General features: G+C 61.0%; 52 protein-coding genes and 2 tRNA genes (2 of these 54 running past the window's edge). 24 read left to right on the forward strand and 30 right to left on the reverse strand.

Annotated elements, in window-relative coordinates:
- Window positions 1-3 carry the final stretch of a DNA-binding transcriptional regulator gene (locus LOY31_RS01570; RefSeq protein WP_007952602.1) on the forward strand. 282 nt of this gene lie to the left of the window's left edge, so the window shows 3 of its 285 coding nt (coding positions 283-285); its start codon lies off the left edge, out of view; the stop codon is at window positions 1-3.
- Between the two features lie 120 nt (window positions 4-123).
- Here LOY31_RS01570 and LOY31_RS01575 read toward each other — a convergent pair.
- From LOY31_RS01575 to LOY31_RS01605, 7 genes are all read right to left on the reverse strand, one after another.
- Window positions 124-199: transfer RNA gene (locus tag LOY31_RS01575), tRNA-Thr, on the reverse strand.
- Between the two features lie 76 nt (window positions 200-275).
- The gene (locus LOY31_RS01580) at window positions 276-1,091 is read right to left on the reverse strand and encodes an FkbM family methyltransferase (RefSeq protein WP_085608641.1); all 816 of its coding nucleotides are present in this window, start codon (window positions 1,089-1,091) and stop codon (window positions 276-278) included.
- Between the two features lie 344 nt (window positions 1,092-1,435).
- Window positions 1,436-2,671, reverse strand: coding sequence for an SAM-dependent methyltransferase (locus tag LOY31_RS01585; RefSeq protein WP_258712750.1), 1,236 nt, complete (start codon window positions 2,669-2,671; stop codon window positions 1,436-1,438).
- A complete protein-coding gene (locus LOY31_RS01590) occupies window positions 2,652-3,341 on the reverse strand; it encodes an ABC transporter permease (RefSeq protein ID WP_007952568.1) in 690 nt (229 codons plus the stop codon). Before LOY31_RS01590 ends, LOY31_RS01585 begins: the two co-directional genes overlap by 20 nt.
- Window positions 3,338-4,033 (reverse strand): ABC transporter permease, encoded by a 696-nt coding sequence (locus LOY31_RS01595; RefSeq protein WP_007952567.1) that lies wholly within the window; start codon window positions 4,031-4,033, stop codon window positions 3,338-3,340. The genes LOY31_RS01590 and LOY31_RS01595 overlap by 4 nt, the downstream gene beginning before the upstream one ends.
- A 78-nt stretch (window positions 4,034-4,111) precedes the next feature.
- A complete protein-coding gene (locus tag LOY31_RS01600) occupies window positions 4,112-4,861 on the reverse strand; it encodes an ABC transporter substrate-binding protein (RefSeq protein ID WP_039764659.1) in 750 nt (249 codons plus the stop codon).
- 13 nt (window positions 4,862-4,874) lie between these two features.
- On the reverse strand, window positions 4,875-5,648 hold the full coding sequence (locus tag LOY31_RS01605; protein ID WP_007897462.1) for an ABC transporter ATP-binding protein: 774 nt from the start codon (window positions 5,646-5,648) through the stop codon (window positions 4,875-4,877).
- 552 nt (window positions 5,649-6,200) lie between these two features.
- Here LOY31_RS01605 and gabP point away from each other — a divergent pair.
- The gene (gabP, locus tag LOY31_RS01610) at window positions 6,201-7,592 is read left to right on the forward strand and encodes a GABA permease (protein ID WP_007952562.1); all 1,392 of its coding nucleotides are present in this window, start codon (window positions 6,201-6,203) and stop codon (window positions 7,590-7,592) included.
- Between the two features lie 70 nt (window positions 7,593-7,662).
- Here the strand turns inward: gabP and LOY31_RS01615 are convergent, their stop codons facing one another.
- The 4 genes from LOY31_RS01615 to LOY31_RS01630 all read right to left on the reverse strand — a co-directional run bounded on the left by LOY31_RS01615 (window position 7,663) and on the right by LOY31_RS01630 (window position 10,655).
- Complete coding sequence (locus LOY31_RS01615; protein ID WP_258712751.1) at window positions 7,663-8,115, reverse strand: hypothetical protein; 453 nt, start codon at window positions 8,113-8,115, stop codon at window positions 7,663-7,665.
- A gap of 6 nt (window positions 8,116-8,121) precedes the next feature.
- Window positions 8,122-8,535 carry a hypothetical protein gene (locus tag LOY31_RS01620; protein ID WP_007952560.1) on the reverse strand — a complete coding sequence of 138 codons (414 nt, stop codon included), beginning with the start codon at window positions 8,533-8,535 and terminating at the stop codon, window positions 8,122-8,124.
- A gap of 20 nt (window positions 8,536-8,555) precedes the next feature.
- Window positions 8,556-9,527, reverse strand: coding sequence for an alpha/beta fold hydrolase (locus LOY31_RS01625; protein ID WP_258712752.1), 972 nt, complete (start codon window positions 9,525-9,527; stop codon window positions 8,556-8,558).
- A gap of 69 nt (window positions 9,528-9,596) precedes the next feature.
- Window positions 9,597-10,655 carry a YhcG family protein gene (locus LOY31_RS01630; RefSeq protein ID WP_221533623.1) on the reverse strand — a complete coding sequence of 353 codons (1,059 nt, stop codon included), beginning with the start codon at window positions 10,653-10,655 and terminating at the stop codon, window positions 9,597-9,599.
- A gap of 260 nt (window positions 10,656-10,915) precedes the next feature.
- Here LOY31_RS01630 and LOY31_RS01635 point away from each other — a divergent pair, with 260 nt between their 5' ends.
- Window positions 10,916-11,365, forward strand: coding sequence for a carboxypeptidase regulatory-like domain-containing protein (locus tag LOY31_RS01635; RefSeq protein WP_221533624.1), 450 nt, complete (start codon window positions 10,916-10,918; stop codon window positions 11,363-11,365).
- Between the two features lie 5 nt (window positions 11,366-11,370).
- On the opposite strand, the gene LOY31_RS01640 is transcribed toward LOY31_RS01635, so the two are convergent.
- The 5 genes from LOY31_RS01640 to LOY31_RS01660 all read right to left on the reverse strand — a co-directional run bounded on the left by LOY31_RS01640 (window position 11,371) and on the right by LOY31_RS01660 (window position 15,575).
- Window positions 11,371-11,700 (reverse strand): hypothetical protein, encoded by a 330-nt coding sequence (locus LOY31_RS01640; RefSeq protein WP_221533625.1) that lies wholly within the window; start codon window positions 11,698-11,700, stop codon window positions 11,371-11,373.
- Window positions 11,701-11,836: 136 nt separating this feature from the next.
- Window positions 11,837-11,912: transfer RNA gene (locus LOY31_RS01645), tRNA-Phe, on the reverse strand.
- A gap of 104 nt (window positions 11,913-12,016) precedes the next feature.
- Window positions 12,017-12,289 (reverse strand): oxidative damage protection protein, encoded by a 273-nt coding sequence (locus LOY31_RS01650; protein WP_007952551.1) that lies wholly within the window; start codon window positions 12,287-12,289, stop codon window positions 12,017-12,019.
- Window positions 12,286-13,353 carry an A/G-specific adenine glycosylase gene (mutY, locus tag LOY31_RS01655; RefSeq protein ID WP_085746373.1) on the reverse strand — a complete coding sequence of 356 codons (1,068 nt, stop codon included), beginning with the start codon at window positions 13,351-13,353 and terminating at the stop codon, window positions 12,286-12,288. The genes LOY31_RS01650 and mutY overlap by 4 nt, the downstream gene beginning before the upstream one ends.
- Window positions 13,350-15,575 carry an AsmA family protein gene (locus tag LOY31_RS01660; RefSeq protein ID WP_221533626.1) on the reverse strand — a complete coding sequence of 742 codons (2,226 nt, stop codon included), beginning with the start codon at window positions 15,573-15,575 and terminating at the stop codon, window positions 13,350-13,352. The genes mutY and LOY31_RS01660 overlap by 4 nt, the downstream gene beginning before the upstream one ends.
- Window positions 15,576-15,930: 355 nt before the next feature.
- On the opposite strand from LOY31_RS01660, the gene LOY31_RS01665 reads away from it, so the two are divergent.
- From LOY31_RS01665 to LOY31_RS01695, 7 genes are all read left to right on the forward strand, one after another.
- A complete protein-coding gene (locus LOY31_RS01665) occupies window positions 15,931-17,595 on the forward strand; it encodes an OFA family MFS transporter (protein WP_007952548.1) in 1,665 nt (554 codons plus the stop codon).
- Between the two features lie 270 nt (window positions 17,596-17,865).
- Window positions 17,866-18,459 carry an imidazoleglycerol-phosphate dehydratase HisB gene (gene hisB, locus LOY31_RS01670; protein WP_221533627.1) on the forward strand — a complete coding sequence of 198 codons (594 nt, stop codon included), beginning with the start codon at window positions 17,866-17,868 and terminating at the stop codon, window positions 18,457-18,459.
- Window positions 18,459-19,097, forward strand: a complete 639-nt coding sequence (gene hisH, locus LOY31_RS01675; RefSeq protein WP_007952546.1) for an imidazole glycerol phosphate synthase subunit HisH — start codon at window positions 18,459-18,461, stop codon at window positions 19,095-19,097. Before hisB ends, hisH begins: the two co-directional genes overlap by 1 nt.
- Window positions 19,098-19,358, forward strand: a complete 261-nt coding sequence (locus LOY31_RS01680) for a DUF2164 domain-containing protein (protein WP_011332018.1) — start codon at window positions 19,098-19,100, stop codon at window positions 19,356-19,358.
- A 42-nt stretch (window positions 19,359-19,400) separates the two neighbouring features.
- A complete protein-coding gene (gene hisA / locus LOY31_RS01685) occupies window positions 19,401-20,138 on the forward strand; it encodes a 1-(5-phosphoribosyl)-5-[(5-phosphoribosylamino)methylideneamino]imidazole-4-carboxamide isomerase (RefSeq protein WP_003220753.1) in 738 nt (245 codons plus the stop codon).
- 9 nt (window positions 20,139-20,147) lie between these two features.
- Entirely contained in the window at window positions 20,148-20,918 is a 771-nt protein-coding gene (gene hisF, locus LOY31_RS01690; protein ID WP_007909211.1) for an imidazole glycerol phosphate synthase subunit HisF, read from the forward strand.
- 76 nt (window positions 20,919-20,994) lie between these two features.
- Window positions 20,995-21,750 carry an ABC transporter substrate-binding protein gene (locus LOY31_RS01695; RefSeq protein WP_007952542.1) on the forward strand — a complete coding sequence of 252 codons (756 nt, stop codon included), beginning with the start codon at window positions 20,995-20,997 and terminating at the stop codon, window positions 21,748-21,750.
- Here LOY31_RS01695 and LOY31_RS01700 read toward each other — a convergent pair.
- From LOY31_RS01700 to gpmI, 5 genes are all read right to left on the reverse strand, one after another.
- Entirely contained in the window at window positions 21,731-23,131 is a 1,401-nt protein-coding gene (locus LOY31_RS01700) for a Vps62-related protein (protein WP_221533628.1), read from the reverse strand. The two genes, LOY31_RS01695 and LOY31_RS01700, sit on opposite strands and share 20 nt — an antisense overlap.
- A 106-nt stretch (window positions 23,132-23,237) precedes the next feature.
- A complete protein-coding gene (locus tag LOY31_RS01705) occupies window positions 23,238-24,014 on the reverse strand; it encodes a divergent polysaccharide deacetylase family protein (RefSeq protein WP_045121689.1) in 777 nt (258 codons plus the stop codon).
- Between the two features lie 2 nt (window positions 24,015-24,016).
- On the reverse strand, window positions 24,017-25,336 hold the full coding sequence (locus LOY31_RS01710; RefSeq protein ID WP_007952532.1) for a S41 family peptidase: 1,320 nt from the start codon (window positions 25,334-25,336) through the stop codon (window positions 24,017-24,019).
- Between the two features lie 33 nt (window positions 25,337-25,369).
- Window positions 25,370-26,656, reverse strand: coding sequence for a murein hydrolase activator EnvC (locus tag LOY31_RS01715; protein WP_085608654.1), 1,287 nt, complete (start codon window positions 26,654-26,656; stop codon window positions 25,370-25,372).
- Between the two features lie 137 nt (window positions 26,657-26,793).
- On the reverse strand, window positions 26,794-28,320 hold the full coding sequence (gene gpmI, locus LOY31_RS01720) for a 2,3-bisphosphoglycerate-independent phosphoglycerate mutase (protein ID WP_221533629.1): 1,527 nt from the start codon (window positions 28,318-28,320) through the stop codon (window positions 26,794-26,796).
- A gap of 152 nt (window positions 28,321-28,472) precedes the next feature.
- Here gpmI and LOY31_RS01725 point away from each other — a divergent pair, with 152 nt between their 5' ends.
- Genes LOY31_RS01725 through secB form a run of 3 tightly spaced genes read left to right on the forward strand, consistent with a single transcriptional unit; the run spans window position 28,473 to window position 29,685 of the window.
- Window positions 28,473-28,886, forward strand: a complete 414-nt coding sequence (locus LOY31_RS01725) for a rhodanese-like domain-containing protein (protein ID WP_007952524.1) — start codon at window positions 28,473-28,475, stop codon at window positions 28,884-28,886.
- Window position 28,887: 1 nt separating this feature from the next.
- Window positions 28,888-29,142 carry a glutaredoxin 3 gene (gene grxC, locus LOY31_RS01730; RefSeq protein ID WP_102687867.1) on the forward strand — a complete coding sequence of 85 codons (255 nt, stop codon included), beginning with the start codon at window positions 28,888-28,890 and terminating at the stop codon, window positions 29,140-29,142.
- A 57-nt stretch (window positions 29,143-29,199) separates the two neighbouring features.
- Complete coding sequence (secB, locus tag LOY31_RS01735; protein ID WP_007909233.1) at window positions 29,200-29,685, forward strand: protein-export chaperone SecB; 486 nt, start codon at window positions 29,200-29,202, stop codon at window positions 29,683-29,685.
- A gap of 64 nt (window positions 29,686-29,749) precedes the next feature.
- Here secB and LOY31_RS01740 read toward each other — a convergent pair whose 3' ends face one another.
- Window positions 29,750-30,205: a tRNA (cytidine(34)-2'-O)-methyltransferase gene (locus LOY31_RS01740; protein WP_007952520.1), complete on the reverse strand. Its 456-nt coding sequence runs from the start codon at window positions 30,203-30,205 to the stop codon at window positions 29,750-29,752.
- Between LOY31_RS01740 and LOY31_RS01745 the strand changes: the two genes are divergently transcribed.
- On the forward strand, window positions 30,204-30,644 hold the full coding sequence (locus LOY31_RS01745) for a hypothetical protein (protein WP_085608656.1): 441 nt from the start codon (window positions 30,204-30,206) through the stop codon (window positions 30,642-30,644). The two genes, LOY31_RS01740 and LOY31_RS01745, sit on opposite strands and share 2 nt — an antisense overlap.
- Before the next feature lie 409 nt (window positions 30,645-31,053).
- Here the strand turns inward: LOY31_RS01745 and ntrC are convergent, their stop codons facing one another.
- The 5 genes from ntrC to glnA form a co-directional block, all read right to left on the reverse strand.
- Window positions 31,054-32,490 carry a nitrogen regulation protein NR(I) gene (gene ntrC / locus LOY31_RS01750; RefSeq protein WP_007952518.1) on the reverse strand — a complete coding sequence of 479 codons (1,437 nt, stop codon included), beginning with the start codon at window positions 32,488-32,490 and terminating at the stop codon, window positions 31,054-31,056.
- The gene (glnL, locus tag LOY31_RS01755; protein WP_085608657.1) at window positions 32,487-33,572 is read right to left on the reverse strand and encodes a nitrogen regulation protein NR(II); all 1,086 of its coding nucleotides are present in this window, start codon (window positions 33,570-33,572) and stop codon (window positions 32,487-32,489) included. Before glnL ends, ntrC begins: the two co-directional genes overlap by 4 nt.
- A gap of 230 nt (window positions 33,573-33,802) precedes the next feature.
- Window positions 33,803-34,426 carry a DUF4124 domain-containing protein gene (locus tag LOY31_RS01760; protein ID WP_221533630.1) on the reverse strand — a complete coding sequence of 208 codons (624 nt, stop codon included), beginning with the start codon at window positions 34,424-34,426 and terminating at the stop codon, window positions 33,803-33,805.
- Window positions 34,423-34,932: a DUF4124 domain-containing protein gene (locus LOY31_RS01765; RefSeq protein ID WP_085608659.1), complete on the reverse strand. Its 510-nt coding sequence runs from the start codon at window positions 34,930-34,932 to the stop codon at window positions 34,423-34,425. The genes LOY31_RS01760 and LOY31_RS01765 overlap by 4 nt, the downstream gene beginning before the upstream one ends.
- Before the next feature lie 285 nt (window positions 34,933-35,217).
- Complete coding sequence (gene glnA / locus LOY31_RS01770) at window positions 35,218-36,624, reverse strand: glutamate--ammonia ligase (RefSeq protein WP_011332032.1); 1,407 nt, start codon at window positions 36,622-36,624, stop codon at window positions 35,218-35,220.
- A gap of 327 nt (window positions 36,625-36,951) precedes the next feature.
- Here glnA and thiI point away from each other — a divergent pair, with 327 nt between their 5' ends.
- Window positions 36,952-38,406, forward strand: coding sequence for a tRNA uracil 4-sulfurtransferase ThiI (gene thiI, locus LOY31_RS01775; protein ID WP_258712753.1), 1,455 nt, complete (start codon window positions 36,952-36,954; stop codon window positions 38,404-38,406).
- A 139-nt stretch (window positions 38,407-38,545) separates the two neighbouring features.
- Entirely contained in the window at window positions 38,546-40,366 is a 1,821-nt protein-coding gene (typA, locus tag LOY31_RS01780; protein ID WP_007952502.1) for a translational GTPase TypA, read from the forward strand.
- 148 nt (window positions 40,367-40,514) lie between these two features.
- Here the strand turns inward: typA and LOY31_RS01785 are convergent, their stop codons facing one another.
- Window positions 40,515-40,952: a YkgJ family cysteine cluster protein gene (locus LOY31_RS01785; protein WP_007952500.1), complete on the reverse strand. Its 438-nt coding sequence runs from the start codon at window positions 40,950-40,952 to the stop codon at window positions 40,515-40,517.
- 258 nt (window positions 40,953-41,210) lie between these two features.
- Between LOY31_RS01785 and LOY31_RS01790 the strand changes: the two genes are divergently transcribed.
- The 5 genes from LOY31_RS01790 (at window position 41,211) to LOY31_RS01810 (ending at window position 50,533) form a co-directional block, all read left to right on the forward strand.
- Window positions 41,211-43,661, forward strand: a complete 2,451-nt coding sequence (locus LOY31_RS01790; protein WP_007952498.1) for a glycogen/starch/alpha-glucan phosphorylase — start codon at window positions 41,211-41,213, stop codon at window positions 43,659-43,661.
- A gap of 102 nt (window positions 43,662-43,763) precedes the next feature.
- Window positions 43,764-47,360 carry a DUF2339 domain-containing protein gene (locus LOY31_RS01795; protein WP_258712754.1) on the forward strand — a complete coding sequence of 1,199 codons (3,597 nt, stop codon included), beginning with the start codon at window positions 43,764-43,766 and terminating at the stop codon, window positions 47,358-47,360.
- Window positions 47,357-48,721 (forward strand): DUF3999 domain-containing protein, encoded by a 1,365-nt coding sequence (locus LOY31_RS01800; RefSeq protein WP_221533633.1) that lies wholly within the window; start codon window positions 47,357-47,359, stop codon window positions 48,719-48,721. Before LOY31_RS01795 ends, LOY31_RS01800 begins: the two co-directional genes overlap by 4 nt.
- 195 nt (window positions 48,722-48,916) lie before the next feature.
- Entirely contained in the window at window positions 48,917-49,927 is a 1,011-nt protein-coding gene (locus tag LOY31_RS01805; RefSeq protein WP_007952492.1) for a class 1 fructose-bisphosphatase, read from the forward strand.
- Window positions 49,928-49,930: 3 nt separating this feature from the next.
- Window positions 49,931-50,533 (forward strand): DUF924 family protein, encoded by a 603-nt coding sequence (locus tag LOY31_RS01810; RefSeq protein ID WP_221533634.1) that lies wholly within the window; start codon window positions 49,931-49,933, stop codon window positions 50,531-50,533.
- A gap of 62 nt (window positions 50,534-50,595) precedes the next feature.
- On the opposite strand, the gene LOY31_RS01815 is transcribed toward LOY31_RS01810, so the two are convergent.
- A complete protein-coding gene (locus tag LOY31_RS01815; RefSeq protein WP_218887838.1) occupies window positions 50,596-52,488 on the reverse strand; it encodes a methyl-accepting chemotaxis protein in 1,893 nt (630 codons plus the stop codon).
- A gap of 282 nt (window positions 52,489-52,770) precedes the next feature.
- Here LOY31_RS01815 and LOY31_RS01820 point away from each other — a divergent pair, with 282 nt between their 5' ends.
- Both LOY31_RS01820 and LOY31_RS01825 read left to right on the forward strand, forming a co-directional pair.
- Window positions 52,771-53,025, forward strand: a complete 255-nt coding sequence (locus LOY31_RS01820; RefSeq protein ID WP_007952486.1) for a hypothetical protein — start codon at window positions 52,771-52,773, stop codon at window positions 53,023-53,025.
- 31 nt (window positions 53,026-53,056) lie between these two features.
- Window positions 53,057-53,626 carry a lipocalin family protein gene (locus LOY31_RS01825; RefSeq protein ID WP_007952485.1) on the forward strand — a complete coding sequence of 190 codons (570 nt, stop codon included), beginning with the start codon at window positions 53,057-53,059 and terminating at the stop codon, window positions 53,624-53,626.
- 137 nt (window positions 53,627-53,763) lie between these two features.
- Here the strand turns inward: LOY31_RS01825 and LOY31_RS01830 are convergent, their stop codons facing one another.
- Window positions 53,764-55,128: a formimidoylglutamate deiminase gene (locus LOY31_RS01830; RefSeq protein WP_221533635.1), complete on the reverse strand. Its 1,365-nt coding sequence runs from the start codon at window positions 55,126-55,128 to the stop codon at window positions 53,764-53,766.
- A 146-nt stretch (window positions 55,129-55,274) separates the two neighbouring features.
- Between LOY31_RS01830 and hutC the strand changes: the two genes are divergently transcribed.
- Window positions 55,275-55,876: the 5' portion of a histidine utilization repressor gene (gene hutC / locus LOY31_RS01835; RefSeq protein WP_170844914.1), read on the forward strand. 109 nt of this gene lie beyond the right edge of the window; only the first 602 of its 711 coding nucleotides appear in the window; it begins with the start codon at window positions 55,275-55,277; the stop codon falls past the right edge of the window.

A 55,876-nucleotide genomic window follows, 5' to 3' on the forward strand; every position in this document is an offset into this window, starting at 1 on the left:
TGAGGTGAAATCGTCTACGGATTGTTGCGACTAGAAACTGGCAACACGGTTGCCGATGATCGGAAATGTGGACACTCCAGAAACAACAAAGCCCCTGCATTTCTGCAGGGGCTTTGTTTTGTATGGTGCCGGCACCAGGAATCGAACCCGGGACCTACTGATTACAAGTCAGTTGCTCTACCATCTGAGCTATACCGGCGTGTGGGCGACGATTATAGCGACTCGGGTGCTTCTGTAAACCCCTGAATTCAGACTATTTTTGCGCCCTCTGCGATTCACGCCCGGCGCAGGACGTTGCGCAGTTTTTGTACAGTGCGCCAGGCGCGGCTGTTTTGCATGGCGCGCAGTTCGGCTTCGGCTTGTTCGGCGCGTTGCAGGGCGGTTTCCAGTGCCGGGTTTACCGGGTGGGCGAGGTTGTGGCCTTTGCACAGCTGGAAGTTGTCGAGGTTGCACGGTGGCAGGTCGAACGCGGGTTTGAGGTTGATGTGTTCGTTGGCGAGGAAGAAGCTGTTGAGGCCGTCGAACAAGACGTTGGTGTAGCCGGCGTCGGTCACCAGGTGTTCCCAGGTGTGGTCGCGTTCCCATGGGGTTTCGATGAGGATGATCCAGGGGCGGAAGCGGCTGAAGTCCATGCCGCGCAGGACGGTTTCTTCGTGGCCTTCGACGTCGATTTTCAGGAAGTGGATCGGCCGCTCGGCGGCGTGTTCTTCGCAGATCGAGGTCAGTGTGCGTGCGTTGACGGTGAGGCTTTGCACGTCCATGCCGAGGTTTTTGCGTTCTTGCGCAACGACCGGGTCAGCGGTGGACAGCCCGGTGTCGGGAATGCCGTAGAAAGTCAGTTCGCCCGGCTGGTCGCTGGCCACGCATTGCAGCGTGGTGTCGCGGGGGCGATGCTGGCGGAGTGCGTCGTAGTAGTTCTGCATCGGTTCGACGTTAATACCTTGCCAGCCGCGATCATAAAAGGCTTTGGTGACCGAATCGTGGATCGGGTCATTGGCGCCGACATCGATATAAAAGCCGTTTTCAAAATACTGCAGGGCGCGCCAAAGGCGAACGTCCTCGAAATTCTGTGCGTAAGAAATGAACGTCACGGTCGCTTCCTGTCGGTCAGATTTTTCTTGTTCGGGCGCGCGCTACCTGCACGGCGTAGGTCTGTATAGCAAGGGCGGATGGCAGGCGCAATTGCCCGTTGCCGGCGTCCGCGATTCGGCGGTTATGTCCTTTTGGTCGAGGGCTTATGCACAACAGGCTCTGAAGAGGGCGGGCTTAGGCAGGTTTTTGTGGACGGGTTCTCATTTGAGTCGCAAATCCCTGTTTTGCCGGTTTTTTATTTATGTGAACAAAAAATGACCAGCGCTGTTAATGGCCTGAAACAGCCGTGGATATTGGATCCACGAGAAAACCATCAACAGAGTTATCCACAGGCTGTGAAAGATTAAACGCGTTCGGCCAGCAACAGGAAATTGCGCGGTGTGAGCGGCGCCTCGCAGAAGGTGCCGAGGCGTACGGCGTATCCCTGTTCGGAGAGGAAAAGTGCCCGATCCAGATTCAGCCAAAGCTCCAGCGGCCGTCGGAAAAGTCCGCGTAGCAGTTCCAGGTTGCGAACTTCGGCCAATCGCTGCCAACCGGCGACTTCCAGTGCTAGCCAATCTGGCGAGCCGATTGTGGATAACTCTTTGAGTGCCGCCAGGTCGCGGCAATAATCAGCAAACGGTTTCTCCAGCCAGGCGCTGGGCAGAGAAGGCGTGGGCAGGTATTCGTCGACGCCGCGCACTTGCCGTTGCAACAGATCAAAGGCCAGTCGCCTGGCCATGGAGGTGTCACGCTGACGTCGGACGCGGGCACCGGCGGTGACGGTTTCGCTCATTGGCAGTGAAAGATCTTCCAGCGAGAGCTGTAAGTCTGATCGCGAACCTGCGGAGGACAACGCCTGATATTCAGTGCGACTGATCCGGTTATAGCAGCACGGTGAAACAGCCAATTGTCGGCAACCGGCGGCACTAGCCAGATACATCAGCCGCACATGCAGATCACCGCAAGCGTGCAGGGCAACAGGCGTGTGTTCGGCGTTCAGCAATAAAGCGGTGTTTGCAGCGAGCACATCCTGCTCGACATGCAGCGCATTCAATCGATGACGCTGACTCAATGCCTGACCACTGGCAACCAGCGCCGGGTCATATTCCAGGCAGGTGAGTTGCTGATCAGCACCGAGCAGACGCCGCCCCAAATGACCTTTGCCCGAACACCAATCCAGCCAGTGTCTCGGTTGCGCGGCAAACGACAAGCGGCTGGCGAAGGCTTCGATCTGCTGCCATTTGCGCCCCGGCACATCGACATTAAGACGATGCCCGGCGGCTTCCAGCGAATGTGTAGGCAGTTCACCCACCGCACTCAACTCAAGCGACAACGCCGCCAATGAAGCAAACGGCTCCGGGGCATTCAAGAGTTCGGCAGGTTGGTTGTGGGCGTTTTCTGCATCTTCCAGCGACCGCCCGCGTAGCCACGAGGCCAGTTCCGGGTAAGACGCTTCCCAGGGCAGGTGCAGATGAGTGAACGGGCGGGGCTTCCACAACGCCTGATGGGCTGTGAGAAATGAATCCAGTGCCGTGAAACGGGCGAGCAGGGCCTCGCCCGTCAGCACGCCGGAAGAATCAGCGCCCCTGGCACGCATCGACGCGCAGCCAGCGTTCCAGCAGCTTGAAGCCGCGAACCAGAACGTAGGCCATCACCAGATAGAACACGCCGGCAGCGAAGAAGATTTCCACCGGCAGGTAAGTGCGGGCAATGATCGTGCGCGCCATGCCCGTCAGTTCCAGCAAGGTCACGGTGCTGGCCAGGGCACTGGCCTTGAGCATCAGGATCACTTCGTTGCTGTAGGCCGGCAGGCCGATGCGCGCGGCACGCGGCAGGATGATGTAGAACAACGCTTTCGGTCGGGACATGCCCAGCGCCCGGGCCGCTTCGATTTCACCCGGCGGAATCGCCTGAATCGCGCCGCGCAGGATCTCGGCGATGTACGCCGCCGTATGCAGAGTCATGGTCGCGGTGGCGCACCAGAACGGATCGCGCAGGTACGGCCACATCGAGCTGTTACGCACCGCATCGAATTGCGCCAGGCCGTAGTAGACCAGGAACAGCTGAACCAGCAACGGCGTGCCACGGAAAAAGAAGATGTAGGCGTAGGGCAAAGCGCGCACGTACCACAGCTTCGAAGAGCGGGCGATGCCCAGCGGAATCGCCAGCAGCAAACCGGCGATCACGGCGATGGCCACCAGTTCCAGGGTCAGCGTCGCGCCTTGGGCCAGTTTCGGCAGCCACTTGATGATGACTTCCCAATTCATTGAGCGCTCCTCGCGAAGCCGCGTGCGGCGCGCTTTTCCAGCAGGTGCATGCCGATCATCGCCAGCACGGTCAGGCACAGGTACATGAGCGCCGCCACCATATAGAAGGTGAATGGCTGCTTGGACACGGTCACGCCGATCTGCGCGTGGCGCATGATTTCTTCCAGGCCGATGACCGACACCAGCGCGGTGTCTTTCATCAGGATCATGAACAGGTTGCCCAGGCCGGGCAGGGCGATGCGCCACATCTGCGGCATGATCAGCCGGGTGAAGATCCGCCATTTCGACAGGCCCAGGGCCACGCCGGCCTCACGGTGGCCTTTGGGAATGGCGAGGATCGCGCCACGAAACACTTCCGTGGCGTAGGCGCCGAAGCACAGGCCCAGCGCAATGACGCCGGCGGCGAAGGCGCTGAGCTCCAGTTCGGGATTGCCGAGGAACTCACCGAGCGCGCGCATCGCGTTGACCGTACCGAAGTAGATCAACAGCACCCAGAGCAATTCCGGGACGCCGCGCACCAGGGTCGAATAGGTTCCGCCAAGCCATTGCAACGGCTTGTACGGGGAAGTCTTGGCCAAGGCGCCGAGCAGACCGAGCACCAGCCCCAGGCACAGGGCCGAGAGTGCCAGTTTGACGGTCATCAGCGCGCCGGCGAAGAGCGCCGGGCCGAATCCGTAGAGGTCGATAATCATGGATTTCTTTTCAAATCGCGGCAGGCAAGGCCGGGGATCGGCGCCGTCATGTAACGGCGCCGATCCGGCAGGTCAGGATCAGTAGATGCTGAACGGGAAGTACTTGTCGTTGATCTTCTTGTAGGTGCCGTCGGCAACGATTTCCTTCAGCGCGGCGTTCAGCTTCTCGCGGATCGGGTCGCCTTTACGTACAGCGATACCGATCTTGTCGCTTTCTTCCACCGGGTCGCCCTTGAATTCGTAGGCTTTGCCGGCGTCGCTTTTCAGCCACTCGTAGTTGACGTATTTGTCGGCGAGGATGCCGTCCAGGCGACCGGAGGTCAGGTCGAGGTAAGCGTTTTCCTGGGTGTCATACAGCTTGACGGTGATGTCGTCACCGAAGTTGTCTTCCAGGAAGGTGCCGGCCAGGGTCGCACGCTGGGCGCCGATCACTTTGCCTTTCAGCGCAGCCTTGTCGGTTTTGAAGTCGACGTTTTTCGGCGCGATGAATTGCAGCTTGTTGGAGTAGTACGGGTCGGTGAAGTCCACCGCTTGCTTGCGCTCGTCGGTGATCGACATCGAGGAGATCAGGAAGTCGAACTTCTTGGCGTTCAGGGCCGGGATGATGCCGTCCCAGTCCGAGGTAACCACGGAGCATTCAACTTTCATCTTGGCGCACAGGGCGTCGCCGATGTCTTTGTCGAAGCCGACGACGTTGCCGCTGGCGTCTTTATTGTTGAACGGCGGGTAAGCCGCTTCGATGCCCATCTTCAGGGTCTCGGCCATGGCACCGGCGCTGAATGCGAGGGTGACGGCGGCGGCCAGGAAGACCTTTTTGTAGTTCTGCATGCGGGTAGCTCCGTTAGCGGTTGCTGGACATGAATTGTTTGCAGCGCGCCGAAAGCGGGTTTTCGAACACCTGCTGTGGCGATCCTTGCTCTTCTACCAGGCCCTGGTGGAGGAACACCACTTCGCTGGAGACCTGACGGGCGAAGCCCATTTCATGGGTCACGAGCAGCATGGTGCGGCCTTCTTCGGCCAATGCGCGGATGACATTAAGTACTTCCTGGACCATTTCCGGGTCAAGGGCGGAGGTGGGCTCGTCGAACAGGATCACCTTGGGCTGCATCGCCAGTGTGCGGGCAATCGCCGCGCGCTGTTGCTGGCCGCCGGACAGTTGCGCCGGGTAGGCGTGGCGCTTGTCGGCGATGCCGACCTTGGCCAGCAGCGCTTCGGCGACTTCAATGGCTTCGGCCTTGCTCTGGCCGAGCACGCGGCGCGGGGCTTCGATGATGTTGTCGAGCACGCTCATGTGCGGCCACAGATTAAAGTTTTGAAACACAAAACCAATCTCGGAGCGCAGGCGATTGATCTGCTTGCCGTCGGCGGCAACCAGTTCGCCATTCTTGGCGGCCTTGAGCTTGAGTTCTTCCCCGGCCACCAGGATCTGGCCCTGATGCGGGTTTTCCAACAGGTTGATGCAACGCAGGAACGTGGACTTGCCGGAACCGGAGGAACCCAGGATCGAGATCACATCGCCGTCGCGGGCGGTCAGCGAGATGCCTTTGAGCACCTCAAGCTGTCCGTAGCGTTTGTGCAAGTTGCGGATTTCAAGCGCGGGCGTGGCCTCAGCCATGTGCGTTCCTCATATATGTTGCGCTCCTGCTGTTGGTTGGCCTTCCTGGCGAGGCGGCCAAGCTAGCATAGCGTTTCAATGGCAGCCAACAGCGCTACGAGCGGTAAACGGATGGCGTGTGGCAGGTTGTCGCATCGGCGCAGCAGACTGTCGCCCCATCAACAACCGAACGGGTGTTTGAACGTGGATTCCCGTGGGTGTCGCGTAAAAAAAGGCGCGATGTTGCCACCTTTGGCGGGGTGTTGGAAGCGCTAACCGGCCGAACGTTCCTCATTCGCCCTTTTATTGTGCATCCCGTACTTTTTCAGTGTGTTTCTGGTGCGCTGATTCGTCTAGAAAGTGGGTCGCAGGGTAACGCTTTGGCGAAAGGCCAGTATTCTCAAGGACTTGCGATGACTGTCCGGTCGCGCTGAAAACCGCAGGCCAGAAGAGTTTGAAACATTTTGGCGCAATTATTGCGTGCAGAATCTGGAACGCCCCGTTGGTTTCTTTTTACGAGAAGGAAAACCAGACGGGCCGGACTGAATCGCTTTCCTCGCAAAGGTAGTTTCAATGAGCAGTACCCAAAGCTCCAATGGCCTCGAACAGGGGCTCAAACCGCGTCATGTGACCATGCTGTCGATCGCCGGGGTGATCGGTGCAGGTCTGTTCGTAGGCTCCGGCCACGCCATCGCCGCCGCAGGTCCCGCTGTTCTGCTGGCTTACGCCGCTGCTGGCGCGCTGGTTGTGCTGGTGATGCGCATGCTCGGCGAAATGGCTGTTGCCTCGCCTGACACTGGCTCGTTCTCGACTTACGCCGACCGCGCTATCGGTCACTGGGCCGGTTTCACCATCGGCTGGCTGTACTGGTGGTTCTGGGTCTTGGTGATTCCGCTGGAAGCCAACGCCGCCGCAACCATCCTGCACGCGTGGTTCCCGGGTGTGGATATCTGGGCCTTCGCGCTGATCATCACCATGCTGCTGACGGTGACTAACCTGTTCAGCGTGAAAAACTACGGTGAGTTCGAATTCTGGTTCGCCCTGCTCAAAGTCGTGGCGATCATCGGTTTCATCATCCTCGGCGTCGCAGCCATTTTCGGCTTCCTGCCGAACAGCCAGGTCAGCGGCGTTTCGCACATCTTCGACACCCAGGGCTTCCTGCCAAACGGCATGGGCGCAGTATTGGGCGCGATCCTGACCACCATGTTCTCCTTCATGGGTACCGAGATCGTGACCATCGCGGCCGCGGAATCGAAGAACCCGGGCAAGCAGATTTCCAAGGCCACCAACTCGGTGATCTGGCGGATCGGTTTGTTCTACCTCGTATCGATCTTCATCGTTGTGGCCCTGGTGCCATGGAACGACCCGGTTCTGGCCAGCGTCGGTTCCTACCAGACCGTACTTGAGCGCATGGGCATCCCGAACGCCAAGATGATCGTCGACATCGTGGTTCTGGTTGCTGTGACCAGCTGCCTGAACTCGGCGCTGTACACTTCTTCGCGCATGCTGTTCTCCCTCGGCAAGCGTGGCGATGCACCGGCCATGGCGACCCGCACCAACAAGAGCGGCACCCCTTACTGGGCGGTGATGCTGTCCACCGGTGCGGCGTTCCTGTGCACCTTCGCCAACTACGTGGCCCCGGCTGCAGTGTTCGAATTCCTGCTGGCCAGCTCCGGCGCCATCGCGCTGCTGGTGTACCTGGTGATCGCGATTTCGCAACTGCGCATGCGTAAACAACGCATGGCTCGCGGCGAAAAAATCGTCTTCAGCATGTGGCTGTTCCCGGGCCTGACCTACGCGGTGATCGTATTCATCGTCGCGGCCCTGACCATCATGCTGTTCCAGGACGCCCACCGCGTGGAAATCCTCGCGACCGGCCTGCTCAGCCTGCTGGTGGTCGCTGCCGGCCTGCTGGTGGCTCGCCGCCGCAATCTGGAAAAACGTGGCGCCGCGGTTCTGAACTGATCCGCAACGCGTAACGCAAAACGGCCGCTGTCAGTGATGACAAGCGGCCGTTTTTGTTACTGCGAGCGGTTTATTCGCTCTTCTCTTCCTGCGTTTCCACCGACTGACCGTAGGTGTCCAGCGCAATCCCGAAATCGCTGATGAACTCCGGTTCGCTCAGCCAGGCCTGGGCGGTCTCGCGATCCATGCCGTCGGCCCACATGCGGTAGTCGATCAGCATGTCGGCGGCCAGGTGAGTGGCGGCCATGCCTTCGTTCTCGGCGTTTTCCATGTCCAGCAGTTCAGGGTGATCGACGATGATGAACGCCAGCTCGCGGAGCAGCGTCAGCAGCATTTCGTTGCGGCTGACGGCTTCGGCGTCGCGCATCTTGCTGAACATCGCCAGGGTGTATTCCGGGATCGGCTCGGCGAGGTGGCCGAGGTCATCGTCCTGCGCCAGAGGTTTGCGACCGACCATGCGGATCTGCTTGGCTTTGGCCTTGGCGCGTTTGGCGCGTTTCTGTTGCTTGTTCAGGGATGCCATGGGAACTCAGTTTTTCTGTTGGGTTTGTGCGGCGATTGCGTCGGACGCGGCCACATAGTCTTTCTGGAAATCCGGCGATTCGATCCACGCCAGAGCGCCAGCCTCGTCGGTCTCGGTGGACCATTGGCGGTACTCGATCAGCGCGGCGAGGATGAAATCCATCGCGCCTTCTTCGCCTTCCTGCTCGTACACCAGCTCCAGCAGTGGGTCTTCGAGGAACGCGGTGCACAGGGCCTGCTGGCTGATCTTCTCGGCGTCGATCATTTTCTTGAACAGTTCGGTCAGGTCCACCGACTCGAAGTCGATGCGGTCGTCGTTCGGGTCCAGCTCGACTGGCGCTTCCGCACGTTTGGTGCGGTTCTGCTTGGCCTTGGTCTTGGCCCGGGCGGCGCGTTTTTGCTGCTTGTTGGCGGAAGCCATGGTGTGTGTTCCGTGGTGCGTTAAAGGGCTTGGCTGCGTGGGATTTTGCGCCCCGGTGTGTCGGAGGCCAGTTCGCCGGTCTGCAGCCAGGTCAGAGCGATGGGCCATAGTGTGGCTTGGTATGCGCTGCGAAAAAAGGCGAAATGTCCGACTTGCTGCTCACCGATGTCCTGCGGCTCGATTCGCAGGTGGGTCTTTTGCGCGTTGTGGAAGTAAGCGAGCAGGCGTTCGATGGCGGGAATCGTGCCGTAGGGATCGTCGCTGATGCTGATTGCCAGGGCTTTGGCCCGGACGTTGGCGAAGGGCAAGTCCGCCATCGCTCTGCCGCTCGGGCGCCGCTCATAACGCGCGGCAGGCGTGCTCCAGTCGCGCACCACGCCGGCGGGCGTGTCTTCCAGCCAGCCAAGTCGCTTGCCCGGAAAGTAGCCACAGAGCAGCGTGACCAACGGCATCAGCAGATGCCATTTGCCGAACATTCGCCAGCGGTGCTCGGGCGCGTAATCGCGCCAGTAAGCGAACTGCGCGCCGACCGTCACCAGTCGTCGGATTATCTTTCCAGAGGCCCCCAGGCCTGCTGCGCAGCCGCCGAAGCTGTGCCCGACCACATCGATCGGCTGCCCGGGAAATTCCCGCTGCGCGCACTTGAGCATCGCCTCGAAATCCAGCGCGCCCCAATCCGTCCACGAAGCCTGCAAACGCTTCATCGACTTTGGTCGCGACTCGCCAATGCCCCGGTAGTCGTAAATGATCACGTCAAAGCCGTTGGCGAACAGGTACGCCGCGAAGCGTGAGTAGTGGCGGCAACGCACGGATGTGGCGGCGTTGATGATCACCACTGGGCGTTGTGGGTCGGGCGAAGCGTGGCGCCAGGTGAAGCCGCCGAGCAGATAGCCATCGGCGGCGGGTTCCTGAAAGGGTGCGTCCTGAACATCGCTTTCGAGCGTGGTTTCGCTCCGGGCATCTTCCAGTGCGTGCGTCTCTTGAAAACCCATGGCTCTCGACCTTCGCGGAGTAGCTGCCAACGATAGTCCCAGCCAGCTCGGTGAACAATCCGTCGACGGTCAATCAGCCGTCTGATCGCTCAAGCGTTCTTCCAGTCGAGTGTGTTCACGGTTCAACTCCGCTCGTAACTCCTCTTCACTCGGCAGCACCAGTTTGTAGCTGCTGGCGAACAGTTGTTCATTGCCCTTGAGGATCGTGTAGCGCGCAACCGATTCATTTTGCTGTGCGCAGAGAATGATCCCCACCGTTGGCCCGTCGCCCTCGCTGCGTTTCAGGTCGTCGTACATGCGGATGTACATGTCCATCTGGCCCACGTCGCGGGCGCTGAGTTTGCCGCGCTTCAGATCGAGGATGACGAAGCATTTGAGCAGGTAGTTGTAGAACACCAGGTCAATGTAAAAATCATCGTCGCCAGCGCTGATGCGTTGCTGGCGACCGACAAAAGCGAAGCCTTTGCCCAGCTCAAGGAGAAATCCCTGGAGCTGATCCATCAGGGCCTGTTCCAGTTCGGACTCCTGAAGCTTGCCCGGTGATGGCAGGCCGAGAAATTCCAGCAGGACGGGGTCGCGGATGAATTCCCGGGGATTGCTTTTCATCGCGGCAATGTTGGTCGCGGCCTCTGCATAGACGTCGGTTTTGTCTCGGCTCAGCAACAGGCGTTCGTAGTAGAGCGTGTTGATCTGGCGATCAAGGGCGCGGCTTGACCAGTTTTGTGCAGCGGCTTCGTTCATGTACCACTGCCGGGCGGGTTCGCTTTCGACCTGCAATATCCTGCGGTAATGGGTCCAGCTCAATTCGAGACGCAGTGCGTCTCGAATTGGAAAGAGCTGATAAAACTGCCGCATTTTTCGAAGATTAGTAACGTCGAAGCCTTTCCCAAAGTCCGCAGTCAGTTCCTTTGCCAACGTAGCCAGGAGCTGTTTTCCATACCCCGCGCGCCGGGCACCCTGTTGCTCGAACTCGACAATGTGTCGCCCGATCTGCCAGCAGGTCTGGACCTGAATCGTGTCGACCGTTCGCAGCGCTTTCTGCCGCGCCTCGCGTATCAGTTCGCCCAGGTCGCCCAGTAGCGAATCAATTTTTGGATCTTGCGTGTCAGCAGGTTTTAGTTGGCTCATCAGGTCTTCCGGCTCAGGGGGAACAGAAGCAAGAGCATGCCAATTGCCTTGGTCTGGGGATGCCGGCCGCCTCTGATGCCACTGAAGGAAGAGTGGGCGGGTTTTGCGAGATCAGGCTGACGAAGTCCGCGAACGAGGAGTACGGCGTGTAGTCCTTTTCGTATCAACCGCAACTCCCAATCGTTCTAAAACCCACCCCGCAAGACAAAATCTAAACAGAGGTAACGATTGGGTTCCGCGAGAGCCCGGGAGTCGTCCTCATGAAACGCGTTCTTTCCTTCGTGCTGTCCGTTGCCGCTGCGGCGGTGCTGCTGTTTCCGATCATGGCGCAGGCTGCGAGTCTGGAGCCGGTCGACAGTTCTGCTGTGCAGGTTCAGCAGCAAGAGCAAAACGGTGTTCGCTATCTGGCCGGCGGGATTGGTGAAGATGAGTCGAAAGCCATTCAGCAATCCGCGGGCTACAACCTGCACATGACGTTCGCCGTCGGCATGCAAAACCAGTACACCGCCGATGTCGACGTGATGATTCAGAAAGCTCCGGGCCAGACCGTGCTGACGCTGAATCAGACCGGTCCATTGGTCTACGTACAGTTACCGCCCGGCAAATACACGGTCGTCGCGACCCGCAATGGTGAAACGCGCCGGGATGCGGCGGAAATTGGCGGCGGTGCTGCGCGCAATCTGGTGTTTCACTGGAATGACAACAGCTAGTGGCGTTACCGGTCGCGCCGGGAAGGCGCGACCGTTGCCGTGCGGCCCAGCCAGATCAATAACCACGCGGCGCCCGACAGGAAGAGGGCGAGGAGGCAATGCGTGGCGACGGCAAACCAGAAGCTGGCGGGTTGTGTGGTCAGCGAATACACGGCGAAGCGTTTGCCGCGTGCCATGTTGCTGATGCGCCCCTGAATCAGACCGTCCACGGTTTCGTAGGCAATCAGGCCGATACACAGGATCAGCACCAGGCCGAGCGCGATCATCAGCCAGTCGGTGCGTTTTACGGGTTGCGCGGGATGGGGCAGGGGGACGCGGGTTCTTCTCTGGTTCATCGCGGGGATGACCCTCTTCCGTAAGGGTTGGGCAACGTATCGCGAATTCCGGCCTGCAAGAAGGGCGGGATCGGGCCGTCATCAAATCGCAGGCATAAAAAAACCCTGAATCTTGCGATTCAGGGTTTTCGGTATTTGGTGCCCAGAGACGGAATCGAACCGCCGACACGGGGATTTTCAATCCCCTGCTCTACCGACTGAGCTATCTGGGCAACGGGGCGCATTAAAAGGGTTTTTCGGATTTACGTCAACGACTTTTTTAAAATTTCTTAAATTAATTCCGTCGCTTACGATCCGACCCCCGATTTTGCGGGGTTTACTCTGCAGGCGGAACGTAGCCTTCCGCTTGAGCGTATTCCTCGCCGGAGAAGTACTTGTCCATTTCGCCCTGAAGAAATTTGCGGTCTTCGGCGTTCATCATGTTCAGGCGTTTTTCGTTGATCAGCAGGGTCTGGTGTTTCTGCCAGTCGGCCCAGGCCTTGGCAGAGACGTGTTCGAAGATGTCCTGGCCCTTGGCGCCCGGGTACGGTGGGCGCTCCAGGCCTTCGAGTTGTTCTTTGTACTTGCGGCACATTACGGTGCGGGTCATGTCGACTCTCCTGCATTCAAGACGGCGGCCGCGCGTTCGAGCAAGGTCTTGACCGGGGCGGCGAGGCCCAGGCGCGGCGGGGTGGCGAGGTTATACCAGAGCCAGTCGGCCTCGGCCACGTGACCGCCGGCTTCCTGTACCTGAACCAGCCAGGGTTCGATGGACAGCTGGAAGTGGCTGAAGGTGTGGACAAGGCTCGGCAGCGCCTGCTGCTCGCCCAGTTCCAGCGAGTGCTGCGCAGCGAGGTGTTGCAGGTCGTCGAGGCCATCGAGTTCCGGCAGGCTCCACAAACCGCCCCACAATCCGCTGGACGGGCGGCGATAGAGCAAAATCGCGCCGTCCTCGTTGGCCAGCAGTGGCATCAATGTGCGTTTCTGCGGGATGGCTTTACGCGGCTTGGGGATCGGGTAACGCGTCTCCAGGCCGAGCATGTGCGCTTCGCAGCCCTTTTCCAGCGGACACAGCAGGCAGCTCGGCTTGCTGCGGGTGCAGAGTGTGGCGCCTAGATCCATCATCGCCTGGGTGTAGGCGTTGACCCGATCCTGCGGCGTAAAGCGCTCGGCGTTGGCCCACAGCTGTTTGGCGACCTTCGGTTCGCCGGGGTAGCCCTCCTGCGCGGTAAAGCGCGCCAGCACCCGTTTGACGTTGCCGTCGAGAATCGGCGCGCGCAGGCCCATGCTGATGCTGGCGATCGCGCCCGCAGTCGACAGGCCGATGCCCGGCAAATCCGTGAGCTTCTCGACATCCCGGGGAAACTCGCCGCCGTACTGGCTGACGACAATCTTCGCGGTCTTCTGCAGATTGCGCGCACGGGTGTAGTAACCCAACCCCGTCCACAGGTGCAGCACTTCGTCCTCCGGCGCTTCGGCCAGGGCTTCGACCGTCGGCAGCGCCGCCATGAAGCGGTCGAAGTAATTGAGCACGGTGCTGACCTGAGTCTGCTGCAACATGATCTCGGACACCCACACCCGATACGGGTTGATGTTCTGTTGCCAGGGCAAATCATGGCGTCCGTGGCGGTCGAACCATTCCAGCACCGCCGTGGAAAACTGCTCCGCTCTCATCGCTTGAACAGCCCCTTCAATGCGTTTTTCAGTTCCGGGCTGACTTTGTCACCCAGTTTCTCGTCGATTTTTTCGCTGATCTTGTCGCCGGCCAGTTTGGTCGCGACCTGGCCCATGCGTTCGTTGTCCACGCGGCAGGCCTTGGCGCCCAGTTCCAACGGGCCACGGCAGCGCAGCGGCCATTCGATGCCGACGAATTTGTCACCTACCTGGCAGGCCGGGTCCGGCATGGCGCTGGTGTCGCCTTCGACGATGATGCCGACGCGATAGTCCATGCCCAGCACCTTGAGGTCGATATCGCCGTCACCGTTGACGCTCATGCCGGGGATGCGCACTTTCAGGTCCGGGTTGCTGGCCACGCCGTTGCGGAAGGTCAGGTTGCCCTTGAGTTCCTGGAACGGCGTGTCCTTGCCGCGCGGCTCGCCGCTCAGGGATTTGCGGTTGAGTGTGGCGATGCCCTTGCACAGTTGCTGCTCAAGGTTGGCGTTGAGCAGCACGCCGTTGTTGATCACGAAACTGGCGTTGCCATTGAGGGTTTCGATCAGCGCCTGCTGGCTGTTGCCGCTGCCGGTGACGGTGCTGGTGAGATTGACCAGACCCTTGACCGGCGGATTCTTGCCCTGGCTTTCGAGGATTTTCTCCACCGGCACCCGGTTGATCCGGGTCTGCAGGTTCAGTATCGGCGCGGTCTGGCGCACGTCCAGCGTGCCCTTGGCTTCGAAGTCGCCGTTGTACAGCTCGCCGCGCAGGTTCTCCAGGGTCAGCAGGCCGCCCTGGCCGGTGGCTTTCAGTGCGGCGTTCTGAATTGGCAGCTTGTCGAGGGTCAACTGGCCGAAGGTCAGGTCGGCGTTTACGTCGAGTTTGCTCAGGCGCTCAACAGGGAACAGGCGCTCGGTGCTCCAGGCGCTTTTGCTCGGTTTTTCCGGCAGCGGTGTGCTGCCGGCACCGGCCATTGCATCGGCCTCGGTGCTGGCGACTTCGGCCTGACGGACCTGAGTGGCGTTGTTGGCTTTTTCCGATTTCGGCGGCAGATAACGGTCAACGTTGAAGGTGTCGGCCTTGAGGACCGCCCGCAGCGATTGCTTGGCGAAATCTTCGACGGCGATGCGGCCGCTGAAGCTGCTGTCGTCGAGTTTCAGGTTGATGTTGTCCAGCGCCACGCTGGTCGGCGTCGCGGCGACACGGCTGACCAGTTCAACCTTGCTCAGGCTGCCTTCGGCCATGGTCGGCAGGGTCTGGCCAATGCTGTCGACGAATTTCGCCAGGTCGAACTGGGCGATGGAAATCCCGCCGGTGATCTGTGGCGTCTTGTCCAGGTCGTTGGCCTTCAACTCGCCCAAGGCGCGCAACTGATTGACCGAAAGCTTGATGCCGGTCCATTCGGCGACGTTGGCGGCCTTGTCCAGCAACAGTTGGCCTTGGGCGGCGAAGGTCACGGTCTTGCCCTGTAGCGGATCACCGGCGACTTCGCCGGAAAGCTTCAGGTCTTCGAACTTGTAGCGTTGCAGGGCGCGTTCGAAGCGCAGCTCGCCGTTGAGCTCGGTGCGCACCCGCAGCACTGGCTGGTTGGTGCCGAGGAACGCGGTGGCCTTGACCGGGATGTTGGTCGAATCGTGAACCGCGCCGGTGCTCAACTGGATGCTTTCGGCGCTGAATTGCTTGCCGGTCAACTCGTCGTTGTATTCCACGCGGGCGTTGTTGACGGTCAGGCTGTCGATGTCGAGGCGAATCGGCTGGGCCGGTTTTTCCGGTTGCGGGGTGGCCTCGGGGGCGGTTTCGGCCGTGGTGGTTGGCGCCGGGGCGCTGCCGGCCTTGGGTGGTACCTTGCCGATATCTTCCCAGTTGCCGTGACCATTCTTGTCACGGTTCAGGCGCAGGTTCAGGCCTTCGACGCGCACGTCGCTCATCTGCACTTCACGGCGCAGCAGCGGCAGCACGCGCACGGACAGGCCGAGCATCTGCAGGTCGGCGAACGGTTCGGCAGGTTTGGCCAGGGTCGCGACGCTGGCCTCGTGCAGTTCCAGGCCGAGCCACGGGAACAGGCTCCAGCCGATGTCGCCATTGAGCGTCAGCTCGATGTGGGCCTTGTCGCGGGCTATCTGGCGGATCTCGTCTTTGTAGTCGTTGGGATCAAACAGGTGGGTCAGGGCGAAGCCCGCCGCCACAATGATCAGCAACAGCCCGAGAAGTACCAGACCCAGGATTTTGCCGAACGCTTTCATGGGCGAGTCCTTGTAAGTAGTCGAATTCGTAATTTAGCCGGGGAGTATAGCGCTGCATCAACCCGCGCTGTTGCGGTGTCCCGTGCAGCCTGCTGAACCGTGATGTACAGCGCTTCGACAACGATCGGCATCGGGGTTCCCCGGCATCAGGAGATCAGATGACTCAAAAAAGGTGATATCAGTTTGGTTTTTCTGTCACGTGCAAATGGTAACCTTCGCCCGTTCGTCCGCCCATCTGCGACTTAACGTCGCGCTTTCAAGGAGCTTCACCCGCAAAAAACGGTCATGCCTGCGTGCATAAAGGCCGGGGGTGAGCAGTGGCTGGCGAACCATACTAATAATTGGGGGATACACAATGAGCACGACCATTACGGCGGACGGCCTCAAAGCCGATCAGCCCGGATTCCTGTCCAAGGAACGCATCATCGCCAAGCCCGGTTTCAACCGTTGGCTGGTCCCGCCGGCCGCTCTGGCCATTCACCTGTGCATCGGCATGGCCTACGGCTTCTCGGTGTTCTGGTTGCCGCTGTCCAAGGCGCTGGGCGTGACCGCTCCGGTGGCTTGCGCACCGGACATGAGCTTCATCGCACAAGTCTTCTCGTCGCAATGCGACTGGCCGATCTCCATGCTCGGCTGGATCTACACCCTGTTCTTCATCTTCCTCGGCTGCTCGGCAGCGATCTGGGGTGGCTGGCTCGAACACGCAGGCCCGCGCAAGGCCGGCGTTGTATCGGCACTGTGCTGGTGCGGCGGTCTGCTGATTTCCGCACTGGGTATCTATACCCACCAGATCTGGCTGATGTGGATCGGCTCCGGCGTGATCGGCGGTATCGGTCTGGGCCTGGGCTACATTTCGCCGGTGTCGACCCTGATCAAGTGGTTCCCGGACAAGCGCGGCATGGCGACCGGCATGGCGATCATGGGTTTCGGCGGTGGCGCGATGGTTGGCGCTCCGCTGGCAACCGCTCTGATGAGCCATTTCGCTTCGCCGGCTGGCGTTGGCGTGTGGCAGAGCTTCGTGGCCATGGCCGCGATCTACTTCGTGTTCATGATCGGTGGCGCCTTGGCCTACCGCGTACCGCCAACCGGCTGGAAGCCTGAAGGCTGGACCGCACCGGCGAAGAAAGCGTCGAACGCGATGATCACCCACCGTCACGTGCACGTGAATGTGGCGTGGAAAACCCCGCAATTCCGTCTGGTGTGGCTGGTGCTGTGCCTGAACGTGTCCGCCGGTATCGGCATCCTCGGCATGGCTTCGCCACTGTTGCAGGAAGTGTTCGGCGGCAAGCTGCTGGGCAATGATCTGCCGTTCGGTCAGCTGGACGCCGGTCAACTGGCTTCCATCGCTGCCATTGCAGCCGGTTTCACCGGTCTGCTGAGCCTGTTCAACATCGGCGGTCGTTTCTTCTGGGCGTCGTTCTCGGACTACCTGGGCCGCAAGAACACTTACTTCGTGTTCTTCGCACTGGGTTTTGCGCTGTACGCACTGATCCCGAACCTCGGTCACCTGGGCAACGTTGCGCTGTTCGTGGCGGCGTTCTGCATCATCCTGTCGATGTACGGCGGTGGTTTTGCGACCGTTCCGGCCTATCTGGCCGACCTGTTTGGTACACAGATGGTTGGCGCGATCCACGGTCGTCTGCTGACGGCCTGGGCCGCCGCTGGCGTGCTGGGTCCGGTGCTGGTGAACTACCTGCGTGAGTATCAGCTGAGCATCGGTGTTGAACGCGCTGCCGCTTACGACATCACCCTGTACATCCTCGCTGGCCTGCTGGTGCTGGGCTTCCTGTGCAACCTGCTGGTGCGCCCGGTGGCCGACAAGTACTTCATGACCGACGCCGAACTGGCCGCCGAACAGGCGCTGGGCCACGACAAGGGTGCTGACGCCAGCACCGTGCTGGAGTGGAAAGCCGCGCCAGGCAGCAAGCCATTGGCGATCGCTGCGTGGCTGGTGGTGGGGATTCCGTTGGCGTGGGGTGTGTGGGTGACCCTGCAGAAGACGGCGGTTCTGTTCCACTAAGTAACCGTTAAAACGCAGAACCCCTGTGGGAGCGGGCTTGCCCGCGAAGGCGTCCGGTCAGTCGACATCACTGTTGATTGACCCACTGCTTTCGCGAGCAAGCCCGCTCCCACATTTGTTTCCGGGTGCCTGTAATGGCTTGTATGGACATGTCTACCCGCGACAGTCGGGGCTTCTATCCGTCTGCCATATCACCTCTCGTGTTTCTGTTTCGGCCCCGCGCCCCTATAATGGCTGCCTTTTTCGCCCAATGATTTTGCGGAGCTGGTGATGGCCGAACGTAAGGCGTCTGTCGAGCGCGACACTCTGGAAACCCAGATCAAAGCCTCGATCAACCTTGATGGCACCGGAAAGGCCCGATTCAATGTCGGTGTTCCTTTTCTTGAGCACATGCTGGATCAGATCGCCCGTCACGGGTTGATCGACCTGGATATCGAATGCAAGGGCGATCTGCATATCGACGACCACCATACGGTGGAAGACGTCGGTATCACCCTCGGCCAGGCCTTCGCGCAAGCCATTGGCGACAAGAAAGGCATCCGTCGCTATGGCCACGCCTACGTGCCGCTCGATGAAGCGCTGTCGCGCGTGGTGATCGACTTCTCCGGCCGCCCAGGCCTGCAGATGCACGTGCCGTACACCCGCGCCACCGTTGGCGGCTTCGACGTCGACCTGTTCCAGGAATTCTTCCAGGGCTTCGTCAACCACGCGCTGGTCAGCCTGCACATCGACAACCTGCGCGGCACCAACACCCACCACCAGATCGAAACCGTGTTCAAGGCATTCGGCCGCGCGCTGCGCATGGCCGTCGAGCTGGATGACCGCATGGCCGGCCAGATGCCTTCGACCAAGGGCGTCCTGTAATGCAGACGGTTGCAGTTATCGATTACGGCATGGGCAACCTGCACTCGGTGGCCAAGGCCCTTGAGCACGTCGGTGCCGGCAAGGTGCTGATCACCAGCGATGCGGCAGTGATCCGCGAAGCCGACCGTGTGGTTTTCCCAGGCGTCGGCGCGATTCGCGATTGCATGGCGGAGATCCGTCGCCTCGGTTTCGATTCGCTGGTGCGTGAAGTCAGCCAGGATCGTCCGTTCCTCGGCATCTGCGTCGGCATGCAAGCCTTGCTCGACAGCAGCGAAGAGAACGACGGCGTTGACTGCATCGGCCTGTTCCCGGGCGCGGTGAAGTTCTTCGGCAAAGACCTGCATGAAGACGGCGAACACCTGAAAGTCCCGCACATGGGCTGGAACGAAGTGAAGCAGGCGGTGGATCACCCGCTGTGGCACAACATTCCGGACCTGGCGCGTTTCTACTTCGTGCACAGCTACTACATCGCCGCCGGCAACCCGCGGCAGGTGGTTGGCAGCGGTCATTACGGCGTCGATTTCGCCGCGGCGCTGGCCGAAGGTTCGCGTTTCGCCGTGCAGTTTCACCCGGAGAAGAGCCATACCCATGGCCTGCAATTGCTGCAGAACTTCGCTGCGTGGGACGGTCGCTGGTAAATGGCCGTCAAGAAATCCAAGCCGCCGATCCTGACCCTCACTCCCGAGCAGGAGAGCGAGGCCAACCGCAAGATTCAGCGGTTCATGGAGGATCGTTTCGAACTGGACCTGGGTTCGTTCGAGGCGGCGGAAATTCTTGAGCTGTTTACCCGCGAAATTGCTCCGCACTATTACAACAGGGCGATTTTCGATGTGCAGACCCACCTCAAGGAGCGGTTTGAAAGCATCGAAAGCGACCTGTGGGCGCTCGAGAAAAACTGATTTCCGAGCCAAGCTGAACATTCAAATTTGAAGGTTTGCCAGATGCTGATTATTCCCGCTATCGATCTTAAAGACGGTGCCTGCGTACGTCTGCGCCAGGGCCGCATGGAAGATTCCACAGTGTTCTCCGATGACCCGGTGAGCATGGCTGCCAAGTGGGTGGAGGGCGGTTGCCGCCGTCTGCATCTGGTCGACCTGAACGGCGCTTTCGAAGGCCAGCCGGTCAACGGCGAAGTGGTGACCGCGATCGCCAAGCGCTACCCGACCCTGCCGATCCAGATCGGCGGCGGCATCCGTTCGCTGGAAACCATCGAGCACTACGTCAAGGCGGGCGTCAGCTACGTGATCATCGGCACCAAAGCGGTGAAGGATCCGGCGTTCGTCGCTGAAGCCTGCCGCGCGTTCCCGGGCAAGATCATCGTCGGTCTGGATGCCAAAGACGGTTTCGTCGCCACCGATGGCTGGGCTGAAATCAGCACCGTGCAGGTCATCGACCTGGCCAAGCAATTTGAAGCCGACGGCGTGTCCTCGATCGTTTATACCGACATCGCCAAAGACGGCATGATGCAGGGCTGCAACGTTCCGTTCACCGCTGCGCTGGCTGCTGCCACCAAGATCCCGGTGATCGCTTCCGGCGGCATTCACAACCTGGGTGACATCAAGTCGCTGCTCGACGCCAAGGCGCCGGGCATCATCGGCGCCATCACCGGCCGGGCGATCTACGAAGGCACTCTCGACGTCGCCGAAGCGCAAGCTTTCTGCGACTCGTACCAAGGCTGAGGACTGACCATGGCGCTGGCCAAACGCATCATCCCTTGCCTGGACGTGGACAACGGCCGGGTCGTCAAAGGTGTGAAGTTCGAGAACATCCGTGACGCCGGTGACCCGGTGGAAATCGCCCGTCGCTACGACGAACAGGGTGCCGACGAGATTACCTTTCTCGACATCACCGCCAGCGTCGATGGCCGTGACACCACGCTGCACACCGTCGAGCGCATGGCCAGCCAGGTGTTCATCCCGCTGACCGTCGGCGGTGGCGTGCGTACCGTGCAGGACATCCGCAACCTGCTCAATGCCGGTGCGGACAAGGTGTCGATCAACACCGCTGCCGTGTTCAACCCGGAATTCGTCGGCGAAGCGGCGCAGCATTTCGGCTCGCAATGCATCGTCGTCGCCATCGACGCGAAGAAGGTCTCCGGCCCGGGCGAAACCCCGCGCTGGGAAATCTTCACCCACGGCGGTCGCAAGCCGACCGGCCTCGACGCGGTCGAGTGGGCGAAGAAAATGGAAGGCCTGGGTGCCGGTGAAATCCTCCTGACCAGCATGGATCAGGACGGCATGAAAAACGGTTTCGACCTCGGCGTGACCCGCGCCATCAGCGATGCGCTGGGCATTCCGGTGATCGCCTCCGGCGGCGTCGGCAACCTGCAGCATCTGGCTGACGGCATCCTTGAAGGTCACGCCAGCGCGGTGCTGGCGGCGAGTATTTTCCACTTCGGCGAATACACCGTTCAGGAAGCCAAGGCCTACATGGCCAAACGCGGCATCGTAATGCGTTAAACATCCATACAGGCCAGTGGACAGCATGGCGTACCCAAGGCACTCTTGGGCACGCCATGGATTTCGGTAGCCCGACATGATCAAACGCCTGCTTCTCGCCCTCGCCAGTGCCTCCGTGTTGTTGATCAACACCGGCCACGCCGAAGAAAGTCCCGACACCGATCTGGTGCTCCTCACCGAAAACTTCCCGCCGTACAACATGGCGAAGAACGGCAAGAATTTCGCCCAGGATGAAAACATCAACGGCATCGCCACGGACATCGTGCGCGAGATGTTCAAGCGTGCCGGCATCACTTACAGCCTGACCCTGCGTTTCCCATGGGAGCGGGTCTACAAGCTGGCGCTGGAGAATCCCGGTTACGGTGCGTTCGTCATGGCACGCCTGCCGGATCGCGAAAAGCTCTTCAAGTGGGTCGGCCCGATCGGCCCGGACGACTGGGTCATGCTGGCCAAGGCCGACAGCAAGATCACTCTCGAAACCCTCAATGACGCGCGCAAGTACAAGATCGGCGCCTACAAGGGCGATGCGATTGCCGAGACGTTGACCAAGCAGGGTCTGAAGCCGGTGGTGGTGCTGCGCGATCAGGACAACGCTAAAAAACTCGTCAGCGGCCAGATCGATCTGTGGGCCACCGGCGATCCTGCCGGCCGTTATCTGGCGCGGCAGGATGGCGTGACCGGGTTGAAAACCGTCCTGCGCTTCAACAGCGCCGAACTGTATCTGGCACTGAACAAAGACGTGCCGGACGAAGCCGTTGCCAAGCTTCAGGCGGCGCTCGATCAGATGCGCAAGGACGGTGTGGTGGACGAGATCATGGGGCGGTATCTGTAACTATCGCTGATCCTGTCGTTGGTTGCGGATCCGCCTTGGGCTCCGCAGCCGGCAGCTTTTCAGGTTCCTGTTCGGGCGCAACGGCTGTCTGTTTCTCGAGTTCCTTCTTCGTGTCCTTTGCCGGCTCCAGCTCGGCGGGGTAATCCGCCAGATGCAGGCTATCCATATCGGTAAAGCTGAGGCGGCCCTCCACTTGTGAGCCATCTTCGCGAAGTAATCGGTAGTCGCTTTGCATCAGATACACCGCGGCGAACCGGTTTTTTCCAACCAGCGCAATAACTTCTGCCTCCGAGGAATTCACCCATTCATAGGGTGCCGATCCGGTGTTGCAGAAGCTGTCGCCCAGCCTGGCTGAGCAGGTGATGGCCGACTGAAGCGCAGACATTGCCGAAGACCATTGGTTGCCGATGTCGAGACCTGTATTGCGGGTGAACGTGCGCACCATCTCGAATGACTGGGCTCGGCTGGCTCTCCACCTGAAAGGGCGATGCATGTCAGAGCTGTTCCGGCCTTCGCCGACGAGCAAGTAGTGATCAGTTCTTTCCAGGCGGTAAAACGGTGAAGTCTTCAGCTGTACGAGGCTTGGCATCAGCGGGTCGCTGACGGCGAACCACGGCAATCTGACAACCTGTGTGATCCTGGATGGCGTCAGGGCGGCGGAGGCATCGTGCCCGGTCAGTACGGGAGCCGCCGGTGGAGTCTGGACCTGAAGCGGAATCGGCATCCGCAAGGCGTATGCGGTGATGGGCGCTGCAGGTTTGCTGTAGCCGTTAGCGCCGATAAAGGTGCCGGGGGCAAAGTAGATCTCCCCGGCGGGGGCGCTCGGGGGGGAGACGGTCCAGGTGCTGAAGTCGCGGTCGGCTCCGCTGCCCTTGTCGCTCCAGATCAGGGTGCTGGCACTTGAGGCTACCACCAGGTCGGCGCGTACACAGCGAACGGCGTTGAAGGACGGTTTGCTGCTGTCGTTGGAACATACCAGCCCGAGTGCCACATGACCTTCGGGTGGGATCGGCCGCCAGATAGAACAGTCACCGTTGGCCCGCGAGCCGGTATCGCTCCAGACCCATTGATAGTCATTGGGCCTGCTCAGTGCCGGGCCTTTGCCGGCCTCGGCATTTTGCAAGTCTCCTTCACGGACAACGGCCATTACCCGTTTTTCGTTGATGTTGTCCCGTCCGGAGATAACGAGGTCGCCCAAGGGGAAATAGCCGGGCAGCAGGTCGGGAGCCGGAGTGGGGCGCCAAAAGCTGCCGGGTTTTGACTTTGAGCCTGTGTTGTCCCAGATCCTGTGAAATTCGGTGGTGAAATTGATCAGCAGGTTTTCAACCGCTATGGGCTCCATTTGCCGAGTCGGTGATATGAGATGGGTTTGGGTGTCCATGATTGATCCTGAATAGAGAAAACGGCACGGTGGCCGCGACGGGTCTCAATATCCGGGTCTGGAGGTGGCGTCCTGCGGTATCTATTTATTGCTTGGTGACAACTTGTTACCGGTAAACGCCGTCTTTGCCATGAGCGGCTGTCGCACGATTACTGCGTACGCTGATCATTTGCTTGATGTCGATCCACTCGATGCCCTGAGCCTTCAACTTCGGCAACTCACGCTCCAGCACAGCCAGAGTCTGTGGATACGGATGGCCGATCATCACGGCCGAACCCTGTTTGTGCGCCAGGCTGATCGCCGTCTGCAACTGCGTCAGGATCGCCGCTTCGGTGCGTTCGTCATCGAGAAACACATCCCGCGAAACGCTCGCCAGATCGATTTTCTGCGCCTGTTGCGCAGCGACGGTCTGGGCGCTGGTGCGGCTGTCGACGAAGAACTTGTGGCGGCGCTGCAACTCGCCCATCAACCACGCCATCGCCACTGGTTGTGCAGTCATGCGACTGCCCATGTGGTTGTTGATGCCGGCGGTGTAGGGGACCATTTTGAACGCAGCGTTCAGGCGTTTTTCGAGTTCTTCGATGGGCAGTTCGGGATGCCAGGCGAACGGGCCGGTGGCCGGGTCCATCGGCATGTGCAGGATCACGACCTTGCCGGCGCGATGGGCTTCGCGGGCGAATTCGGTGGCGTGCGGGGTGTCGGGCATGATCGCTGTGGTCACCGGCCCGGGGAGGGCCAGCACGCGGCGATCCCGGGGCAGGTTTTGCCCCAGGTCGTCGATGATCAGCGTCAGGTAGGCTTTTTGAGGTGTTGGTCTGGCTGGTTCCGCGTGAGCAGCACCCGCCAGACAGCACAGCAGGACAAAGACGAAACGCAAAGACATCCTCAGCGGCCGGACGTGATGCTCAGGCCTTTGAGCAGGCTCAGGGCCTGGGCCAGCTGGTAATCGTCATCCTGCGGCATCGCCTTGGCCTTGCCGCCGGAACCGGTCGGTTTGTCCGCGCCGCCGTTGCCGTTGCCCAGGTGGCCTTGCAGATCGGCTTCCTTGAAGTAGTCGTTGTCCGCCTCGTTGGTGATCTTGGCACGGCGTACTTCGATGTCCGGAACGATGCCCTGGGCCTGGATCGAGCGGCCGTTCGGCGTGAAGTACAAAGCGGTGGTGATCTTCAGTGCGCGGTCGTTGTTCAGCGGCAGCACGGTCTGCACCGAGCCCTTGCCGAAACTGGTGGTGCCCATGACCACGGCGCGTTTCTGGTCCTGCAAGGCGCCGGCGACGATTTCCGAGGCCGAGGCACTGCCACCGTTGATCAGCACAACCATTGGCACCGCTTCGCTCTCGTCCTTGCCGGTGGCGGAGAAGCGCAGTTCGGAATTGGCGATCCGGCCCTTGGTGTAGACGATCAAGCCTTTGGTGATGAAGTGGTCGACCACTTCCACCGCCGCCTGCAATACGCCGCCCGGGTTGTTGCGCAGGTCGAGGATGATGCCGTTGAGCTTCTTGCCGTTGTCCTTGCGCAGCTTGGCCAGGGCCTTGGAGACCTCTTCGCCGGTCTTGACCTGGAACTGGGTGATGCGGATCAGGCCATAACCCGATTCCAGCAGTTGCGCCTTGACGCTCTTCACCTGAATCACGGCGCGAGCGAGGGTTACGTCGAACGGCGTACCACCGTCACGCACCAGGGTCAGGGTGATCTTCTGGCCGATCTTGCCGCGCATCTTGTCCACGGCTTCGGTCATGGTCTGGCCACGGGTCGGCGCGCCGTTGATCTTGACGATGAAGTCGCCGGCCTGGATGCCGGCCTTCGATGCTGGCGTATCGTCGATCGGCGACACGACCTTGATGAAGCCGTCTTCGGCGCCGACTTCGATGCCCAGGCCGCCGAATTCACCGCTGGTGCTTTCCTGCAACTCGGTGAAGTCTTCAGGGCCGAGGTAGGCGGAGTGTGGATCGAGGTTGCTGAGCATGCCCTTGATCGCGTTTTCCAGCAGGGTCTTGTCGTCCACCGGCTCGACATAGGCCGCCTTGATCCGGTCCATGACCTCGGCAAAGGTGCGCAGCTCTTCCAGCGGCAACGGTGCCTTGCTGGTGGCGGCAGTACCTGCCGGAGCGACAGCCGGGGCCGGTTGAGCGGCAAACGCCAGAGGCGCGCCGATCACCAGGGCGATCGTCAGGGCCAGCGAGGTAAGACGGGACAAATGCAGCATGTCGAACGAACTCCTAATATCGGTAACTCACGCCTATCCTTGCGCGCGGCACCATTGCGCCGGATCACTCGGGTGACCCTGCTGACGAATTGCGAAATACAGCGCTGGTGTGTCCTGGCCACCACTGTTACCCACAGTGGAGATGGACTCACCGGCTTTTACCACGTCACCTGCCGACTTCAGTAGCGTCTGGTTGTGACCGTAAAGACTCAGAAAACCGTTGCCGTGATCGAGGATCACCAGCAGCCCGGCACCACGCAGCCAGTCGGCAAACACCACGCGCCCGCCGTGTACGGCATGCACCTGGCTGCCGGCGGAGGCGCTGATCATCACGCCGTCCCACTTGGTACGGGCATCGTCACCACGGGTTTCACCGAAGCGTGCCAGCAGTCGACCATCAACCGGCCATGGAAGTTTTCCCCGACTTGAAGCAAAAGGGCCACCGAAGGTCTCGCCGCCGCTGGACACCAGGGCGCCGGGAGTCGATCTGACCGGTTTGCGTGGGGCGTCGGTGTTTTCCGCCTCGGCCTCACGCAAGCGCTTTTTTTCGGCTTCCTGCTGGGCGATGAGCGCTTTCTGTCGCGCTTCTTCTGCCTCACGAGCCTGGCGGGCCAGGGTTTCTTCAATGGTTTTAAGGACTTTAGACAGGTCTGCCTGATCCTGCTCGCGGGCGGCCAGTTTCTGGTCCCGGGCTTTCACGTCGTCATTGAGTTTGGCAAGGGCCTGCTGGCGTTCCTTGCGGACCTTGTCGAGCGCTTCACGCTGAGTTTCGAGATCGCTTTGCTGCACCAGCAATTGCGCCTGCTGCAAGCCGATGTCCTTCTCGACATTGGCCAGTTGACGCAGGGTTTCGTTGAAGCTTTTCAACTGCTCCAGGCGAGCCTGGCTCAGGTAGTCGTAATAGGTGAGGGTGCGGGCGAATTTCTCGGGATTCTGCTGGTTGAGCAGCAGCTTGAGGTATTCCTGGCGACCGTTCTGGTAGGCGGCGCGGGCCTGGATGGCGATCAGTCGCTGCTGTTCAGTGCGCGCGCTCTGGAGTTTTTTTTTCTCCGCATCGAGCCGCTGCAGCTCGGATTCGCTCTTCTTCAGCTCTTTCTGCAGGGCTTCGACCTGTTTCTCGAGCTTGCCCATCTCGGTTTCGGTGCCCTTGAGCTCCTTTTGCACGCCGGATTTTTCTTCCTGGAGCTTGCCCAGCAGTTTTTTCAGCTCGGCAATGTCCTGGCGCGTGGCGTCCAGTTGCTGTTGGGTTTGCGCGCGCTCATCCGCGAAGGCCGGTTGGAGCAGGCATGTCAGAGCGAGGGCGATCAGGACGCGAAGCATAGAGGCGGGCGGCACCAGGGTAAGGGACGGCCTAGTATGCCCGCCCGACGCGGCAAAAAAAAACGCCTCAAAGCCAACTGCTTTGAGGCGTTCGTCATAAAAAGCCGTTTCAGGCTGATTACAGGGCGTTTTTGATATCAGACCAGAATCGAAGTGCCAGTCATTTCCGCCGGTTTTTCCAGACCCAGCAGTTTCAGCATGGTCGGCGCCACGTCCGCCAGTACGCCGCCTTCGCGGACTTTCAGGTCGCGCTTGCCGACATAAATGAACGGCACCGGCTCGGTGGTATGCGCGGTGTGCGCTTGCCCGGTGGATTCGTCGGCCATCTGCTCGACGTTGCCGTGGTCGGCGGTGATCAACGCTTCGCCGCCGACTTTTTCCAGGGCCTCGACGATACGACCCACGCAGGTGTCCAGGCATTCCACGGCTTTCACCGCGGCTTCGAACACGCCGCTATGGCCGACCATGTCGCCGTTGGCGTAGTTGACCACGATCACGTCGTAGCGCTGGTTCTCGATGGCTTCGACGATGCGGTCGGTGACTTCCGGCGCACTCATTTCCGGCTGCAAGTCATAGGTGGCGACTTTCGGCGACGGGATCAGGATGCGCTCTTCGCCCGGGAACGGTTCTTCACGACCGCCGGAGAAGAAGAAGGTCACGTGGGCGTATTTCTCGGTTTCGGCGATGCGCAGCTGGGTCTTGCCGTTTTTCGCCAAATAGTCGCCGAGCACGTTTTCCAGGCTGCCCGGCGCGAAGGCGGCGGGGGCCGGGATGCTGGCGGCGTATTGGGTCAGGCCCACGTACTGCACTTTTGGCTGGCGTGCGCGCTCGAATTCCTTGAAGCCGTCTTCGACAAACACGCGGCTCAGCTCGCGGGCACGGTCGGCGCGGAAGTTCATGAACACCACGGCGTCGCCATCTTCGACTTTCACCGGCTCACCGATGCTGGTGGCTTTGACGAATTCGTCGCTCTCGCCACGGGCGTAAGCGGCCTCCAGACCTTCCTGGGCGGTGGCGGCGTTGAATTCGCCGTTGCCATCAACGATCAGGTTGTAGGCCTGGGACACTCGGTCCCAACGGTTGTCACGATCCATGGCGAAGTAGCGGCCGATCAGGCTGGCGATGCGGCCCTTGCCGAGCGCCTGGAAGGTCGCGTCGAGCAGTTCGATCGACGAGGCGGCGCTTTTCGGCGGGGTGTCACGGCCGTCGAGGAAGGCGTGCAAGTAGATCTTTTCGGCGCCGCGCTTGAAGGCCAGTTCGGCCATGGCGATCAGGTGATCCTGGTGGCTGTGCACGCCGCCATCCGACAGCAGGCCCATGAAATGCACGGCCTTGCCGGCGGCCACGGCCTTGTCCACGGCGTCGCAGATGGTCGGGTTCTCGAAGAACTCGCCGTCGCGGATCGCTTTGGTCACGCGCGTGAAGTCCTGATACACCACGCGCCCGGCGCCGAGGTTCATGTGGCCGACTTCGGAGTTGCCCATCTGGCCGTCCGGCAGGCCGACGTCCATGCCGCTGCCCGAGATCAAGCCGTTCGGCACGGTGGCCCACAGGCGATCCAGCACAGGCTTTTTGGCCGCATAGACGGCGTTGGATTCGGGGCTGTCGCTGTGACCGAAGCCGTCGAGAATCATCAGGACCAAAGGTTTAGGCGTGGTAGTCATGGAATCCACTCGTGGCTAATAAGAAGAGGGCGATGGAAAAGGGAGTTGGAGTTTAAAGCGAAGTTCCGGCGGCGTCACCGCCGGACGGGGTTTGGCCGACCATAGTGGCTGTGTATACTGGCCGACATTTTAACGCCCTGGAACCTCCTTCGATGGTTGCTCACCTGATTGAATTTGCCACTAACCACTACATTCTTGTCGGTATCTTCGTCGTACTGCTGGCTTTGCTGCTGGCGCATACGGTGCAGGGCGGCGGTAAAAGCCTGAGCACGGGCGAGCTGACCGCACTGGTCAACAAGGAAGCCGGCGTGGTGGTGGATATCCGTCCGAGCAAGGACTACGCCGCCGGTCACATCGTTGGCGCGGTGAACATTCCCCAGGACAAACTGGCCGCCCGTATCGGCGAGCTGGAAAAACACAAGGCCAAGACCATCATTCTGGTCGACGCCCTGGGCCAGACCGCCGGCACCCACGCCCGCGAGCTGATGAAAGCCGGCTTCACTGCCGCCAAGCTGTCCGGCGGGATTTCCAGCTGGAAAGGCGACAACCTGCCGTTGGTGAAGTGACATGAGCGATGTCATCGTCTACTCCAGCGATTACTGCCCTTACTGCTCGCGCGCCAAGTACCTGCTCGCGAACAAAGGCGTGGCCTTCGAAGAGATCAAGGTCGATGGCAAGCCGCAGGTGCGCGCCGCCATGGCCCAGAAGGCCGGACGCACGTCCGTGCCGCAGATCTGGATCGGCGACACCCACGTCGGCGGATGTGATGATTTGTTTGCCCTGGAGCGCGCCGGCAAGCTCGACGCGCTGCTCAAGGCCTGAACTGCTGCACCTGCAAACCAAGAACCCTAAAAGACCCAAGATCAGAAAGGATCTGAGATGACTGACCAACAGAACACTGCAGCCAGCGAAGAAGAAACCGCACCGCAATTCTCCTTGCAGCGCATCTACGTACGCGACCTGTCCTTCGAAGCCCCGAAAAGCCCGGCGATCTTCCGCCAGCAGTGGGATCCGGCGGTCGCTCTGGATCTGAACACCCGCCAGAAAGCCCTGGAAGGTGATTTCTACGAAGTCGTGCTGACCCTGTCCGTGACCGTGAAAAACGGTGAAGAAGTGGCCTTCATCGCTGAAGTGCAACAGGCCGGCATCTTCCTGATAAAGAACCTGGACGCGGCTTCGATGAGCCACACCCTGGGTGCGTTCTGTCCGAACATCCTGTTCCCGTACGCTCGCGAAACCCTGGACAGCCTGGTGACCCGCGGTTCGTTCCCGGCCCTGATGCTGGCCCCGGTGAACTTCGACGCCCTGTACGCGCAAGAGCTGCAGCGCATGCAGGAGTCCGGCGAGACCCCGACCGTTCAGTAAGCGGTCGATCGCCCAAGAAAAAAGCGCCGTTACAGGCGCTTTTTTCTTGGGCGATCGAGTGGCATTACTTGAAGTCGTTCTGCCGCCACGCTTCGTACACGGCGACTGCCACAGTATTGGACAAGTTCAGGCTGCGGCAGCCTTCGCGCATCGGCAGGCGCAGGCGCTGTTCGCCGGGCAGGGCGTCGAGCACTTCCGGCGGCAGGCCACGGCTTTCCGGGCCGAAGATGAACGCATCCCCCGGGACGAACGCGGCATCGTGAAACGGCCGCGAACCCTTGGTGGTGAAGGCGAACAGCCGTGGATGACCGAGGCTTTCCAGGCAGCTGGCGAGGTCGGCATGGCGCTGCAAAGTGGCATACTCGTGGTAGTCGAGACCGGCGCGGCGCAGGCGTTTGTCGTCCATCTCGAAACCCAGCGGTTCGATCAAATGCAGGTGGCAGCCGCTGTTGGCGCACAGCCTGATAACGTTGCCGGTGTTCGGCGGAATTTCCGGTTGAAAAAGGATGACGTGAAACATGCACGGCTCCGAAGGTAAAGATGACGCGCATTCTACGCCGCAAGCGGATCCGCGTTCGAAACTATTCCCGCGGGTGATGGCATCGCTGGCGATCGTCGGTGTGATGGTCGGGATGATGATCGGCCGTTTGACCACGCCTGACCCAACCGTCTTGCAGCAGGTCGAGGTGATCGATGGCGGTCTGGCGGTCTGGTTCAACAACGAGCCGAAGCTGCACGGCGAGATCGTCGATGGCAGCCTCGCGTTGCTGTTCGAGGCTGAAGGCAAGGCGCAGAAAGGTCAGCTCAAGTTCAACGGCAAGGACGTGAACTGGCGGACGCGGCTGAGTGACGGGGGATTGTTACTGACGCTGGTGGCGGCGCGGCCGCTGCAAGGCGACTGGGTTGGCCAGGCGGTCGATGACCGCTGGCGGCTGGAGATCCATCTCCGGGAGCAATAAAAGAGGGAATCCCCGGCCTGCCTGTACCAAGGTTCCCGAAACGGGCGGGCTCATCGCATCGCGTTCTGAGCCGGTGTAAAGAAGGAACCCCTGACCTGCCTGTATCAAGGGCCCCAAAAGGGTGGACTCGATGAGTCCGGTGTAAAGAGGGGAATCCCCGGCCTGCCTGTACCAAGGCCCCCGAAAGGGTGGGTGAATCGAATCACCTGATGGAGTTATTGCAGGGGGCGTGCCAGTTTTTCTCGTTTTGAAACAAAAAGCCCGACACAACGACGAAGGCCCCGTAATACGGGGCCTTCGTCTTTTTACAGGTTGGGATTTTCAGCGGTTTACAGTGCAAGCCTGGGCCAATGACCGTGCCCGATTAAGGGTCACGGTGCCTTGCGGCGGTGCAGGTTGGCGCTGAATCTCAGCCTTCATCGCCCTCATCGTCATCCCCGCCATCGACCTTCATGCCGAGTTCCTTGATCTTGCGGGTCAAGGTGTTGCGGCCCCAGCCCAGCAGGACCGCAGCGTCACGACGACGTCCGGCGGTGTGCTTCAACGCGGTCTCGATCATGATCCGCTCGAACGCCGGCACCGCGCTGTCGAGCAGGCTCGACTGACCGCGCGCCAAGGCTTGATCGGCCCACTGGCGCAGTGCCTGTTCCCAGTTAGTCACTGGCGCCGAGTCCTGCGGCAGGCTCAGCAGTTCCGGCGGCAGGTCGCTGATGTGCACCTCGCGCCCGGACGCCATCACGGTGATCCAGCGGCAGGTGTTTTCCAGTTGGCGCACGTTGCCCGGCCACGGCAGGTTCTTCAGGTATTCCTCGGTCTCGCTTTTCAGCAGCTTCGGCTCCACCGCCAGTTCTTGCGCGGCGCGGCTGAGGAAGTGCTTGGCCAGGGTCGGGATGTCTTCGCGACGGTCCGACAGACGCGGGATGTGGATGCGGATCACGTTGAGGCGGTGGAACAAGTCCTCACGGAATTTCCCGGCGTGAACCAGGGTTTCCAGATTCTGGTGCGTCGCGGCGATGATCCGCACATCGACCTTGACCGGCACATGCCCGCCGACGCGATAAAACTCGCCATCGGCCAGCACCCGCAGCAGTCGGGTCTGGGTGTCCGCCGGCATGTCGCCGATTTCATCGAGGAAAAGCGTGCCGCCATCGGCCTGTTCGAAACGGCCGCGACGCAGGTTGGCCGCGCCGGTGAACGCGCCTTTCTCGTGGCCGAACAGCTCGGATTCCATCAGGTCTTTTGGGATCGCCGCCATGTTCAGCGCGATGAACGGCGAAGCCGCTCTTGGGCTGTGGCGGTGCAGGGCGTGGGCCACCAGTTCTTTGCCGGTGCCGGATTCGCCGTTGATCAGCACGGTGATGTTGGAGTGGCTCAAGCGCCCGATGGCACGAAACACTTCCTGCATCGCCGGCGCTTCGCCGATGATTTCCGGGGTGCGGGTCAGGGTCGGTGCGACTTCCAGGCCCTGTTGTTCCTGGGCGTGCTGATTGGCGCGCTTGACCAGCGACACCGCTTCGTCGACATCGAACGGCTTGGGCAGGTATTCGAACGCGCCGCCCTGATAGGAGGCGACAGCGCTGTCCAGATCGGAGTGAGCGGTCATGATGATCACGGGCAGCCGCGGGTGCTGCTCGCGGATCCGCGCCAACAGGTCCAAGCCGCTGGCACCGGGCATGCGGATATCGGAGATGATCACGTCCGGCTGCTGGCGCGCGAGGCGGCTCATCACGCCATCGGCACTGTCGAAGCTCTGGGTGGTCATGCCTTCCTGTTGCAGGGCTTTTTCGAGAACCCAACGGATAGAACGGTCGTCATCGACGATCCACACGGTTTCACTACGGCTCATGTCGATGTGGCTCCTTGTTCCAGTGGCAGAAAGATCGAAAACGTGGTGTGGCCGGGGTGGCTGTCACACTCGATCAGGCCCTGGTGCTGGCTGATGATGTTCTGGGTGATGGCCAGGCCCAGCCCGGTACCGTCCGGACGGCCGCTGACCATGGGAAAGAAGATGGTTTCCTGGAGTTCCGCCGGGATGCCCGGGCCGTTGTCGATGATCTCGATCTTGGTCACCAGACGATGGCGGACGTGGCCGATGGTGAACTGGCGCATAGCGCGGGTGCGCAGGCTGATGCGGCCCAGGCGCAGCTCGTTCTGGCTGCTGATGGCCTGCATCGCGTTGCGCACGATGTTCAACACCGCCTGAATCATTTGTTCGCGGTCGATCAGAACGTCGGGAATGCTCGGGTCGTAATCGCGCACCAGCGTGATGCAGCCCTGGCTTTCGGCCTCGACCAGGTGGCAGACACGCTCCAGCACTTCGTGGACATTGCACAGGGCCAGCGACGGCAGTTTGTTCGAACCGAGCATGCGGTCGACCAGATTGCGCAGGCGGTCGGCCTCTTCGATGATCACGTTGGTGTAGTCGCGCAGGCTGTCTTCCGGCAGTTCCCGGGCCAGCAGTTGCGCGGCGCCACGAATGCCGCCCAGCGGATTCTTGATCTCGTGGGCCAGGCCGCGCACCAGCATCTTGCTGGTTTCCTGCTTCGACAACTGGGCCTCTTCCTTGGTGATGCGCAACAGGCGGTCACGGGGATGGACTTCCAGCAGCAGCAGAGTCGCGCCGTTGCTGAGGATCGGCGTCACCGCGTAATCCACGGTCAGGGTCTGGCCGGTGAGAGCGGTGAGCATCGCTTCGCGCTTGGTGAACGGGTGCGCCTGCTCCACCGCCTGGCGCAACGAGTTGAGCGCCTCGGTGGACTCGGTGAACAGCTCGCTGATGAACTGCCCATGGCTGCGCTGCCCGCTGATGGCCAGCAGCATCTCCGCCGCCGGGTTCATGTACTCGAGGCGCAATTCGCTGTCGAGCAGGATGGTGGCGGTGGTCAGGTTGTCGAGTAGCAAGCGATGCAGTGCGTCACTGATGGTCATGAGGACCTCTTTTGGAGCATGGCGCGCGCAGGGATACAGCGCTGATGCGAGGAAAATGCAAAAACCAAACCAAGGCTCCGAAAAGAAGCGTTCAACCCCTGAAACGGGCGTTTGACGCTCGTTTGCGTGGCAGTCAAACCGCTCTGGCGGGTACTTTCGAACCAAAATGGGTTGGAATGTGAGTACGGTGCAGCGTATTGCACCAATATAGTGCGCAAAGCTGAACGGCGTCAGAAGAAACGCAGGAAAGGATTTTTCGGTTCTGCGGGTTTGTCTTTCAATGGGCATTCCGGGCGCACGCCATAGTCGGCGCTGACGCACGGTTTGACCTGACGTTTCTGCGCCAGGGAAATGCGCTGCATGTGGAACGGCTGGCTGGCGGTTTTCTCCACGGTTCGGCCCTGAGCATCGAGGATCTCCACCGACAGGTTGTGGCTGCCGCGATCGATGTTGCTCAGCGGGAATACCGGGCTCAGGCCGGGTTCGCCGACGGCCTGGCCATCCAGCAGCAGCCGATACAGATGACCTCGTTGCAGGCCCGGCTCGCTGGTGACGCTGACGATCAGCTCGCCGGCGCTGCTGCGAATGGTCGCGTCCGGCTCGGGGATCAGCACGCGCAGCATGTCGTAGTGGAACAGCGGCGACTCTGCTGATTTTTTCGAAGGCGTGACCGGTGTAGCGGCGGTCGGATTCGAGGCCATGCGGTTGCTTGTGGCCAGCGGCACACGCTTGGCGTTGCCATGCGGTTGATCGGTGTAGACGCGATTGCCCTGTGCGTCGATGTAAGTGAACACCTCGGCCGATGCGCCAAACGCGATCAGCAACAGGCACAGGGCAATCAATCCCCGCATCATGGCTTGTGTACCCGCTGCACGGTGAACACCACCGCCGGACTCTGCTGAATGATCGCCTCGCCATTGATCACCTGCACCGCCAGCCTATGCTCGCCCCGGTCGACGTTCACCAGTTGCAGGATCGGCACATTGCTCGGCTGGCCATAAGGCGCGTCGTCCAGCAGCAGACGCAATTGATGCGGCGGTTGCAGGCGCGGCTTGATCAACACGCTGACCGTGAACGTGCCGTTGTTGGCGCGCAGGGCCTCTTCGGTGGGCACGCCGGTCAGCTCCAGCACTTCATAGGCATTTCGCGCAGGCTCGCGGCTGGTGGTGTCTGAAGAGGGCGCGCTCGGTGCCTGAGGCTGGACGCTGTTGAGCGGCGGCAACTCCACCGGCTGCGCCTGCACGCCGTCCGGCGCATGATCGCTGTACACCGTGTTGCCGCTGGCGTCGGTGTACTTGTAGATCTGCGCGGCAGAGGGCAGGGCGATCAGCAGCAGAATATAGAGAAGGGTGCGACCCATGAAATCGACCGGAAACGAAAACGATGGGTTGCAGCATAGGCCAGTCGCGGCGGTTGGCCCAACTCGCTGCACATCCAGAAATGTATTCAAGCACCACAAGTCCCTGTGGGAGCGGGCTTGCTCGCGAAAGCGGCGGATCATTGGAGGTGATGCTGACTGATACGACGCCTTCGCGAGCAAGCCCGCTCCCACTGTGTGGTGCATCGCCAACGAATTCCGGCCAATAAAAAAGGCCTCCCGAAGGAGGCCTCTTTCTGTCACGCCGCGTAGCGCGGCGCTACCGGATCAGCAGCTGTAGTACAGCTCATATTCCAGTGGGTGTACGAAGGTGCGGACCTTGATTTCTTCTTCGGATTTCAGCGCGATGTAAGCGTCGATGAAGTCGTCGGAGAACACGCCGCCCTTGGTCAGGAACGCACGGCCCTTGTCCAGCTCTTCCAGGGCTTCTTTCAGGCTGCCGCAAACTTGCGGGATCTCTTTCGCCTCTTCAGGCGGCAGGTCGTACAGGTTTTTGTCAGCTGCGTCGCCTGGGTGGATCTTGTTCTGGATACCGTCCAGACCGGCCATCAGCAGTGCTGCGAAAGCCAGGTACGGGTTGGCAGCCGGATCCGGGAAGCGGGCTTCGATACGACGGCCTTTAGGGCTGTTGACGTAAGGAATACGAATCGAGGCGGAACGGTTGCGAGCCGAGTAGGCCAGCATTACCGGCGCTTCGAAGCCTGGCACCAGACGCTTGTAGGAGTTGGTGGCCGGGTTGGTGAAGCCGTTCAGGGCCTTACCGTGCTTGATGATGCCGCCGATGAAGTACAGGGCGGTGTCGGACAGGCCGGCATAACCCTCACCTGCGAAGGTGTTCTTGCCATCTTTGGAGATGGACATGTGAACGTGCATGCCCGAACCGTTATCGCCGTACAGCGGCTTCGGCATGAAGGTCGCGGTGCGGCCGTAAGCGTCGGCAACGTTGTGCACAACGTATTTCAGGGTCTGGGTTTCGTCGGCTTTCTTCACCAGGGTGTTGAACTTGACGCCGATTTCGTTCTGGCCGGCAGTTGCCACTTCGTGGTGGTGAACTTCAACGGTCAGGCCCATTTCTTCCAGTGCGTTGCACATGGAGGTACGGATTTCGTGGTCGTGGTCGAACGGCGGGACCGGGAAGTAGCCACCTTTCACGCCTGGACGGTGGCCTTTGTTGCCGCCTTCCACGTCCTGGTCGGACATCCACGAGCCTTGCTCGGAGTAGATCTTGAACATGGAGCCGGAGATGTCGGACTTGAACTTCACTTCGTCGAAGATGAAGAACTCAGGCTCTGGACCGGCGAATACGGTGTCACCGATACCGGTGGTCTTCAGGTATTCCTCGGCGCGGCGGGCGATGGCGCGCGGGTCGCGATCGTAACCTTGCATGGTCGAAGGTTCGATGATGTCGCAGACCAGGATCAGGGTCGGCTCTTCGGTGAACGGGTCCAGAACGGCGGTTTCGTCGTCCGGCAGCAGGATCATGTCGGAGGCTTCGATGCCTTTCCAGCCAGCGATGGAGGAACCGTCGAACATCTTGCCAACTTCGAAGAAGTCGTCTTCCAGCGCATCGCGAGCCGGCATGGTCACGTGGTGCTGAGTGCCTTTGGTGTCCGTGAAGCGCAGATCAATCCACTTGACGTCATGATCTTTGATGAGTTGAACCGACTTCGACATAGTGTCCTCCGGGTGAATTAGGGCGGGTAGTGGATGCCCTTAATAGTGGTGATGCCGGCGCGAATACTCTGCCAAGGCAACCTGCCTCACAAGGGAGCAAATTGCATGCCAGTGCCCCAGCATGGGTTTTTTGCCCCAAATTCACGCTTCTAAAGGTCGAAAGCGCCTTAAAGGCGAAAATCTCGCCCTTTAATGTAGCGCTCAAATCGAAAAATGACCCGTTTTGGTGCGTGCAAAACCTTCTGCACATTAACTGGTTAAACCTTGAGCAATTTCCGCTATAATCCGCGCCCCCCTTTTTCGGCTGGCCCTGCGCGCGCTGTTTTCATGAAACTAATCGTAAAAGTCTTCCCCGAGATCACCATCAAAAGCCGACCTGTCCGGACGAAATTCATCCGCCAGTTGGCCAAGAACATCCGCACCGTGCTCCGCGACCTGGACCCGGCCGTGGTGGTGAACGGTGTGTGGGACAATCTCGAGCTGGAAACCCGCGTCACCGACCCCAAGGCCCTGAAAGAGATGGGCGAACGCCTGACCTGCATGCCGGGCATCGCGCACTTTCTGCAGATCGACGAGTACCCGCTGGGTGACTTCGACGACATCACCGAGAAGTGCAAGCAGCACTACGGCGATGCGCTGACCGGGAAGATCTTTTCGGTGCGCTGCAAGCGTGCGGGCAAGCATGCGTTCAGCTCGATGGACGTCGAAAAATACGTCGGCAGCAAGCTGCGCCGTGAGTGCGGTGCCGCCGGAATCGACCTGAAACAGCCGGAAATCGAAGTCCGCATCGAAGTTCGCGACAAACGGTTGTTCGTGATCCACAGCCAGCACAATGGCATCGGCGGCTACCCGCTCGGTGCGCTGGAGCAGACGCTGGTATTGATGTCCGGCGGTTTTGACTCGACGGTTGCCGCGTACCAGATCCTTCGTCGCGGCCTGATGACGCACTTCTGCTTCTTCAATCTGGGCGGTCGTGCCCACGAATTGGGCGTAATGGAAGTCGCGCATTTCATCTGGAAGAAGTACGGCAGCTCGCAACGCGTGCTATTTGTCAGTGTTCCGTTCGAAGAAGTCTTGGGCGAAATTCTCGGCAAGGTCGACGACAGTCATATGGGCGTCGTATTGAAGCGTATGATGTTGCGCGCAGCGTCGAGCATTGCCGAACGCCTGCACATCGATGCGCTGGTCACCGGCGAAGCGATTTCCCAGGTGTCGAGCCAGACGTTGCCGAACCTGTCAGTCATCGATTGCGTCACCGACAAGCTGGTGCTGCGACCGCTGATCGTCGCCCACAAGCAGGACATCATCGACACGGCCGACCAGATCGGTACCGGTGATTTCGCCCGGCACATGCCGGAATACTGCGGCGTCATCTCGGTCAACCCGAAGACCGCCGCCAAGCGTGGCCGGGTCGAGCACGAAGAGCAGGAATTCGACATGGCGGTGCTCGAGCGTGCGCTCGCAAACGCCAGACTGGTGCCGATCGATCGGGTGATCGACGAATTGGGCCAGGATTTGCAGATCGAAGAAGTCAGCGAAGCGCTGGCCGGTCAGATCGTCATCGACATCCGCCACCCGGATGCCGCCGAGGATGACCCGCTGGAGCTCGCCGGCATAGAGGTACAGACGATGCCGTTCTACGCAGTGAACGCTCGTTTCAAGGAACTGGACCCTACTCGCCAGTACCTGCTGTATTGCGACAAAGGCGTGATGAGTCGCCTGCATGCCCACCATTTGCTCAGTGAGGGGCATGCCAATGTGCGCGTTTATCGACCGAGCTAAGTGCCCGGGGCTGTTTGCCTGTGGCCTGCGTCACCGGCCCCCCGACACCGCCGTCAAGCTGTAACGGCCATGCCGGACACTACTGTCAATCGCTGCCAAGACTTGTCAGCAAACCGAATCCTCTGATCGAGATACACAAGTGATCGAAAATCTACGCAACATCGCCATCATTGCCCACGTTGACCATGGTAAGACCACCCTGGTAGACAAACTCCTGCGTCAATCCGGCACTCTGGAGCGCAACGAGCTCAACGACGAGCGCGTGATGGACTCCAACGACCAGGAAAAAGAGCGCGGCATTACCATTCTGGCGAAAAACACCGCCATCAACTGGAACGGCTACCACATCAACATCGTGGACACCCCGGGCCACGCCGACTTCGGCGGCGAAGTTGAGCGCGTAATGTCCATGGTTGACTCCGTGCTGCTGCTGGTCGATGCCCAAGACGGCCCTATGCCGCAAACCCGTTTCGTGACCAAGAAGGCTTTCGAAGCCGGCCTGCGTCCAATCGTGGTCATCAACAAGGTTGACCGTCCGGGCGCGCGTCCTGACTGGGTTCTGGACCAGATCTTCGATCTGTTCGACAACCTGGGCGCTACCGAAGAACAACTGGACTTCCAGGTTGTTTACGCTTCGGCCCTGAACGGCATCGCCGGTCTGGACCACACCGCCATGGGCGAAGACATGACCGCGCTGTACCAGGCGGTAGTCGACCACGTTCCGCCTCCGGCTGTTGACCGTGACGGTCCGTTCCAGATGCAGATCTCCGCTCTGGACTACAACAGCTTCCTGGGTGTTATCGGTGTTGGCCGTATCGCTCGTGGTCGCGTCAAGCCGAACACCCCGGTTGTCGCTATCAGCGCCGACGGCAAGCGCCGCAACGGTCGTATCCTGAAGCTGATGGGTCACCACGGTCTGCACCGCGTTGACGTTGAAGAAGCTGCAGCTGGCGACATCGTCTGCATCAGCGGTTTCGACGAGCTGTTCATCTCCGACACCCTGTGCGACATCAACAATGTCGAGGCGATGAAGCCTCTGACCGTTGACGAGCCAACCGTTTCCATGACCTTCCAGGTAAATGACTCGCCATTCTGCGGTAAAGAAGGCAAGTTCGTGACCTCCCGTAACATCAAGGATCGTCTGGACAAAGAGCTGCTGTACAACGTTGCACTGCGCGTTGAAGAAGGCGACTCGGCTGACAAGTTCAAGGTATCCGGCCGTGGTGAGCTGCACCTCTCGGTACTGATCGAAACCATGCGTCGCGAAGGCTTCGAGCTGGCCCTGGGCCGTCCTGAAGTGATCATCCGTGAAGTTGACGGCGTGAAGCAGGAACCGTTCGAAAACGTAACCATCGACATCCCTGAAGAATCCCAGGGCAAGGTCATGGAAGAAATGGGTCTGCGTAAAGGCGACCTGAGCAACATGGTGCCGGATGGCAAAGGCCGTGTTCGTCTGGAATACAACATCCCTGCTCGCGGTCTGATCGGTTTCCGTAACCAGTTCCTGACCCTGACCAACGGTGCTGGCATCCTGACCTCGATCTTCGACCGTTACGCTCCAGTGAAGTCGGGCCACATGTCCGGCCGTCAGAACGGCGTTCTGGTTTCGGTTGAAACCGGCAAGGCACTGACCTACTCCCTGGAAACCCTGCAGGCTCGTGGCAAGCTGTTCGTGGAACACGGCCAGGAGATCTACAACGGTCAAATCGTTGGTCAGAACTCCCGCGACAACGACCTGGGTGTGAACCCGACCAAAGGCAAGAAGCTCGACAACATGCGTGCTTCGGGTAAAGACGAAACCATCGCTCTGGTCCCACCTGTTCGCTTCACACTGGAACAGGCTCTGGAATACATCCAGGAAGACGAGCTGTGCGAAGTTACTCCTAAGTCCATCCGTCTTCGCAAGAAGATCCTGGACGAAAGCGAGCGTACCCGCGCTGCCAAGAAAGCCAAGGCATAAGATTTAGCCAAGGCTGAAAAAAACGCCCCCGGTCGAGAGGCCGGGGGCGTTTTTGTTTGTCCGGGATTTGAATATCGCGTTCGGCGTCTGGGACGCGGAGCGTCCCGGGCTGCGTTCCCACGCAGAGCGTGGGAACGATCAAGCGGGATCAGAACCGCTCGATCGACCGCGAATTCTGCACCCGCTCCACTTCCTTCGGCTTGTACGCGCAATAGCCCGGGCGCGGGCCGATCTTCGGGTGGTTGCGGCAGGTGTCCGGGCGCTTGTCATAAATGGTGCACAGGCGGCTCTTACGATCCAGGTAGTAGCAATCGTTGTTGCTCATGCGCTGCAGGGTGAAGATCCCCGACTTCTGGTTGAAGCGCTCGACCAGACCTTCCTTTTGCAGACGCTTGGCGATGTTCTTCGGCGGGTCACCCAGTTCGAACTCGTCGACCACACCGATGCGCACCAGATCCTTGATCTTGACCTCGACCGGCAGCGTGCAGCAGCTGGAAACGCACGAGCCGCACATCGGGGCCGAATATTTGGCCCAGGTATCGAGACGGTCGATCTCGGCTGCGGCGATCAGGTTGGGCTTCATCATCGGTGTTTACCAGGCGTGTGCATCAGGGCGCGCGATCATACCGGGACTGGTGGATTTTTGAACAACCTTTCGCCAGATTTTTTCTTCATGCACCCGCATCGTCCGACAATTCGGCACGGCCCCTGCATTCATTGAGGCATTCGCCAGAGTATTGCCGGTCGATCTCACACTCTCGGTAAAAACTGCCGAACCAGAGCCCTTACCGTCGGTCAGACCGTCTAGGCTCTGACAACTCCCCGCTCGCTCGAGGTCCTATCGATGACTCAAGAACCACTAGTTCGCGAAGCAGAGGTGGCCGCATTCCGCGACGCCGTCCTGACCAAACTCACCTACGCGGTGGGCAAAGACCCGGATCACGCCTTCGACCATGACTGGTTCGAAGCCATTGCCCTGGCGGCGCGCGATCACATGGTCGAGCACTGGATGGACCACACCCGGCAGATCTACCGCAAAGGCCAGAAGCGGGTGTATTACCTCTCGCTGGAATTTCTCATCGGCCGTTTGCTGTACGACAGCCTGAGCAACCTCGGTCTGCTGGACGTTGCCCGTGAAGCGCTGACCGAACTGGGCGTCGATCTGGAGCGCATCCGCATCCTCGAGCCGGATGCGGCGCTGGGCAACGGTGGTCTCGGACGGCTGGCGGCGTGCTTCATGGAAAGCATGTCGACCCTCGGCATCGCCGGCCACGGCTACGGCATTCGTTATGAGCACGGGTTGTTTCGCCAGGCCATCGTCGATGGCTGGCAACAGGAGCAGACCGAGCACTGGCTGGATTTCGGCAACCCCTGGGAGTTCGAGCGGCCAGAGGTGGTCTATCCGATCGGCTTTGGCGGCAGCGTCGAGACCGTCACCGACGCCAGCGGCAAGTCCCGGCAAGTCTGGCACCCGGCGGAAACCGTCCGGGCGATTGCTTACGACACTCCGGTGGTCGGCTGGCGCGGCGCGAGCGTCAACACCCTGCGCTTGTGGCGGGCGCGAGCCATGGAGGATCTGCACCTGGAGCGCTTCAACGCCGGTGACCACCTGGGCGCCGTCGCCGAAGTGGCCCGGGCCGAAAGTATCTCCCGCGTGCTCTACCCGGCGGACAGCACCGAAGCCGGGCAGGAACTGCGCCTGCGTCAGGAATACTTCTTCGTCGCCGCCTCGCTTCAGGATTTGCTGCGCCGTCATCGCAACATGCACACCTCGGTGCTGACCCTCGGCGATCACGCGGCGATCCAGCTCAACGACACGCACCCCTCGATCGCTGTTGCCGAACTGATGCGCCAACTGGTCGATGTCTACGACGTGGCCTGGGACGCGGCGTGGCAAGTCACCGTCGATACGCTGTCGTACACCAACCACACGCTGCTGCCCGAAGCGCTGGAAACCTGGCCGGTGGGGCTGATGGAACGCATGCTGCCGCGGCACATGCAGATCATTTACCTGATCAACGCCCAGCACATCGATTCGCTGCGGGCCAAGGGCATTCACGATTTCGACGTGCTGCGCGCGGTGTCGCTGATCGAGGAAGACAACGGCCGCCGGGTTCGCATGGGCAACCTCGCGTTCCTTGGTTCCCACAGCGTCAACGGCGTGTCCGGGCTGCACACGCAGCTGATGCGCAAAACCGTGTTCGCCGAACTGCACAAGCTGTATCCGGAGCGGATCAACAACAAGACCAACGGCATCACCTTCCGCCGCTGGCTGTACCAGGCCAACCCGGAACTGACGTCGATGCTGGTCGATTCCCTCGGCGCGGATGTTCTGGATAACCCCGAACAGCGTCTGCTCGATCTTGAGCCGTTCGCCGAAAAACCAGCCTTCCGCAAAGCCTTCGCCGAGCAGCGGCTGCACAGCAAAAAGGCCCTCGCTTACCTGATCCATGAACGGCTGGGGATCGCGGTCAATCCGGCGGCGATGTTCGACGTGCAGGTCAAACGGATTCACGAATACAAACGTCAGTTGCTCAACCTGATGCATACGGTCGCGCTGTATCAGGCGATCCGTGCCGAGCCGGAAATCGACTGGGTGCCGCGGGTGAAAATCTTCGCCGGCAAAGCGGCGGCCAGTTATCACCAGGCCAAGCTGATCATCAAACTGACCAACGACATCGCCCGGGTGGTGAACAACGACCCGACCGTACGCGGCCTGCTGAAAGTGGTGTTCCTGCCCAACTACAACGTCAGTCTGGCGGAAAGCATCATTCCGGCGGCGGACTTGTCGGAGCAGATCTCCACCGCCGGTTTCGAGGCCTCGGGCACCAGCAACATGAAGTTCGGCCTGAACGGCGCGCTGACCATCGGCACCCTCGATGGCGCAAACGTCGAGATGTGCGAAAACATCGGCGCCGAGCACATGTTCATCTTCGGTCTCAGCGCCCAGCAGGTCGAGGCGCGCAAGCAGAATCACGAGTTCAGCGCCTTGCCGGACATCGCTGCGTCCCACCGTTTGAACGATGTGTTGCAGGCGATCCGCAGCGGGGTGTTCTCGCCGGATGACACGTCGCGCTACACCGGGCTGATCGATTCGCTGGTGGATTACGACCGGTTCTTCGTCTGCGCCGATTTCGACTCCTATTGGGATGCGCAGATGCGTGTCGATGCGCATTGGCACGACGCCAACAACTGGTGGCGCTCGGCGGTACTGAACACCTCGCGCATGGGCTGGTTCTCCTCCGACCGGACGATCCGCGAGTACGCCACGGATATCTGGAAGGCACTGGAGTAACTTTTAGCGACAAATGTGCGCCCGGCCCCACGATTGTTGGGCCGGGCCGATATACTGAGCGTTGGTTCCGCCCCGCCACGGGGCTGCTCAGGGATATCGACCATGCAATGGATGTTCATGTTGATCGGGCTGCTGCTCGGCTGGCTGCTCGACGAGTCGTTCAGCGATGCGCTGTTGGGCGCGTTGCTGGGGCTCGCCATCGGGCAGGCGATGCGTATCGCGCGGCTGGGTTCACAAGCCGCCGAGCAACAGCGTCAGTTGGATCACGCGAAGATCGCATTGCAGGGCGTCGAACAGCGTCTGTTTCTGCTGGAGGGCGCTCCGGCGCATTCGCCAGCGCCGCCGAGTGTCGCGCCGGCCAGCGAAACGATCGTTGAACCCGTCACGGTATTTGAACAACCCGCTGCCGCAGAACCCGAGCTGGTCTGGGAACTGCCACCCGAACTCGAACCTGTCGCCGTCGCCGCCAGCGAACCCGGTCAGCCGCTGCCGGTCGATGTCTGGCGTCTGGACGCCGTTACGCCTGAACCTGAACCCCGACAACCCGCCGAACCTCGTGGCCCGAACCTTATCGAACGCGGCATCAGCGCTGCGCGCAACTGGCTGTTCGGTGGCAATACCGTGCTGCGGGTCGGTGTGGTGCTGTTGTTCTTCGGTCTGGCTTTCCTGCTGCGCTACGCCACCGAAGGCATGGTGGTGCCGATCGAATTGCGTTACGCCGGGGTTGCGGCGGCAGCGCTGGGATTGCTGGCGCTGGGCTGGTGGTTGCGCCATCGCAACAACAGCTACGCCTTGATGCTGCAAGGCACCGGGATTGCGGTGTTGTACCTGACGGTGTTTGCGGCGATGCGTCTGCACCCGCTGCTCGATCCGTCTGCTGCGCTGGGATTGCTGGTGGCAGTGACGGTGTTCTCGGCCATTCTGGCCATCACCCAGGACTCCCTGGCCCTGGCCTGCGTCGCCGCGCTGGGCGGTTTCGCCGCGCCGATTCTGACGTCGACCGGCGCCGGCAACCATGTCGCGCTGTTCAGTTATTTCGCGCTGCTCAACGCCGGCATCCTGGCCATCGCCTGGTTCAAGGCCTGGCGCCTGCTCAACCTGATCGGCTTCGTGGGCACCTTCGGCATCGGTTTCGCCTGGGGCCTGCGCTCGTACACGCCGGAGTTGCTGTGGAGCACCGAGCCGTTCCTGATTCTGTTCTTCCTGATGTACCTGGCCATCGGCCTGCTGTTCGCCCGACGCAAGTTGCTGGACATGCCGGACGCCCCGGCAGACGGTGATCGTGAGGCGCTGCTGCACTGGTCGGCGCGCAAGGGCGACTACGTCGACGGCACGATGCTGTTCGGTCCGCCACTGGTGGGTTTCGGCCTGCAATTCGCGCTGGTGCAGCATCTGGAATTTGCAGCGGCGTTCAGCGCACTGGCGCTGGGCATGATCTACATGGCCCTCGCCAAAGTGCTGATGGGCGGACGCGCATTGTTGCTGGGCGAGACTTGCCTGGCGCTCGGGGTAATTTTCGCCAGCCTGGCGATTCCATTGGGGCTGGATGCGCGCTGGACCTCCGCCGCCTGGGCGGTAGAGGGCGCGGGGATTTTCTGGCTCGGCTTGCGTCAGCAACGGCCGTTGGCCCGGGCCTTCGCGTTGCTGCTGCAACTGGGCTCGGCGCTGGCGTTTCTCAGTCAGTTGCGCGTTGGCGAAAGCAGTCTGCTATACGGTGCGCCATTGGGGGCATTGATGCTCGGCGCGGCGTTGCTGTTCAGCTTCTATCAATTGCGCAAGGCGTCGCCGGAGCAAACTTCACCGTGGGAACGTCAGGGCTTGTCGGTGCTGGCGTGCTTGGGGCTGACCTTCCTGTATCTGCTGGCGCCGCTGTTCTTCTTCACTCAGGGCACGGCGATCAGTTGGGCGCTGGCCGGGCTGGTGACTTTGTTCGTTGGCTTGCGCCTGCAATCGCGCACCTTCCTGTTCACCGCGTTTGCCGTGCAACTGCTCGGCGGAGCGTTGTTCCTGTTGCGCCTGCAAGGGGCGGGCGAGGATTCGGCGGCCGTGTTCAGCGCCGGGTGGAGCGGTTTGCTCAGCGCATCGCTGATCGGTCTGGCGCTGATCGCCGGCATGTTGCTGGCGGCGCGCGACGAGATGGTGCGCAGCGATGTTCGTTTGCTGCGCGGTTTGTCGGTGGTGCTGCTGGCAGGTCTGGTGTTGATCAATCTGGCGGTGTTGTTCGTGCTGCCCTGGCAAACCGCGAGCGCGGTGTGGGCGGCCAGTGGCTTGCTGATCATCTGGCTCAGTCTGTACCTCAAGCAGCGCGTGAGTTTTGTTTTCGGTCTGCTGTTGCAACTGATCGGCGGCGCAGCGTTTTTGCTGGCCGGCCCCGATCTGCTCGGGCCGTTGTCCAGCGAAGGTCTGCGACCGCTGGCCCATGGCGGATTCTGGACGCCATTGGTGCTGGGCCTGGCGGCGATGATCGGGGCGTGGCGCCTGCAACTGGGCAATCACGCCTCGGCGTTCGACGTGCTGAGTCTGCAGCGACTGTCCGAAGTGTTGCTGGTGTGGGGCGCCGGTTGGTGGGCGCTGGCGTGGGTCAGCGAAGTGCTGCGGTTTGCGCCGCTGAATCTGCAGGGGCCGCTGTTGCTGCTGGTCGCCGCGCTGAGTGTCGCGTTGTGGACGCTGTTGGCACTGCGCCTGAAATGGCCGTCGCTCGGGTTGCTCTGCACCGTGCTGATTCCGGCGGCCGGACTGGTGTTGCTCGGCGCGTGGCACTCGCGTTATCACCCGGCGGCGGATTTCGGCTGGCTGGCCTGGGCGGCGGTGTTCGTCGTGCATTTCATCAGCCTGCGGCGTCTGGCGCCGATGTTGCCGGCGCGGGCCTTGAGCACGGCGCATGTGCTCGGTTGCTGGCTGCTGATCGGCGTGCTGGCGCTGGAGTTGCGCTACGGCCTGCTGCTGTTGTCCGAGCAATACAACGCCTGGCGCTGGCTGGGCTGGGCGATTCTGCCGAGCGTGTATTTGTTGCTGATGGCTGCGCCGCGTCAGTGGCCGTGGCCGGTGGCGGCGTTCCCTCGCGAATATCGCCTGTACGCGGCGGCGCCGCTGGCGGTGTTGATGCTGGTCTGGTTCTGGCTGGCCAATGGCGTGAGTGATGGCAATGCCGAACCGCTGCCTTATTTACCGCTGCTCAACCCGCTGGAATTGGGTCTGCTGTTTGCGCTGTTCGGTGTCTACGTCTGGTCGCGCAGCGCCGTTGCCGAGCTGTCGATCCGCCAGGATTACGCCGCTTACGCGACGCAACTGATTGCCGGCGTTTCGCTGTTCGCGTTCTGCACTGCGCTGGTCACCCGCGCCGCTCACCATTGGGCCGGCATTCCGTTCGAGCTGGATCTGCTGCTCGAATCGATGCTGGTGCAGGCCGGCCTGTCCATCGTCTGGACGCTGATGGCGCTCGGACTGATGATCGGCGGGCACCTGCGCCATCGCCGCGAAGTCTGGCTGATCGGCGCGGCGCTGATTGCGCTGGTGGTGGCCAAACTGATTTTTGTCGAATTGAGCAACCGTGGCGGACTGGCCCGGATCGTCTCGTTCATCGGCGTCGGCGTCTTGCTGCTGGTGGTGGGCTACTTTGCGCCGCTGCCGCCCAAACGCGTCGACGCTGCACCGGCGGCGGACAAACCGGCCCCGGAAACCGAAGGAGTGTCGTCTTGAGTCGCAAGCTTAATCTCGGGTGGCTGTTGCTGGGCGTGGCCATGGCGGCCGGCGCCCAGGAAAAACCGGCGGACTTCGCCGCGCAGGTGCCGTTGTCGGTCAGCGGTTCCGGCCCGTGGTATCGCCTCGAACTGCCGCTGAGCGTGCAGTTGCAGGCGCGCCAGACTGATCTCAGCGACCTGCGGGTGTTCAACGCCGCCGGAGAACCGCAGGCCTATGCGCTGGCCCGGGAATCAGCGCAGACCCGCGACGTCGGCCAATTGCATGAGGTGAAGTGGTTCCCGCTGTACAACTCGGCGGATGCCACCGAGCGCGCGCCGAGCGTTCGCGTGCAATCCACCACCACCGGCACGCTGGTGGAAGTGCAGCCGTCCAGTCAGCTTGAAGCCGGTGAAGAAGTGCTGCGCGGCTGGCTGCTCGACGCCAGCGCAATCAAGGCGCCGCTGCAGCAACTGATCCTCGACTGGACCAGCGAGCGCGACGGCTTCCAGCGTTTCAGCATCGAGGCCAGCGATGATTTGCAGCACTGGCAGGCCTGGGGCGAGGGCCAGGTCGCGCGCCTGACGTTTGCCGACGAACGGGTCGAGCAACATGAAGTGGCGCTGCCGGGGCAATCGGCGCGGTATCTGCGTTTGCTGTGGGATTCGCCGGCTTCGGCGCCGGTCCTGACGTCGGCGCAACTGAAAAGCAGCGACCCGCGCAACCTGCCGCTGCCATTGGTCTGGTCGCCGGCGCTGGCCGGCAGCAGCGGCAAGTCCGGCGAATACACCTGGCAGTTGCCGATGGGGCTGAACATCGAGCGGGTGCAGGTCGAACTGAAACAGGCCAATAGCCTGGCGCCGGTGACCCTCTCGGGGCGTCGCGAAAGCAGTCTGCCGTGGCAACCGCTGAGCAGCGGCTTGCTCTATCGCCTGACCCAGAACGGCCAGGACGTGGTGCAGAACGAATTGCAGCTCTACGGGCAGACCGTGCAGCAGTTGAAACTGACGGTCGACGAACGTGGCGGCGGTCTCGGCGAGCAGGCGCCGAGTGTGAAATACGCGGTGCGCGCCACTCAGGTGATCTTCCTCGCGCGCGGCGACGGGCCTTACAGCCTGGCGCTGGGCAATCCGACCGTGAAAACGGCGAACCTGCCGCTGACCACGCTGATCCCCGATTTCAAACCGGAGAAACTGGCCACGCTGGGCAAGGCCACGGTGCAGGGCGAAGCGCTGGCGACCCAGACTTCGACGGCCACCACCTCGGCCACGGCGGACACCAACTGGAAGAAGTTCGGCCTGTGGGCGGTGTTGCTGCTCAGCGTGCTGTTTCTGGCGGCAATGGCTTTCAGTCTGCTGCGTAAGCCGCCGGCCAAGTCCTGAATATGACGGGTGTGGCCTCTACACCCGTCGGGTTTCCAACTACGCTGAATCCGGTGCCTGAACTCTCTCGGTTCGATCACGTCTGATAGCAGGAATTGCACCCGACGCACGTTACCGGGCGTCATTGCTCGCTACGGTTTCAGACTCCCTGTAAACTGCGCGGGTTTTTAGCCCCCCATTCCACCGGAGCCGTCCATGTCCCGCGTTACCCTGAGTCGCTATTTGATTGAGCAGACCCGCAGCAACAACACTCCTGCCGATCTGCGTTTCCTGATCGAAGTGGTGGCGCGCGCCTGTAAAGAAATCAGCCACGCCGTGTCCAAAGGCGCCCTGGGCGGTGTTCTGGGCAGCATGGGCACAGAAAACGTGCAAGGCGAAGTGCAGAAGAAGCTCGACGTGCTGTCGAACGAAATCCTGCTCGAAGCCAACGAGTGGGGCGGTCACCTGGCCGGCATGGCGTCCGAAGAAATGGACAATGCCTACCAGATCCCGGGCAAATACCCGAAAGGCGCCTACCTGCTGGTATTCGACCCGCTGGACGGTTCGTCGAACATCGACATCAACGCTCCGGTCGGCACCATCTTCTCCGTGCTGCGTTGCCCGAACGAATACCTGAGCCAGAACGAAGCGCTGGATGAAAAGGCCTTCCTGCAGCCAGGCACTCAGCAGGTTGCCGCCGGTTATGCCATCTACGGTCCGCAAACCATGCTGGTGCTGACCCTGGGCCACGGTGTCAAAGGCTTCACCCTGGACCGCGAAATGGGCAGCTTCGTCCTGACCCACGAAGACATCACCATTCCTGAGTCCACCCAGGAATTCGCCATCAACATGTCCAACCAGCGTCACTGGGAAGCTCCGGTACAGCGCTACGTTTCGGAACTGCTGGCCGGTGAAGAAGGTCCGCTGAAAAAGAACTACAACATGCGCTGGGTCGCGGCGATGGTTGCCGACGTGCACCGCATCCTGACCCGTGGCGGTCTGTTCATGTACCCGCGCGACAGCCGCGAGCCGTCCAAGCCGGGCAAACTGCGTCTGATGTACGAAGCCAACCCGATGTCGTTCCTGGTGGAACAGGCTGGCGGCGCTTCCACCGACGGTCACCAGCGCATTCTCGACATCAAGCCTGAAGGCCTGCACCAGCGCGTAGCGGTGTTCCTCGGCTCGAAAGAAGAAGTCGCCCGCGCCACGGCTTACCACAAGGAATAAACCATGAACGCGCCCTGGCAGCCGTTGCTCGATTGGTGGTTCGGTCACTCCGAATCGGCTACTGAAGTGACGGCGCAACAGGGCGGGTTGTGGTTCGGCAAGAAAGACAGCCAGGACCTCGAAGCGCGTGAGCGTTTCGGGGTCTTTGTCGATCAGGCCCTCGCTGGCGAATTGACCGAGTGGACGCAACGTCCCGATGGTTGGCTGGCGGTGGTGCTGTTGCTCGACCAACTCCCGCGAATGATCTTTCGCGATACGCCCAAGGCTTTTTCCGGTGATCTACGGGCGCAGAAACTGGTTGCCCAGGGGATTGCTGCAGACTTCGATCGGCAGTTGAAACCGATCCAGCGACTCTTCATCTACCTCGTCTTCGAACACTGCGAAAACCTCGCGGTGCAGAATGAAGCGGTTTCGCGATTCATCGAACTGGTGGCTGAACAGCCGGAAGCGGAGCGCGGGGTGTTTGCCGACAACCTGGATTATGCCGAGCGGCATCAGAAGGTGATTGCGCGGTTTGGGCGGTTTCCGCATCGCAATGCGGTGTTGGGGCGGGAGTCTACGGCGGAGGAGTTGGTGTTTCTTTCGCAACCAGGGTCGAGTTTCTGAATCAGTATCAAGACGACTGACCTCTTCGCAGAAAGGCCCGCGAAGAGATCAGTGAGAGCGCCTTAAATCCTGAAGCTGCCTACCAACTGCTTCAACCGCGCAGCCTGCTGCTCCAGATCCGCACAAGCCCGCAACGTCGCCTGCAAGTTCTCCACACCTTCCTGGTTCAGCGTGTTGATCTCGTTGATATCAACGTTGATCGACTCGACCACCGCCGTCTGCTCTTCCGTCGCCGTCGCTACCGACTGGTTCATGCCGTCGATCTCGCCGATACGCTGGGTCACGCTGCCCAGGCGTTCGCCGGCCTGGTTAGCGATGCCGACGCTGCTTTCGCTCTCACGCTGGCTCTCGGTCATGATGCCGACCGCCTGACGCGCGCCGACTTGCAGCTCTTCAATCATCTTCTGCACTTGCTGCGCCGAATCCTGGGTGCGGTGCGCCAGGTTGCGTACTTCGTCGGCCACCACGGCGAAACCACGACCGGCCTCACCGGCACGAGCCGCTTCGATGGCGGCGTTGAGCGCCAGCAGGTTGGTCTGCTGGGAGATGCTGGTGATCACTTCCAGAATCTGCCCGATGTTCACGGTGTTGCTGTTCAGGGTTTCGATGTTGCCGCAGGAGTCGCTGATCTTCGCCGACAGTTGCTGCATGGCGTGGATGGTTTTATCCACAACCTGCTGGCCGTCTTCGGCCAGGCTGCGCGCGTCGCTGGAATGTTGCGAGGCGAGGGCAGCGTTCTGGGCGATTTCCTGGGCGGCGGCGCCGAGCTGGTTGATCGCGGCGGCCACGCTGTTGGTGCGCGAGGCTTGCTGGTCGGAGTTGAACATCGACGAGTTCGACGCCGCGACCACGCGCAGGGCGACTTCGTTGACCTGGCCGGTGGCCGACGACACTTCGCGGATCGAAGTGTGAATGCGCTCGACGAAACGGTTGAAAGAGGTGCCCAGTGCGCCGAACTCATCGTTGCCGTGAATGGTCAGGCGTTTGGTCAGGTCACCTTCGCCTTCGGCGATGTCGTGCATGGCGCGGCCCATGGTCAGCAACGGCTGCATCAGCACGCGGATCAGCATGCCGAGCAGGGCGATGATGATTACCACGGCGATGACCATGGCGATCAGCGCCGAAGTGCGGAATTCGCTGAGCATCGAAAACGCGGTGTCCTTGTCCAGCACCAGCGCCACGTACCAGTCGGCCGAGGGCACGCCGTTGACGTGGGTGAAGGAGATCAGCTGGGTCTTGCCGTCGAACTCGACTTCTTTCAGGCCCGGGCTGACTTTCGGCGCACCGTTGGGATAGGCCTCGGCCAGGGTCTTGAGCACCAGTTTGCTGTCCGGGTGGATCAGGATTTTGCCGTCGGCGCCGACGATGAACGCGTGACCGTGGCCGCCGAAGTTCAGCGAGTTGATGATCGCGCTGACACTCGACAGGTCAATGTCGGCGCCGGCCACACCGATCATCTGGCCTTGGCGCTGCACCGGGGTGGCGACGGTAATCACCAGTTTGCCCGACGAGGCGGCGATGTACGGTTCGGTGACGATGGTCTGTTGCGCAGCATTGGCCGCCTTGTACCAGCCACGGGCGCGCGGATCGTAATCCGGTGCGCGGTTGCCGGCCGGGACCGAAAACATCACGCCGTCGGCGCCGCCGAAGTAGCTGAGCTGGAAATTGCCGGTGTAGGCGGGCAGGTCGATAATGCGTTTCAGGCTGGCCGGGGCGTTGCCGTCGGCGACAACCTGTTGCGCCATCGATTGCAGCAACTGGATGCGGCTTTCCAGCCAGGTCTGGATGTTGCTGGTGGTCAGGCTGCCCAGTTCCTGCATCGACGCTTCGGTACTGCTTTGCAGGGCTTCGCGCTGGCGATAGTCGTTGAACAAAATGAAACAGGCGAACGCAACGGCCACCACGAGGGCGGCAGCCAACAAGATCTTGTGGCTGAATTTCATGTTTCTGGTCATTAAGTGAGCTACCGCGAAGGGGCTGGTCAAGAAAGGGCGGCAATTTGCCACACTATCGGGCTTTGCGCTGCTCTTATTTCGACCGCGGCGCGCCAAAGATTAGGCGCCTTTTGCGAAATACGACGAAATGCTCAATAGCCTTACAAACTGTCTGATTTACCGGCGAAAGCCGGACGAGCGGGCTAACAAATAGCCAGCCTCCCAGGGAACCAGACAGGGGTTTTCTCTTCTAAGCTTCTGGTTGGCGCCATGCCATCCCCCTTCCGTTCCAGGAGTTACACCATGTCGCTGCGATCTATCGCCCTGCTGTCGTTTTGCGTGCTGTTGGCCGCATGCAGCAAGGTCAATCAGGAAAACTATTCGAAGCTCTCGGCCGGCATGGCCAAGGCCGAAGTGGAGACACTGCTTGGCAAGCCCACCGATTGCTCGGGCGCGCTCGGCATGTCCAGTTGCACCTGGGGCGACAAGAACAGCTTTATCAGCGTGCAGTACGCCGGTGACAAAGTGCTGATGTTTTCCGGCCAAGGCCTGAAGTAAACCGGGGCTACGCGCCCACGGGAGAAAAACAATGAAGCGGTTATTGCTTGTCCTTTTGGCCGGCCTGGTATTGGCCGGCTGCGCCACGTCCGGTGAAGATCCGCTGGCGCCGAAGACGGTCAACAGTGTCAATCTCAAGCGTTACCAGGGCACCTGGTACGAACTGGCGCGTCTGCCGATGTATTTCCAGCGCAATTGCGCGCAATCCGAAGCCCGTTACTCCCTCAAGCCCGACGGCAATGTCGCGGTGTACAACCGCTGCCTGACGGCGGACTGGCAGTGGGAAGAAGTCAAAGGCACGGCTTATCCACAGGTGCCGGGCAAGACCGACAAGCTGTGGGTCGAGTTCGATACCTGGTTTTCGCGCCTGATTCCGGGTGTGGCGAAGGGGCAATACTGGGTGCTGTACGTCAGCGATGACTACAAGACCGCGCTCGTGGGCGACCCGAGTCGTCGCTACCTGTGGCTGTTGTCCCGCACGCCGACCGTCAACGGCGTGGTGCGTGAGGAACTGCTGAGCAAGGCGCGTCAGCAGGGTTATGACACTACGCGCCTGATCTGGCGCACGTCGGATCAGCAGATGGCCAAGACGTCCAACTGATGTCTCCTGTTCTGATCGTTCCCACGCTCCGCGTGGGAATGCCTCAATGGACGCTCTGCGTCCGCTTTCGGGACGCGGAGCGTCCCGGGCTGCATTCCCACGCAGAGCGTGGGAACGATCAGTAACAGAGGTTTGTGTCAGCCCAAAAGCTCTCGCAGGACCTGGGTGAAGGCGCGATTGCTGTCCTCCTCCCCGGCATGTCGCCCCTCGCGCACAGCCCACTGACCATTGACCAGCACGTCGCGTACCTGACGATCGCCACCGGCAAACAGCCAGCGATTGAGAATCCCGTCACCGCTGGCCGTGGCCAGATACGGATCGTTGCCATCGAGCACAATCCAGTCGGCACGCTTGCCGACTTCCAGCGCGCCGATCGGCTGGCCCAAGGCCTGAGCACCACCGTCCAGCGCCGCGTCATACAGCGTACGGCCGACCATCGGCTGATCCGCGCCATACAAGCGGTTGCGCCGCTGATCGCGCAGGCGCTGACCGTATTCCAGCCAGCGCAGTTCTTCCACCACGCTCAACGACACATGGCTGTCGGAGCCGATGCCCATGCGCCCGCCCTGAGCGAGGAAATCCACCGCCGGGAAAATCCCGTCGCCGAGGTTGGCCTCGGTGGTCAGGCACAGGCCGGCGATGGCGCGACTCTTGGCCATCAGCGTGACTTCTTCCGGATTGGCGTGAGTCGCGTGGACCAGGCACCAGCGCTGATCGACTTCGGTGTTTTCGTACAGCCATTGCAGCGGACGACGACCGCTCCAGCTCAGGCAGTCGTCGACTTCCTTCTGCTGTTCGGCGATGTGGATGTGCACCGGGCATTGCTGGTCGCTGGCTGCCAGCACTTCGCTGATCTGCTGTGGCGTGACCGCGCGCAACGAGTGGAAGCACAGGCCCAGCGACTGCGCCTTTTGCTGCGCCAGCAGGGGTTGCAGGCGCGATTGCAGCTTCAGGTAGTTTTCGGTGCTGTTGATGAAACGGCGCTGGCCTTCGTTCGGCGTCTGGCCGCCGAAACCGCTGTGGCTGTAGAGCACCGGCAACAGCGTCAGGCCGATGCCGGCGGAGCTGGCCGCCTGGCTGATGCGTAACGCCAGTTCGGCCGGGTCGGCGTAAGGCTGGCCGTTGTAATCGTGGTGGACGTAATGGAATTCGGCGACCGAGGTGTAACCGGCCTTGAGCATTTCGATGTACAGCTGACGGGCAATCACACCGAGCTGGTCGGGGCTGATTTTTCCGACGAGCCGGTACATCAGATCGCGCCAGGTCCAGAAACTGTCGTTGGGATTGCCGGCCACTTCTGCAAGTCCCGCCATCGCTCGCTGGAACGCGTGGGAGTGCAGATTCGGCATCCCCGGCAGCAGCGGACCGCTCAGCCGTTCGGCGTCATCTGCGGTGGAATCGGCCTGGATTCGGGTCAACACGCCATCGGCGCTGACCTCGAGACGTACATTGTTGGCCCATCCGTTAGGCAGCAGCGCGCGTTCGGCAAAGAAGGCGGACATGGTTCAGCACCCCATCGTGTGTTATTTGTATATACATATACAGACGTTTGCCTGCCCGGTAAACTCCGGCAAGCTAGCAACTTTCATCCAATGAACAGGGATCCACCGTGCCGACTCCGCCTCCAGTCTCCCCGTTGGCCGCGAACATGGGCGACAGTCCGGCGCCCTTGTACGCCCGCGTCAAACAGATGATCACCCAGCAGATCGACAGCGGTAACTGGCCGCCGCATTACCGCGTGCCGTCGGAAAGCGAGCTGGTCAGCCAGTTGGGCTTCAGCCGCATGACCATCAACCGCGCGCTGCGGGAAATGACCGCCGACGGTCTGCTGGTACGCATGCAAGGCGTCGGCACTTTCGTTGCTGAACCGAAGAGCCAGTCCGCGCTGTTCGAAGTGCACAACATCGCCGACGAAATCGCCTCCCGTGGCCATCGCCACACCTGTCAGGTAATCACCCTGGAAGAAGAGGCCGCCGGTTCCGAGCGCGCGCTGGCGCTGGACATGCGCGAAGGTCAGAAGGTCTTTCACTCGCTGATCGTGCATTACGAAAACGACATTCCGGTGCAGATCGAAGACCGCTTCGTCAACGCGCTGGTCGCCCCGGAATACCTCAAGCAGGACTTCACCCTGCAGACGCCTTACGCCTATCTGAACCAGGTCGCCCCGTTGACCGAAGGCGAGCACGTGGTCGAAGCGATCCTCGCCGAAGCGTCCGAATGCAAATTGCTGCAGATCGAAAAAGGCGAGCC

The sequence above is a fragment of the Pseudomonas sp. B21-021 genome, from assembly GCF_024749205.1.
Lineage (GTDB): Bacteria > Pseudomonadota > Gammaproteobacteria > Pseudomonadales > Pseudomonadaceae > Aquipseudomonas > Aquipseudomonas paraglycinae.

Bases quoted from the DNA above. Each gene is read 5' to 3' on its own strand.
- LOY31_RS01585 (WP_258712750.1), bottom strand. From the start codon at position 2,671: ATGCGTGCCAGGGGCGCTGATTCTTCCGGCGTGCTGACGGGCGAGGCC.
- LOY31_RS01590 (WP_007952568.1), bottom strand. From the start codon at position 3,341: ATGAATTGGGAAGTCATCATCAAGTGGCTGCCGAAACTGGCCCAAGGC.
- LOY31_RS01595 (WP_007952567.1), bottom strand. From the start codon at position 4,033: ATGATTATCGACCTCTACGGATTCGGCCCGGCGCTCTTCGCCGGCGCG.
- LOY31_RS01600 (WP_039764659.1), bottom strand. From the start codon at position 4,861: ATGCAGAACTACAAAAAGGTCTTCCTGGCCGCCGCCGTCACCCTCGCA.
- LOY31_RS01605 (WP_007897462.1), bottom strand. From the start codon at position 5,648: ATGGCTGAGGCCACGCCCGCGCTTGAAATCCGCAACTTGCACAAACGC.
- gabP (WP_007952562.1), top strand. From the start codon at position 6,201: ATGAGCAGTACCCAAAGCTCCAATGGCCTCGAACAGGGGCTCAAACCG.
- LOY31_RS01615 (WP_258712751.1), bottom strand. From the start codon at position 8,115: ATGGCATCCCTGAACAAGCAACAGAAACGCGCCAAACGCGCCAAGGCC.
- LOY31_RS01620 (WP_007952560.1), bottom strand. From the start codon at position 8,535: ATGGCTTCCGCCAACAAGCAGCAAAAACGCGCCGCCCGGGCCAAGACC.
- LOY31_RS01625 (WP_258712752.1), bottom strand. From the start codon at position 9,527: ATGGGTTTTCAAGAGACGCACGCACTGGAAGATGCCCGGAGCGAAACC.
- LOY31_RS01630 (WP_221533623.1), bottom strand. From the start codon at position 10,655: ATGAGCCAACTAAAACCTGCTGACACGCAAGATCCAAAAATTGATTCG.
- LOY31_RS01635 (WP_221533624.1), top strand. From the start codon at position 10,916: ATGAAACGCGTTCTTTCCTTCGTGCTGTCCGTTGCCGCTGCGGCGGTG.
- LOY31_RS01640 (WP_221533625.1), bottom strand. From the start codon at position 11,700: ATGAACCAGAGAAGAACCCGCGTCCCCCTGCCCCATCCCGCGCAACCC.
- LOY31_RS01650 (WP_007952551.1), bottom strand. From the start codon at position 12,289: ATGACCCGCACCGTAATGTGCCGCAAGTACAAAGAACAACTCGAAGGC.
- mutY (WP_085746373.1), bottom strand. From the start codon at position 13,353: ATGAGAGCGGAGCAGTTTTCCACGGCGGTGCTGGAATGGTTCGACCGC.
- LOY31_RS01660 (WP_221533626.1), bottom strand. From the start codon at position 15,575: ATGAAAGCGTTCGGCAAAATCCTGGGTCTGGTACTTCTCGGGCTGTTG.
- LOY31_RS01665 (WP_007952548.1), top strand. From the start codon at position 15,931: ATGAGCACGACCATTACGGCGGACGGCCTCAAAGCCGATCAGCCCGGA.
- hisB (WP_221533627.1), top strand. From the start codon at position 17,866: ATGGCCGAACGTAAGGCGTCTGTCGAGCGCGACACTCTGGAAACCCAG.
- hisH (WP_007952546.1), top strand. From the start codon at position 18,459: ATGCAGACGGTTGCAGTTATCGATTACGGCATGGGCAACCTGCACTCG.
- LOY31_RS01680 (WP_011332018.1), top strand. From the start codon at position 19,098: ATGGCCGTCAAGAAATCCAAGCCGCCGATCCTGACCCTCACTCCCGAG.
- hisA (WP_003220753.1), top strand. From the start codon at position 19,401: ATGCTGATTATTCCCGCTATCGATCTTAAAGACGGTGCCTGCGTACGT.
- hisF (WP_007909211.1), top strand. From the start codon at position 20,148: ATGGCGCTGGCCAAACGCATCATCCCTTGCCTGGACGTGGACAACGGC.
- LOY31_RS01695 (WP_007952542.1), top strand. From the start codon at position 20,995: ATGATCAAACGCCTGCTTCTCGCCCTCGCCAGTGCCTCCGTGTTGTTG.
- LOY31_RS01700 (WP_221533628.1), bottom strand. From the start codon at position 23,131: ATGGACACCCAAACCCATCTCATATCACCGACTCGGCAAATGGAGCCC.
- LOY31_RS01705 (WP_045121689.1), bottom strand. From the start codon at position 24,014: ATGTCTTTGCGTTTCGTCTTTGTCCTGCTGTGCTGTCTGGCGGGTGCT.
- LOY31_RS01710 (WP_007952532.1), bottom strand. From the start codon at position 25,336: ATGCTGCATTTGTCCCGTCTTACCTCGCTGGCCCTGACGATCGCCCTG.
- LOY31_RS01715 (WP_085608654.1), bottom strand. From the start codon at position 26,656: ATGCTTCGCGTCCTGATCGCCCTCGCTCTGACATGCCTGCTCCAACCG.
- gpmI (WP_221533629.1), bottom strand. From the start codon at position 28,320: ATGACTACCACGCCTAAACCTTTGGTCCTGATGATTCTCGACGGCTTC.
- LOY31_RS01725 (WP_007952524.1), top strand. From the start codon at position 28,473: ATGGTTGCTCACCTGATTGAATTTGCCACTAACCACTACATTCTTGTC.
- grxC (WP_102687867.1), top strand. From the start codon at position 28,888: ATGAGCGATGTCATCGTCTACTCCAGCGATTACTGCCCTTACTGCTCG.
- secB (WP_007909233.1), top strand. From the start codon at position 29,200: ATGACTGACCAACAGAACACTGCAGCCAGCGAAGAAGAAACCGCACCG.
- LOY31_RS01745 (WP_085608656.1), top strand. From the start codon at position 30,204: ATGCACGGCTCCGAAGGTAAAGATGACGCGCATTCTACGCCGCAAGCG.
- LOY31_RS01740 (WP_007952520.1), bottom strand. From the start codon at position 30,205: ATGTTTCACGTCATCCTTTTTCAACCGGAAATTCCGCCGAACACCGGC.
- ntrC (WP_007952518.1), bottom strand. From the start codon at position 32,490: ATGAGCCGTAGTGAAACCGTGTGGATCGTCGATGACGACCGTTCTATC.
- glnL (WP_085608657.1), bottom strand. From the start codon at position 33,572: ATGACCATCAGTGACGCACTGCATCGCTTGCTACTCGACAACCTGACC.
- LOY31_RS01760 (WP_221533630.1), bottom strand. From the start codon at position 34,426: ATGATGCGGGGATTGATTGCCCTGTGCCTGTTGCTGATCGCGTTTGGC.
- LOY31_RS01765 (WP_085608659.1), bottom strand. From the start codon at position 34,932: ATGGGTCGCACCCTTCTCTATATTCTGCTGCTGATCGCCCTGCCCTCT.
- glnA (WP_011332032.1), bottom strand. From the start codon at position 36,624: ATGTCGAAGTCGGTTCAACTCATCAAAGATCATGACGTCAAGTGGATT.
- thiI (WP_258712753.1), top strand. From the start codon at position 36,952: ATGAAACTAATCGTAAAAGTCTTCCCCGAGATCACCATCAAAAGCCGA.
- LOY31_RS01785 (WP_007952500.1), bottom strand. From the start codon at position 40,952: ATGATGAAGCCCAACCTGATCGCCGCAGCCGAGATCGACCGTCTCGAT.
- LOY31_RS01790 (WP_007952498.1), top strand. From the start codon at position 41,211: ATGACTCAAGAACCACTAGTTCGCGAAGCAGAGGTGGCCGCATTCCGC.
- LOY31_RS01795 (WP_258712754.1), top strand. From the start codon at position 43,764: ATGCAATGGATGTTCATGTTGATCGGGCTGCTGCTCGGCTGGCTGCTC.
- LOY31_RS01805 (WP_007952492.1), top strand. From the start codon at position 48,917: ATGTCCCGCGTTACCCTGAGTCGCTATTTGATTGAGCAGACCCGCAGC.
- LOY31_RS01810 (WP_221533634.1), top strand. From the start codon at position 49,931: ATGAACGCGCCCTGGCAGCCGTTGCTCGATTGGTGGTTCGGTCACTCC.
- LOY31_RS01815 (WP_218887838.1), bottom strand. From the start codon at position 52,488: ATGACCAGAAACATGAAATTCAGCCACAAGATCTTGTTGGCTGCCGCC.
- LOY31_RS01820 (WP_007952486.1), top strand. From the start codon at position 52,771: ATGTCGCTGCGATCTATCGCCCTGCTGTCGTTTTGCGTGCTGTTGGCC.
- LOY31_RS01825 (WP_007952485.1), top strand. From the start codon at position 53,057: ATGAAGCGGTTATTGCTTGTCCTTTTGGCCGGCCTGGTATTGGCCGGC.
- LOY31_RS01830 (WP_221533635.1), bottom strand. From the start codon at position 55,128: ATGTCCGCCTTCTTTGCCGAACGCGCGCTGCTGCCTAACGGATGGGCC.